Here is a 55619-nt window from a genome sequence, read left to right on the forward strand (position 1 = left end):
CACCATTTTAGTATTTTAACCACACAGCGTTGTGGTTTTTTTCTTATTTGCATATACTATTATGAATTAATGAATAGTGACTAGGTCTTAGATTGGGAAAAGGAAGATATTTATAAATAAAAGATGATATTGTTCCTGAAATTGAAGCAGAAATTCTTATACTTAATTTTAACTCATTTAGTTAAGAAATAAAGCCCAAACAAATTCGTAGCAAAGCCCAGCTATTTTAAGCTTGACGTTGGGTTAATTTAGATTTCATTTGAGTCCAATGAGATTTCAGTAAAATTAATAGTTGAAAAGCTTGCAGATCAACTATATAAATGATATAATTAATATATTGCGGAAGTGGCTCAGTGGTAGAGCACTGGCTTCCCAAGCCGGGGGTCGCGAGTTCGAATCTCGTCTTCCGCTCCAAAAGTGAATATTACCTGGAACCTCAAACTAGCTAATTTCAGTGGTTTGAGGTTTTTTGATTTCTAGTAATAATAATTGATGATAATAGTTATTAAGACGATGTATTTGAGAAAATATTGCTATTGATGAAATTTCAAGTTGAAATCCAAATGAAAAGTGAGATTAGAGTAATATCTTATTGGTTTTTACTGTGAAATCACTATAAAAGTGCTAAAATATAGAAAAATAAATTTAACAAATGGCATATTGCAAGTGATTTTAAACACAAGCAAAATATTATACATAGAACATCCTTAAGTTTATTAAACAAAGAATCCTCAAAAAAAATCATCAATGACAAAACTGAATATTTAGAATATAATGTAGTTGTAAAGAAGGGAGAATTAAATATATGATTAATTTAACAATTGATGGACAAAAAATTAGTGTCGAGTCAGAAACAACTGTCCTACAGGCAGCCCGTTCTATCGGCATCGACATACCCACTCTGTGTAATTTCAAAGATTTTACTCCAGACGGTAACTGTCGAATGTGCTTGGTTGAGGTGGTTGGGGCGAGAAGATTGGAAACTTCTTGTTCAACTCCTGTTGCAGAAGGTATGGTGGTTAATACCAATACAACAGAAGTTCGTAAAGCACGACGATTTGTATTAAAAATGCTTATGTCAGATCACTCATTTGACTGCGTGACCTGTTATAAATATGGTTGCTGTGAATTTGTCGAGTTTAGCGGCAATTGTATCGAATATGACGCGGTTAAGGAATTTGGAACAGAGAGGGTCATGAAAAAGCCTATTGACACTTCCAATCCGTTTTATGATTATGATCCAAATAAGTGTGTATTATGTAATCGTTGCATAAAAGTTTGTGAACATCTCCAGTGTAATCACATTTTAGCGCAATGTGATAGGGGTTATGATACCACTATTAATCCAGTTTTTGAAATACCACGAGGAAAGTCCGAGTGTGTAAGCTGTGGAAATTGTATCGCAGTATGTCCCACGGGTGCATTGGCACCTAAGCATTTTAAGCCGTTTGTATATACAAAAAATGTCGAAACAATTTGCCCTTACTGTGGGGTTGGTTGCACAATCAATCTTAAGGTAATGGATAATAAAATTACCGATGTATATAGTACTGAAGGGAATGTAAATGATAACTTATTGTGTGTGAAGGGCCGTTTTGCACACGATTTTGTAAGTAGTGAAGATCGATTGACAACACCTTTGATTCGCAAAAATGGTATCCTGGAAGAAGCCTCTTGGGATGAAGCCATTTCGTTGATCGCCGAAAAACTTAAAGAAGCAAAGGCTGATGGTCCTCAAGCTGTTGCAGGATTGTCATCAGCCCGTTGTACCAACGAAGATAACTATGTATTTCAAAAATTCATGAGAGTTGTTGGCGGTACCAATAATGTGGATCATTGTGCACGTTTATGCCATGCCTCAACTGTTGCAGGTTTAGCCCAATCTTTTGGTAGTGGAGCCATGACCAATAGCATTGAAGAAATTGATATTATGGATGTGATGTTTGTTACTGGCACCAATACCACTGAAACACATCCAGTAATTGGCGCAAAGATTAAACAACGGCAGCAAAACGGTGGGGCACTCATCGTTGCCGAACCGCGTAGAATAGAACTGGCAAAATATGCGGATGTGTATTTGCAAATTAAGCCTGGAACAAACGTTCCCTTGTTCAATGGGATGATGCGCGCTATTTTAGATGCAGGGCTTGAAGACAAAGCCTTTATTGATAAACGTACAGAAGGTTATGAAGCATTTAAAGAATTTATGGATACTTTAACCGTGGAAGGCTGTGCCGAAATTTGCGGAGTAGATTCTGAAGATATTCGTAAGGCTGCCATTTTATTCGCAACAAAAGAAACCGGAGGTATTTTCTACTCGATGGGAGTTACCCAACATAAAACAGGAACCGACGGGGTTATGTCAACGGCGAACTTAGCGATGCTCACCGGTAAAATTGGACGGGAGGGTTGTGGAGTGAATCCACTACGTGGACAAAACAACGTTCAAGGTGCTTGCGATATGGGGGCATTGCCTGGAGATCTTCCAGGATATCAAAAAACAGCTAATCCTGAAGTTGTTGAAAAATTTGAAAAAGCCTGGAATGCTAAAATTCCTGATAATCTTGGAAAAACAGTTACTGAAATTATTGACGGTGTTGGAGAAGAAATTATTAAGTTTCTTTATATTATGGGGGAAAATCCGGTGGTCTCGGACCCAAATACTAACCATGTAAGAGCCGCTCTTGAAAAAAGCAATTTTCTTGTTGTTCAAGATATTTTCTTAACCGAAACAACTGAATTTGCAGATGTGGTATTGCCAGCCTTTGTTTACGCAGAAAAGGATGGAACGTTTACCAATACAGAACGAAGGATTCAGCTTTTAAGAAAAGCTGTTGAAGCCCCAGGTATTTCGAAAAATGATTGGGAAATCATCGGTTTAATTGCAAAGAAGATGGGCGTAGAAGGTTTTGATTTCACCAGTGATGATGAAATAATGGATGAAATAGCATCAGTAACACCGAGCTATGCAGGGGTATCCCTGGAGCGCCTTCGTAATGGTGATCGGATTCAATGGCCTTGTTTAAGCAAGGATTCCGAGGGTGCAAGATTTCTGCATGCTGAAAAATTCACACGGGGTTTGGGGGCATTTAAAATTGCAGATTATATCCCGCCAGAAGATCAGGCCGATGAAGAATATCCTCTTATTTTAATGACCGGTCGAATTCTGCAACATTATCATTCAAGAACAATGACAATGCGAACACCTGGGATCCAGGAGATTGCAGGAGATGCGTTTGTTGAAATTAATCCAATGACCGCTAAAGCGTATGGAATTGAACAGGGCGATTTCATTAAAGTCACCTCTCCAAGAGGAGTCGTTAGTGCAAAGGCACGTTTTAATGAAGGTATAATGGAAACAAATCTCTTTATGCCTTTCCATTATGGAGAAACAGGTGCGAATTATCTAACAGGTGGCCAGTTAGATCCTGTTGCAAAAATTCCACCATTTAAAGTGGTTAAAGCTAAAATCTGCAAAGAACTTTAAAATTGTTTTGTGAGAAGGGGAGCGAGAGCTCCCTTTTTTTGTTTTCAAATATGAGAAAGTTGTTGCACCAATTGGTTTTTTACGAGAAAATGGAGTGAGCGATTATTCACTAATGGAGTAATATGGGAAAGGAAAAAAATGGGATTTAATTTATCACTGGTCAGTTTTTTTGTTTTAATCATAGCATATTTAATAGTGGCAGAAATTTTCACTGTTCTGTTTCGGTTGACAGGATTAAGAGAGGATAAGGCTAGATTTCAGGCGATTTCCTGTATGACAAACAGTGGATTTACAACCAAAGAAAGCGAGCTTATCCTCAATTCAGTAACGCGTCGGCGTTTAGCCCGGATTATGATGATTTTTGGTTATCTTTTTGCAGTTACAGGGGTTTCAATTTTAGTAAATTTGTTCATTCGTTCCTCTGGCGATCAAATAAATTGGTGGACACTGGTATATTCGCTTATATTTCTGATCGTTATTTTAGTATTGACACGATCCAAATGGATAGTAAGGAAATTCGATAAGCTGGTAGAATCATTGGCGAAAAATAAAACGAAAGGTGCCTTTTACAATAACGTTCGGATCTTGGAAATGTTTCACGATAAACTGATTGCTGAGATCTTTGTAACACATATTCCCTGTGAAATTAAGGGAAAAACACTATTGGAAATGAATTTTAGACATACATATAAATTAAATGTTCTATTGATCAAGCGTGGAAATACTATCATGGATCATGTAGTGGCAGCAGATGAGATTAAACAAGGAGATCGGGTTTTAATTTACGGATCTAAGGATAACATCATGGAGCTATTCAAAGATAATATTTAAAAAAGATTAAAATAGGTTGACAAAGTACATAGAGTTTGTTATTATAATCAGGCACGTTACAGATGGTTCTTTACAGGAACACCAGTAATAATGCTTTTGCGGATGTGGCGGAACTGGCAGACGCGCTAGACTTAGGATCTAGTATCTTACGATGTGGGGGTTCAACTCCCTTCATCCGCACCAATTTAAGCGGAAGTAGCTCAGTGGTAGAGCATCGCCTTGCCAAGGCGAGGGTCGCGAGTTCAAATCTCGTCTTCCGCTCCAAAATTTAATAAATTTGAAAAAACTTAGACATTGTCTGGGTAATTCTTTTTTAATCTTCTGTGTGCGCCCTTAGCTCAATTGGATAGAGTGGCTGGCTTCGAACCAGTAGGTTGGGGGTTCGAGCCCCTCAGGGCGCACCATTATATCGAAAAGCTGTCACCATCACAGATGGTGACTTTTTTTATTCTGAAAAACGCAATGAGGAGCAATAAATGAATTCTGAGCTTACCATAAATAAATCGATTTTACATGTTTTAGATACCAACGCGAGCATCCCTGTTTTATCGGATGTGCTGTTGAAGATGACACCGGGAGTTAAGGAATATGTTGAGAAACATGTCCAAAAATCAATGAAAGATCCTGACATAAAGCGAACTGTCTTTAGAAGCCAAAGTAGCTTTAAAGAGCATATTTCGGATTATCGAGGTCATTCTGATGAACTAGTCCGGGTTAGCCGAGAAATATCGCAGCTGTTTTTCGATTATATGATAGAAAACATTGAAATCCCTTCAGCAGATCTTGTTTTTGTGGACTTTAATGTTGATCACGAAGTTTATCTTGGAATTTTCAAATTTAATTATAAGCATGGATATATTCACTACGTGAATAATGATAATGGGTTATCCAATGATATCCTGGTTCAGCCCTGTGTGCTGCCCACTGAAAGTCAAAAACTGGATGAATTTGTGGTTATTAATCTGGGAACAGACGAGGTTTTGATCAAGGAAAAGAAATATCTCATTGACAATCAAAAGGATTTTTATATCTCCACTACATTACTGCTGTGCGAGGATGCCATTTCTGAAAAAGAAGCCTTTGATATTGTGGAAAAAACAGTCAAGAAAATCATCGCCACAGAATATTCCGGTGATTACGAAAAACTCAATACACTTAAGCAGGTAATGGCGGATGACTACGAAGCGGATAGTGAAATTGATATTGATAACATCGCAAACATGACCTTTAGCGGAGATACTTTGGTTCAGACTAAGTTTAAAGAAGCCGTGGAAGAAAATGGATTGTATGACAAAAAGTTCCAGGTGACGGCAAATATCGAAAATAAAATTTTTAAAAAGCAAAAATTTGTTACTGACACCGGCATTGAAATAAGCATTCCGGGGGATCAGTTAAACAGAAACGATATTATCGAGTTTAGAAATAACCCGGATGGGACGATTTCAGTGGAAATAAAAAACATCGGATTATTGAATCAAAGATAAAAGAGATAGCGGAGGGATGAGAATGGTTGCCAATAGAAAAATAATCGAAAAGAATAAATTTGCTTCGTGTATGCCCATGATTTCAAAAAATGAAATTGTGTTGTATAAAGAAACGGAGAAAAATGAAAGTCAGTATGATTTTATCGAATGGCGCCGGGATTATTTTCGTCCGGGAGAGATATTAACGGCTGAGGAAGAAATAACGGTTTTTAAAAAATTCAAAAAAGCTAGTCTGAATTCGGGGATAATTTATACTTTTCGAAGCCATTGCGAGGGTGGTGCTTTTGAAATTAAGGACAGCGTCCGATTGAAAGCCATCGAAGCTGCCGCTAGTTTGGCTGACTATGTGGACGTTGAGTTAAAAAGTGATGCGGATTTTTTGAAATCTGTAAAAGAAATACTTAAAAACACTGACTGCGGATTAATTTTGTCTCATCATAACTTCATCAAAACACCGGATGGAAAAGAAATTAAGGAAATTTTTGATGCTATGGAAAATCAAAATGCGGATATTCTTAAACTGGCAGTGATGCCTTCATCTGAAGCGGATGTTCGGCAGCTCATCAGCGCAACTCTTATAAAAAATCAAAGTATTGCAAAGCCTATTATTGCCATTGCCATGGGAACTCTTGGGGTAATCACAAGAATTGCTCCGGATTTATGTGGGGGGTCACTGACCTATGTTGCTGGGAGTGGTACAACAGCGCCAGGGCAGATAACTCTGGAAGAAATGCTGCTTTATCGAAAGTTTTTGGGTTTGATAGTATGACCAACCCATGAAAAACTAATTAAAGTCAAGATCTTAAACTAAAAGCCCAAACTGCATTNNAATGCAGTTTGGGCTTTTAGTAATTTGACGTCTGACTATTCATGGAAGAAATCCGTGAAGTTAGAATTTTCGATAAGTTTAAGTGCCAGCCATTTTGAAAAATAAGCAATTAGGATACCAATGATAATGCCCGCAATGACATCGGTGGGGTAATGGACAAAAAGATAAAGGCGGGAAAATGAAATAAGCAGTGCAAAAACAACCAGACCCCAACGCCAGTAATCCTTTTGCGTAATAAAATAAGCCCAGACAATGGCAAAGGCCGAGGCACTGTGCCCAGAGGGGAAGGAAAGGTCAATAGGCTTTGGAATAAGAAGGTTGATTTCATAGGCCGTAAAGGGCCGTGGACGTGCCACGAAGGGTTTAAGACCTAGATTTACAACGAGAACACATAGGGTCAGCGAAAGCAACATGGTTAGCCCAGTTAAGCGGGTTTCTTTTTTAACCAGCAAAAAAGCCACCAGCGGAAGTCCCCAAAAGATGTCGCTCCAAAAATTAGTAATGAAAATAAAAAAGCCATTGAGCTGTTCGAAAACAAGATGATTTTGTATCCAAATTAAAATAGTAAGATCCATTAATCCTCCAGACAGTCGTTATCTCTGATTTCCCAGTCGATGGGGGTGGCTCCGCGGCTTTCCAAAAGGGCATTGGTTTTTGAAAAAGGACGGCTGCCGAAGAAACCCCGGTGAGCGGATAGTGGGCTTGGGTGGGGGGACATGATTATAGGATGCCTGGGGTTTGTGATCAAAGATGCTTTTCTTTGGGCATCACGACCCCAAAGTATGAAAATTACCGGCTCTTCGCGTTGATTAAGAATTTCGATGATTCGGTTGGTAAAGGTTTCCCAGCCCATGTTTCGATGGGATGCGGGCTGCCCGCCCCGGACGGTAAGAACCGCATTCAGAAGCAGTACTCCCTGATGCGCCCATTTTTCAAGACAGCCATGGCTGGGAATGGCGTATCCCAGATCAGCATTGAGCTCCTTATAAATATTAAGAAGTGATGGGGGGATGGCCACACCGGGTTTAACAGAAAAAGCAAGACCCTGGGCTTGATTGGGACCATGATAGGGATCCTGGCCAAGGATGCACACCTTGGTTTGGTCGTAGGGCGTTAAGTGAAAGGCAGTAAAAATATCCTCTTTGGGAGGATAAACTGCATTGGTTTTATACTCTTCAATTAAAAAGTGTCGCAGCTGTTGGTAATAGTCCTGATTGAGTTCCTCCTGGATCGGAAGTTCCCAGTCGTTGTTAAAATGAATAGTCATACTAATCCTCCCCCGAAGAAGTGTTCATAGAAATCTTCGTTCATTAGTTCTTCAAAATTTTCGATGTGGCAAAGGGTTGCATTCTGAATGGAATCCAGACAATGGTATTGATATTTATCATCCACGGAAATTACCCGCATTCCCGCGGCCAGAGCCCCGTGTATACCTTCTAAGGTATCTTCGAAAACCAGGCAGTTTTCAGGGGAAACTGCCAGGGATTTTGCGGCCGCTAAAAAAACATCAGGGGAAGGCTTACCCATACCAACTTCACAGGTAAAATGAAGTGAGTGAAAATAGTGGGCAATGCCGTAATGAGGAAGAAAAAGTTCCAGGGTTGATCGGGTATTTGAAGTGGCGATGGCCATCGGGATATGATGGGTAAAAAGCCAGGATAAAAAAGCCAGAGCACCTGGTTTAAAATCAATTTTTGATAAAATATTTTCTCGCGACATAGTATCCCATTCGAATTTTATAGCTTCAATTGAATCGGGAAGACTAAATCGTTTTTTAAAATAGTGGGCCGTTTCGGTGAAACTTTTACCCGAAATTTCGGTTGATAAGTCATTAGGGCAGGTAAGTCCGCGTTTTCCAAGATATTCGATATCAATTAAATGCCAGAGTCCCATGGAATCCACTAAAGTCCCATCGAAATCAAAGATAATGGCTTGTGTTTGTTGTGTAATCATTTATAAGGCCTTTCTTGTGTGGGTTATTATTAAATTATACACTAAAAGGAGATTTACAACGATGATTTTTTATCATTCACAAGAATACATGATTATGCTATAATGAATAAAGTATACAATATCATAAGTGCAATAGGAGAGGTATGATGGACAAAATCATCGTTAAAGCTCGGGCTAAGGTAAATCTGTCTTTGGATGTGCTGGGTACTCGTGAAGATGGCTACCATGAGATGCAGATGGTTAATCATTCTATTGAGCTGCATGATACACTGACTTTTGAGGCCTGCGATGAAGAGGTGAATTTAACTTCTAACATTAAGGGAATTCCATTGGATGAAAAAAATTTAGTGATAAAGGCGATGCGAAAGCTGCAAACTTATGCTGACATCGATAAGGGGATAAAAATACATTTGGTCAAGCGAATTCCTTATAAGGCCGGTTTAGCGGGAGGAAGCAGTGATGCGGCGGCCACATTAAAGGGACTTAATACACTATGGCATTTGGGCCTTACACGCCAGGAACTTTTAGAAATTGGCGCGGCCATTGGTGCGGATGTACCTTATTGCCTTATGGGAGGAACCGCATTGGTGGAGGGGATTGGTGAAAAAATAATCCCGTTACCACCCATTAAAAAGTTATATGTGGTTGTGGTGAAGCCCAATGTGAACATTTCAACGCCCTGGGCCTTCAGAGCTTTGGATCATCATGTGATCCAAAAACGGCCGGATATTCCCGGGGTTATTCGTTCCCTGGAAGCAGAGGACTATACTGAATTGCGCCAGGCAATGGGGAATGTTTTTGAACCGCTTGTTGCAGCAAAATTTTTGGAAGTTAATGACATTAAGCATGGATTACTGGATCATGGGGCAGCAGCATCAATTATGACAGGCAGCGGACCTACAGTGATTGGTTACTTCCCGTTGAAAGCGGAAGCCTGGAATGTTTGGAAAATGTTTTCAAAAAAATACAGAATGTGTTTTCTCAGTGAAACATATTAAAATAAAGGAGAATAGAATGCAGGAAGAAAAAAAAGGATTAAATCTTGATATTAGCTCGTGTAAGCCATTAAGAGAAATTGTTTTTGAAACCATTCGCTGCGCAATTATTACAGGGGAGTTAAAGCCTGGCCAACGTCTTATGGAAGTTCAGCTTGCTGAAGAAATGGGCGTGAGTAGAACGCCGGTCCGGGAGTCTATACGAAAGTTGGAATTAGAGGGTTTGGTTAAGATGGTTCCCAGGAAAGGCGCCTATGTTACGCCGATGTCGGTGAATGATCTTAAGGAAATGATGGAGATTCGTCGGGCACTTGAAGGTTTGGCCGCAGAACTTGCCGCTGTAAATGCCACAGCGGAAGAAATTGAGCAGCTTAACGTTGCCAATCAGCGATTTGGAGAAGCGGCTTTAAAAAATGACGAGGAGGGGATTATTAAGTACGATATGGATATTCACGAAATCATTTATAAGGCTTCGGGGAATATGAAATTACTTCAAATGATCAATAGCCTCCGGGAGCAGATGCAACGTTTTCGTTCAGAATATGTCCATCGGATCGACGATAAAACACCGTTGGTAAATCAACACATGGAAATTATTAAGGGCATCGAATGCAGAGAAGGGGCCAATGCCAATGCGGCGGCTTGTGAACACATTTTTTCTACCGGAGATAATATGTTAAAATTATTGTAATGACTGTCTGCTTCAAAAGAAAAAACGAATGGGCCTGTGATTAAGGACAAGCCCATTCGTTTTTATTAATTCTATGGCTTTATTCGAGCTTTCCAAGATCATTATTTTCAAGAAAGTTTTTATTGGTAAGTAAAGCAATGACAAGAAGAATACTTCCACAAACAACAAAAATATCTGAAAAATTAAAAATTGCAAAATTAATGAATCGGAAATCCAAAAAATCCACAACAAAATTAAATCTTAGCCGATCGATTAAATTACCGGCCGCTCCTCCAATAATCAAGGAAATGGAAATGTTTACCCAACGATTTTCTTTTATCTTTGGAATCTTGATTAGCAGCACAACCAAAACGCCAATAAATAAAATAGATGTTGCAATCAGAAAAAGTTGCATATCAGAAAAAAGACTAAACGCAGCCCCGGTATTTTCAACATAGGTTAAATGAAAAACATTGGGAATCAAAGGAAAAGATTCAATGGGATTTAATAGATTGAGTACTAAATACTTTGAATATTGATCAAGAAAAATGGCAAAAATGATGATGGAAATATAGATCATGCTTTCTCCTAGTTCTAGTTTTTGTTCTCCTCAAAATATATGATAATATTCGCTAAATTACAAGGAAAACTTTCATATTAAGTGATTTTATTTTATATTAATCTTATCTTAAGAATCCGTTGGAAACTGCTTTCGCTTTTTTAAGTAAAGTGTTAAGATATTACTCGGATTAAAAATCATACTGGAGGAAACTGTGAAACTCAAACTTGATATGGAACTTATAAAAAAATACAGCTACATTTTGGTTGGAGCATTGTTGCTCATTTTCATCTATAAAATTTTGGATAACTTTGGAACAGTTGCCAATACTTTTTTGAATACGCTTAGAGGAATTATCAAAATATTGATGCCAATATTGATTGGCTTGGTATTGGCGTATTTTCTTTTCCGGCCAATGCGGGGCATAGAAAAGTTTATTTATAAATTGCTGCCAAAAAGCCGAAAGCATCCTGGAGGTGTACGACTTGGAGCCATTCTGATTGTTTATATCATTACCATTACATTAATTGTGCTTTTCTTTTATGCTACAATTCCATCAGTTTTTGATAGTTTAACCGGCCTTATTAATCAAATGCCAGATAGTTTAGTAAAAATTGATGAGATGCTCGGCAGAACTATGGCGAAAGGAGGCCCGGCCCAGGATATCCTAGCAGGGCTTAATGGGACTATTGATGGACTTCAAAACCTCACCTCCCGGGATATTATGAATCAAATAACCTCCTATTTCGGAACAAATCCTGATTCCATCAAGGAAATCAGCAATGTTGCTTTTATTTTTGTTAAAGGGACGGTGGGCTTCATTATTTCGTTTTTTATTGTTTTTTTCATCGGGCTTTATCTAATGTTGGACAAAGAAAAAGTTTTTCAGCAAGTCGATCGTTTTGCAAAAGCAGTGATGAGTAAGAAAATTTACAACGGATCTCATTGGGCCGGGATCACCATTGATGATATTTTTTATAAATACTTCACTGGAAAAATTCTCACATCGATGCTGATCGGATTCCTTTTTTATCTGGGATTATTGATGATTGGTGTGGAATATGCACCACTTTTCGGTATGATCGTCGGAGTTACCAACGTGATTCCATATTTTGGACCGATTATTGGCGCCGTTCCCGCAGTGGTGATAACCTTGATTGACGATCCGATAAAAGCCGTGTGGGTGGCAATTTGTATTATTATTGTTCAGCAATTTGATGGTAATGTTCTGGCGCCTAATGTTTTAGGAAAAATTGTGGAATTGAATCCTTTCTGGGTTCTGATAAGTGTTATTATTGGCGGCAGCCTATTTGGCATACTTGGATTGTTTGTGGCGATTCCAATGTGCGCAGTTATTAAGGTATTCATTGAAGAAGCTTTAACGCGTTGGGAGCGTAAAAAAGAGCGCTTGTTATGGGACGACTTTTCAGAAATAAAATAGTAAAATTATTGCATAGGAACTCCTCTGCAAGTAGCGAAAGGATAAATTTAAAATGAAAAATGTATTTGACGTGTTGCAAGAACGTGGCTTTATTGAACAATGCACCCACGAGGAGGAAATCAAAGAACTGCTTGGGAAAGAATCGGTTGCCTTTTATATCGGATTCGATCCAACCGCTGACAGCCTTCATATTGGACACTTCATTCAAATTATGGTAATGGCCCATTTGCAGCAACATGGACATCGTCCCATTGCATTAATTGGTGGCGGAACCACCATGATTGGCGATCCCTCGGGACGATCGGATATGCGTCAGGTAATGACACCTGAACGCATTGCACTAAATGGTGAAAAGTTTAAAAAAGTCTTTGAAAAGTTTCTTACCTTCGAAGAGGACAAAGCAATAATGGTAAATAATGCCGAATGGCTGCTGCCGCTTAATTATATTGACTTTCTTCGGGATGTGGGAACCCATTTCTCAGTGAATCGGATGCTTTCAGCGGATTGCTATAAATCACGCTATGAAAAAGGACTTACCTTTTTAGAATTTAACTATATGATCCTCCAGGCCTATGATTTTTATGTGCTCCATAAGGAGCACGGATGTAAAATGCAGTTTGGCGGAAATGACCAATGGTCAAATATTATTGCCGGAATTGAGCTTGTCAGGCGTAAAGACGGGGAACAGGTTTATGGCATGACCTTTTCGCTTTTAACCACCAGTGAAGGCATTAAAATGGGGAAAACAGCTAAGGGTGCCTTGTGGCTGGATCCAGACAAAACATCTCCCTATGAATTTTACCAATACTGGCGAAATGTTGCTGATGCTGATGTTGAGAAATGTTTGTCACTATTGACCTTTCTGCCCATGGAAGAGGTGCACCGTTTGGGTGCTTTGGAAGGATCGGATATTAATCAGGCAAAAGAAGTTTTAGCCCTTTATGTGACTAAACTTATTCATGGAGAAGTGGCAGCTAAGGCATCAGAGGCCGCCGCCCATAAACTTTTTAGCGGAGACCAGGGAGATGCCGATATTCCCAGTGTTGAATTAAGAAAAGAAGTGTTAGGTGAAGGAATGGACATTCTTTCACTGTTGGAAATCGCAAAATTGATTCCTACCAGAAGTGAAGGGCGACGACTGGTACAACAGGGCGGTATTTTGGCCGATGGCAAAAAAGTTGAAGACTTTAAGGCGGTATTTACCCCGGAAGATTTTAATGACGGAAAACTTGTTCTAAAAAAGGGAAAAAAAGCATATAAACAAATTATTTTAGTATAGAAGGTGACATATGATAAGTTCAAAAGCCGTAAGAGGTACCAGAGATATACTCCCTGATGAAATGAAAATTCGGGATCAATTGGAACAACAGATATTAGAAGTCTACCGAACCCATGGCTTTTCCCGAATCGAAACACCGGTAATGGAAAATTTAGAGCTGCTACTGGGAAGTGAGGGCGGCGAAAACCTGAAAATGCTTTTTACTATTTTAAAACGAGGCGAAAAGCTAGAGCTGACACCAGAGGCAAGTGTGCTTGATCTGTGTGATATGGGCTTGCGTTTTGATTTAACCCTGCCGCTGAGCCGCTTTTACTCAAACAACAAGGAAACCTTGGAAGGCCCTTTTAAAGCGATTCAAATAGGAAACGTATTTCGGGCGGAACGTCCGCAAAAAGGCCGGTATCGGTCCTTTAAGCAATGTGATATTGATATTATTGGCGATCCCACGGTTAATGCTGAAATTGAGTTGATGGACACAACCGCCAAAGCCTTGCTGGCCATTGGTTTTAAAGGTTTTACCATTAAGGTTAATCACCGTAAATTGCTGGGTGCGATGATTCAAAAGTCCGGATTTTCAGCAGATGCGGTCGGAACCATTTGCATTTCCCTGGATAAGATGGATAAAATCGGCGTGGCTGGCGTCACCAGGGAATTAATCAGTAAAGGTCACGATTCAAATGCAGTCGATAAGTTGATGACCTGTGTGACAACCATCACCCTGGAAAATCTGGAACAGTGGGTTGAAGATCCTGAAACCATTGAAGCCCTGGTGACAGTGATAAACACGGTTAAGGTTCTTGCCAAAAATAATTTTGAGGTGGTCTTTGACTTTTCGCTCATACGTGGGATGGGTTATTATACCGGACTGATTTTTGAAGTAAGCTACGGACCCTATGGCAGTGCCATAGCCGGTGGCGGCCGCTATGACAACATGATCGGCAGATATGAAAAAACATCGGTACCGGCAGTTGGCTTTTCCATCGGATTCGAGCGCATCATCAATATTCTCATGGACGAAAAAGGGGATGCCGTTCAAGACGAAAAGGCGGTGATTCTATTTTATGAACCGCAAACGGATAAGCTTGCTGAAGTCATTGCTTTGGGAGATGCCTGGCGTAAAAAAGGATATGTCGTAAACCTTATGGCCATGAAGAAAAAATTTGGAAAACAGATTGCCGCCAATGACAAAGGACGCTACCAGGGATTTTTAGTTTTTGGCAGAGACGAAGAAATTAAAAATTTTTAAACGACAAATAAATGTCCACAAATAGGTTTGCAAGACCCCGAAGCGCCCGCAACAGCCGGTGCTTTTTTGTGATAAATTTCAGTGATGGGATTATTAGGTGGCAATTTGAAAAAACTGTGTTATAATTATACGTTAACAAATATATTTACAAAGGATAAATGAATGTCAAGAAAAATAAATTTAATTGCCACAGCTGCTTTTGGTATCGAAAGTGTGGTTAAAGATGAGATTAAAAAACTAGGATATGAAATTACCGAGGTGGAAAATGGGAAAATTCGGTTTACCGGTCCATTGGAAGCCATACCCCGGTCAAATTTATGGTTGCGCTGTGCAGACCGAGTTCTTTTAGAAATCGGTCGTTTTAAAGCGGTTACCTTTGATGAGCTTTTTGAAAAAACAAAGGCTTTACCATGGGAAAATTATATTCCCGAAGATGGCGAATTTCCGGCGGCTAAGATTACCAGCGTTAAATCCACTCTTTTTAGCAAATCTGATGGACAAAGGATTGTTAAAAAAGCAGTTGTCGAACGACTTAAGTCAAAATACCATGTGGATTGGTTTTCTGAAAACGGGGGAAAATACCCGATTCATATTCAAATTTTAAAAGATGAAGTGACTCTGTCCATTGATACCAGTGGGTCAGGTTTAAATAAACGCGGTTATCGACAGCATGGGAATGAAGCACCATTGAAGGAGACCATTTCGGCTGCATTGGTTTATCTTTCGCGTTGGAAGCCCGAACGGGTTTTTCTTGATCCTCTTTGCGGTTCCGGTACCATTGTCATCGAAGCGGCAATGATCGGAAAAAATATAGCACCGGGACTCAAGCGGGAATTTGTTTCGGAATCATGGGACTTTATTCCAAAAGAGCTCTGGGAGCAAGCACGTCAAGAGGCTCAAGAAGCCATTAATGACAAGCAGTTTCTTCTCTTGGGTTCAGATGTTGATCCAGATGCTCTTAAACAAGCCCGCATTAATGCCGAATTGGCTGGAGTAAGCGACTATGTGGCTTTTCAGAAACTGCCGGTCCAAGCCGTTGAGACCAAGAAACGATATGGGGTCATTATTACCAATCCGCCTTATGGTGAGCGTATCGGCGAAGAAAAAGAGATCCAGAGACTATATCGGGATATGGGAAAGGTGTTTAGAAGCCTGGGAGACTGGTCCTATTTCGTAATTACTGGATATGAACGGTTTGAAAAATATTTTGGAGAACCTTCAACGAAAAACAGAAAACTATACAATGGTGACATTAAAACACATCTCTATCAATACTACGGACCATTACCACCACGAAAACGAAAGCCGATTGAAGAATTTGCCAAGGTCGAAAATACTAACGAATAATCCATTAATAAATAGAAAAATATAGAATAGGTGAAAAGATGAAACGAGAAACAAATAATCAATCAAAGACTGCAACAACCAGTAAGCCCCGTGGAAAAAATAAAGATCGCGCACCAAAGAGCGGAACAGCCGGAGCTGCTTCCAGAGGCAATAAAAGACCCCGAAAATTTGAAGCCGGCGGTCCTCATGAAGAACGCGCCACTCACAAGCCTGAAGGACATGGAGCTAAAGAAGAGCAAAATCGGCATAAATTTGAAAAACGCGGGCCCCAGGAAGAACGGACGCCACGGAAATTTGAAAGCAAAGGACCCAAGGAAGAACGCAGCCCGCGCAAATATGAGCCCCGGGGCCCTCGACCGGATCGCAATAATCGCAGTCTTGATGATCGTAAACCACCACGTAAATTTGACGGATTTAACCGAGAAGAAGAAGGGGTAGATGAAGAAACTTTTGTCATTATCGGAAAAAATCCCGTCATGGAAGCGCTTCGATCCGGTCAGGATATTGATAAATTATTGGTCCTCAAAGATAATACCGATCATGTGCTTAAGAAAATTATGGATAATGCAAAAAAACGCAATATTATTGTTAACTCTGTTGATAAAGCCAAACTTGAATACTTAGCAGATGGTGAGAATCATCAAGGGATTATTGCCCTGATGGCACCATTTCCCTTTAGCACCATTGATGACGTCATCAATCATGCCAAGAAAAAAGGCCGTGATCCCTTCGTTGTTATTTTAGATCACCTTACCGATCCCCACAACCTGGGTGCAATTATTCGAAGTGCCAATGTTTGCGGTGCTGATGGGGTTATTATTCCCAGCCGACGTTCAGCATCGCTGACCGCTGTCTCAGTAAAAGCATCATCTGGAGCAGTGATTCATACGCCTATTGTGAAAGTAACCAATTTAAGCCAGGCTATTGATGAGCTTAAGAAAAAAGGCTTCTGGATCATGGAAGCAGACATGAAGGGCCGACCTTACTATAAAGCTGATTATAAGGGATCTCTGGCAATTGTTATTGGCAATGAAGGCGTTGGAATCAGTCCTAAAATAAAGAAACAATGTGATTTTTCAGTGACCATTCCGATTTATGGGGAAATTGAATCCTTCAATGCTTCAGCCGCGGCCGCAATTATTTTTGCAGAGGCTGCAAAACAAAGAATGCAATGAAAACCCTGCTGATTGTGGATGGCTATAATGTCATCCATGGTTCGGAGGATTTAAAACGTCTTTCGGATATTCAACTGGAAGAGGCACGTGAAAAGCTGATTGAAGATTTAAATGGCTACAGTGGATTTAAAGGATGGGAAACCATCCTTGTATTTGATGCATATCAACAAGAATCCTTTGATGACCGGGAAGAAATTCGGGGACGGGTTAAGGTGGTTTTTACCAAAAAAAATAAAACTGCTGATACATATATCGAAAAACTGGTTTACAGTCTTCCAAAGGCCTATACGGTGTTTGTCGTGACCTCGGATTATACCCTTCAGCGGATGGTACTAGCCAGTGGTGGCGAACGGGTTCCCACCAGAGAATTGATTGAAGACATGGCACTTACTTTAAAAAAATTCAGACAAGAGAAAAGAATACCCCAAAAGCAACAGTCAACGCTAAAAGATTTTATGGATGAAGAAACTCTTGAAAAATTCAGAGCCATGCGCATTGAAGAGTCATGAGAGGATGCAAGATGGAAAAAAAAGATTTGGAGCTAATCGACGAAAATGAAATTATTTATCGTGCTCAAAATGGCGATAAGGAAGCAGAGCTGCATCTGCTGCAAAAATACCGAAAAAACGTTCTGGTCAGAACGCGATCCTATTTTTTGGTCGGCGGAGACAACGAAGATCTGATTCAAGAAGGCATGATTGGTTTGTTCAGAGCCATCTGGGATTATCGGGATGATCGAAATGCTCAGTTTTCAACATTTGCCAACCTCTGTATTGAACGGCAGATTCAAACAGCCATCAGTTCTGCAAATCGTCAGAAACATCTCCCGTTGAATAATTCGGTTTCTATTTACTCGTCTATTTCAGAAGAAGAACCAAGTTTGATTATTATTGATCAGCTCATGGATCGAAAAATAGTGGAGCCCGGAGTCAAACTGATCAGGGAAGAAGAACTGCAACAGCTGATTGAAGATGTCCGCAGAGAATTATCAAAATTTGAAAAAAAAGTGTTGTCCTATTACATAAAAGGCGCATCGTATCACGAAATTTCAATGGCTTTAGCCTGCGGCAGCAAGTCAGTGGACAATGCATTGCAACGTATTAAAAAGAAAATCAGAAAACAATTATAAAGAAAAAAAAGAAATTAGTTGACAAAGACGCTAAAGTATCTTATTATACAGAGGCTGAAATTAATAAGCGAGTGGGAGAATGCCCGAGTGGCTAAAGGGGGCGGACTGTAAATCCGTTGACGGCGTCTACGATGGTTCGAATCCATCTTCTCCCACCATTATATTATATTTAAGCCCTCATAGCTCAGCAGGTAGAGCACCACCATGGTAAGGTGGGGGTCTCCGGTTCAAATCCGGATGAGGGCTCCATTTTTATATCATTAATTAATTTAGACATATTATAAAACAATAAAATATATTTTTTTTAAGGAGAGAGCAAATGGCGAAAGCAAAATTTGAAAGAAATAAACCCCATGTTAATGTTGGTACAATTGGTCATGTCGATCATGGCAAAACAACTTTAACAGCTGCAATCACATCTGTTTTACACACACGTTACGGAACAGGTTCGGCAGTAGCCTTTGAAAATATCGATAAGGCCCCTGAAGAAAGAGAACGTGGGATCACCATTTCAACCGCTCATGTTGAATATGAAACACCTGCCCGTCACTACGCACACGTTGACTGCCCGGGTCATGCGGATTATGTTAAGAACATGATCACCGGTGCGGCTCAAATGGATGGTGCGATCTTAGTTGTCAGCGCAGCTGATGGTCCAATGCCACAGACAAGAGAACATATTCTTCTCAGCCGTCAGGTAGGGGTTCCCTACATCATCGTGTTCCTGAACAAAGTGGACATGGTTGACGACGAAGAATTATTGGAACTCGTTGAAATGGAAGTTCGCGAACTGCTTGACGAATATGGCTTTCCTGGTGATGATACACCAATCATTGCCGGATCTGCTTTAAAAGCATTGGAAGATCCAGACGGTCCTTGGGGCGATAAAATTCTGGAACTGATGACAGCTGTTGACGAATGGATCCCGGATCCAGTACGTGATACAGACAAACCGTTCCTGATGCCAATCGAAGATGTTTTCTCAATCACCGGACGTGGAACCGTAGCAACGGGTCGTATCGAACGTGGGATTGTTAAAGTCGGCGAAGAAGTTGAAATTGTCGGGATTCACCCAAACCGCAAAACCATTGTAACCGGCGTCGAAATGTTCCGTAAACTGCTTGATGAAGGCCGTTCCGGAGATAACGTTGGGGCACTGCTGCGTGGTGTTGACCGAACCCAAATCGAACGTGGTCAGGTTTTGGCTAAACCAGGTTCCATTAAACCACATACGCATTACATGTCGGAAGTATACGTACTGACTAAAGAAGAAGGCGGACGACATACACCATTCTTTGACGGTTATCGTCCACAGTTTTACTTTAGAACAACCGATGTAACTGGTGTCATCAAATTACCGGAAGGCGTCGAAATGGTAATGCCAGGGGATAACGTGCAAATGGAAATCTCTCTGATCACACCAATCGCCATTGAAGAAGGCTTGCGTTTCGCTATCCGTGAAGGCGGCCGAACTGTTGGATCCGGAGTAGTTGCTAAAATGCTTGCTGACTAAAAATGAGGCAAATATAGATTTAAAAAAACCGTTCCTTTTGAGGAATGGTTTTTTTTATGGAGAAAATTATCAAAAATAATATTTATGGAAAAAGTGACATGTTTTGTGGTATTATTTAGAGAAATATAAATGAACCAAAAAAGCGATGATAGAATGTTTTGAAAAGATTTCATATTACGAGAAAAAGTAAAGTGATTCTTGAAATTAGAATTGGAAAGAAGAGTTAAATGATTAAACTTTTAGTTGATAGTATGTGTGACTTGCCAAAGGCATATATAAATCACCCGAGTATGGATATGGTTTCGCTTAATGTTATTATTGAAGGAAAAGTTTATCGTGATAAGCGCGAAATTGATCTTGATGGGATGAATAAATTTATGGAACAGGGAATAGTACCTACCACATCACAGGTCAACCCGGGAGATTTTCTTGAATGCTTCGAAGAATATGCGAAAAACAATGTAGAATGTCTTTACTTGGCATTTACCTCAAAACTTTCGGGAAGCTATGAAACGGCACGACTGGTGCTAAAGGAGATTAAGGAAAAATATCCTGACTTTAAATGCAAAATTGTAGACAGCTTACAAAGCGGCGGTGGTCTTGGACTCATTGCTGTAGAACTACTAAAGCTGATTGAAACAGGCAAAGATCTGGATTATCTGGCGGATGCCACAGTGAAGTTGATTCCCCACGCCCATTTTTATTTCAGCATCGAGGATTTGAACTGGCTGTACATGGGTGGCCGTGTTTCTCGAGGAACCGCAGTGGTAGGGGGATTTCTTAAAATTCATCCGATTGTATCTGTTGAGGAAGGCGAACTTAAAATTATTGGCAAGGTCCGAGGGAATAAAAAAGCGCAAAAAACAATTGTGGAAAAAGTTGCTAAAAATATTACCGGCTATCTTGATCAAAATGTAGGCATCGCGTTTACAGGATCAATGAAGCCGGTTGAAGAATATGAAAGTGCATTAAGAGCGATGGGGGTTAAAGACATTGAACCGGTACCCATTGGCTGTGTTCTGGCAGCACATTTAGGGCTGCAGGGAACAGGAATTTATTTTTTAGACATGTCTCCGGAAAAAATATTAAAATAAAGTAAAAAACTTCAAAAAAACCCTTGCTAAAGGGATTCTTTTCTTGTATAATGTGAAAGGTTGACACACTGCGATGAAGTGAGAGGTTGCTGTCACCTTAGACAGGTTAATTCCCATGGAGTATGTCACGATCTTAGAATCGGACGACAATCACGAATAATCATGAAATATTTATTAAATGGCGTTGTTCATTTTTTAAAAAAATTATGATGAAACACCCGGATGGGTTGACAAGTGATTGGAGTACCTAAATTAGTTTGAAAAATTCAAAAAGGAGGTAAAATTTAGGTATGGCAAAACAAAAGATTAGAATCAGATTAAAGGCGTTTGATCATAAAATTTTAGATCAATCAGCTGAACGGATTGTTGAAACAGCAAAGAGAACAGGTGCTACTGTCTCTGGTCCAATACCACTGCCAACTGACAAAGAAATCATTACGATTCTTCGAGCAGTTCATAAGTATAAGGATTCCAGAGAACAATTTGAAATGCGTACACACAAACGATTGATAGACATTTTAAATCCAACACCAAAAACCGTAGACGCATTAATGCGATTGAACTTACCAGCAGGCGTTGATATAGAAATCAAACTATAGACCCCAATGGTATTATGATTGCCAGGCAATCCAATGATATTTAGGAGGAAAGTATGAAAAAAGCAATTATCGGACGAAAAATTGGGATGACCCAGATTTTCACAGAAAATGGAACAGTTATTCCTGTTACCGTTGTACAAGCAGGACCTTGTGTTGTACTTCAAAAGAAAACAATTGAAGTTGACGGCTATGAAGCTCTTCAATTGGCTTTTGGCGAAGTAAAAGAACGTCGTATGACAAAACCTTTAAAAGGTCATTATGACAAACACAGTATTGAATACAAAAAAGTGATCCGCGAATTCAAACTTGATGATTACGCAAGCTATGAAACAGGACAACTAATTCAGGCTGATATGTTTGAAACTGGAGATCGTGTAGATATTTCAGGAACATCAAAGGGTAAGGGATTCCAGGGGGTTATTAAACGACATAACCAATCCAGAGGACCAATGGCCCATGGTTCCAAATATCACAGAAGACCAGGTTCCATGGGAGCATCATCCTCACCTTCAAGAGTATTTAAAGGTAAAAAACTACCAGGTCAAATGGGGAACAAAAACGTATCCGCCATTAATCTTGAAGTTGTGCAAATTGATGCTGAAAACAATGTACTCTTAATCAAGGGTGCTGTACCAGGAATCAGAGGAGCACTGATCACAATTAAAACCAGTGTTAAAGCATAGTAAAATTAAGCCTGAAAGGAGGATTACAAATGCCTAAAATTGATATTTTAGATGTAAAAGGAAATATTGTTGGTGACGTTGAATTAAGCGAAGGAATCTTCGGAATCGAACCCAATGAATATGTAGTACATGAAGTAGTGGTTGCACTGCTTGCAAATAGACGACAGGGAACACGTTCAGCAAAAACACGTTCAGAAGTTCGCGGCGGTGGTCGCAAACCCTGGAAACAAAAGGGAACAGGCCGGGCGCGTGCCGGTACAATCCGATCTCCATTATGGAAGGGTGGCGGTGTGGTTTTCGCACCAAAATCAAGAGATTACAGCAAAAAGGTTAACAAAAAAGTTAAAGCCTTAGCTATGAAATCCGTTTTCTCGGCAAAAGCTCAGGAAAATGAAATTCGAGTTTTAAACCAACTGATTATGGATGTTCCTAAAACAAAGGAAATGATAACTATTCTGGGTAACATCAACGCTGAAAAAGCATTGATTGTACTTCCGGAAAACAATGATAACATTTTCCGTTCCGCAAATAATATTCCCAAGATTGCAACCACAACCGTTAGTGAACTTAATGTGTATGACATGTTAAAATACGACGTGTTGATAATGACTCAGGAAGCACTTGAAAAGATTGAGGAGGTATACGCATAATGAAAAATCCTCGCGATATTATCATGAAGCCAATTATTACCGAACGTAGTATGGCTGATGCAGAAGTAAAAAAATTCACATTTAAAGTGGATAAACGAGCTAATAAAATTGAGATAAAAAATGCTGTTGAAGTCATATTCGGTGTTGAAGTTGAAAAAGTCACCACTATGAATATGAAGGGCAAGCTAAAAAGAACCGGACGTTTCGTTGGTCGAAGATCCGATTGGAAAAAAGCCATTGTTAAGCTAACACCAGGAAGCAAAGGCATCCAATTCTTCGAGGGTGTGTAATCACATAAACGAGACTACAACCCGAGAAGCATACAAAAAAGGAGGTTGCATATAATGGGTATTAGAAAGTATAAACCAACGTCCCCTGGACGTAGAAATATGAGTGTTAATACATTCGAAGAAGTTACCAAACATGAGCCTGAAAAGGCCCTGTTGGAACCAGTTAAAAAGCACGGCGGTCGTAATAATTACGGTCGTATCACCGTTAGACATCAGGGTGGTGGTGCAAAAAGAAAATACAGAATCATTGATTTTAAAAGAAACAAAGACGACATACCGGGAAAAGTTGCCGGTATTGAGTACGATCCCAACAGAAGCTCAAATATTGCTTTGATCCATTATGTAGATGGTGAAAAACGTTATATTATTGCTCCTTTAAAATTAAAGGTTGGCACTTTCATTGTATCTGGTCCTGAATCAGATATTACCATCGGTAACTGTTTGCCACTGAAGAATATTCCCGTTGGTACAACAGTTCACAATATTGAGTTAAAAGCTGGAAAAGGCGCACAAATGGTTCGCTCAGCAGGCGGAAGTGCTCAATTGATGGCTAAAGAAGGAAATTATGCAACCTTACGTTTACCTTCAGGCGAAATGAGAATGGTACGAATTGAATGTCGTGCTACCATTGGCCAGGTTGGAAACTTGGATCATCAACATGTCCGCATCGGTAAAGCCGGTCGTAAGCGACATATGGGCATCCGACCAACAGTTCGTGGTTCTGTAATGAATCCATGTGATCATCCACACGGTGGTGGTGAAGGAAAAGCTCCAATTGGACGTTCCGGACCAGTAACACCTTGGGGTAAACCAGCATTGGGTTACAAAACACGTAAGAAAAACAAACCTTCCGATAAGTACATCGTAAGATCAAGAAATAAGAAATAAACACACAACCAAAAGATAATGAATCGAGAGGAGGTTGAATTATGGGTAGATCATTAAAAAAAGGACCTTTCGTTGATGCGAAATTACTTAAACGAATTGAAGCCATGAATGAAAAGGGCGAAAAGAATGTGCTAAAGACTTGGTCTAGAAGCTCCACACTTTTCCCACAAATGGTAGGACATACCATTGCTGTTCACGATGGCAGAAAACATGTGCCAGTATATGTTACCGAAGATATGGTAGGCCACAAACTCGGAGAGTTTGCGCCAACCAGAACCTTTAGAGGTCATGCTGGAGAAAAGAAATCTAAATTAAGATAGCTAAAAGGAGGTAGACAAATGGAAGCAAGAGCGACAGCCAAATACGTACGTGTTTCATCCAGAAAAGCTAAATTAGTGGCTGATTTAATTCGCGGTAAAAGCATGGGCGAAGCATTAAGCATTTTAGCATTAACTCCTAACAAGGCAGCTAAAATTATTGACAAAGTTGTTAAATCTGCTTTGGCAAATGCTGAAAATAATCATGATATGAATCCTGAGAACTTATATGTCGATCAGATATTTGCAAACCAGGGTCCAACATTAAAAAGATTTAGAGCGGGTGCACAGGGACGTGCAACAGTTATTCGAAAAAGATCGTCTCACATTACAGCCGTATTAAAAGAAAAAGAGTAAAGGAGGGCATATAATTTGGGTCAAAAAGTCAATCCTCATGGATTAAGAGTTGGCGTCATTAAGGACTGGAACGCAAAATGGTTCGCTAGTGATAAGGATTTTGCAGATTGTTTAATAGAAGATCACGATATTCGAAAATATATTAAAGTAAATCAGTACCAGGCAGGCATTTCCAAGATTGTCATCGAACGTTTTGGTAGTAAGGTAAAGATTCATATCTATACCGCAAAACCAGGAATGATTATCGGACGAGGTGGTGCAGGTATTGATGCATTACGTCTTGAACTTGAAAAAATGACCAAGAAAACTGTGTTCATCAATATCGTTGAAGTAAAAAATGTTGATACTGACGCACAGCTTATTGCAGAAAATATTGCAGCACAATTAGAACGACGGATTTCTTTCCGACGTGCCATGAAACAAACAATGCAACGTACCATGCGTTCTGGTGCCAAAGGTATCAAAACAGCAGTTGCAGGTCGATTGAATGGTGCTGAAATGGCAAGAAATGAACATTATTCCCAAGGCAATGTGCCACTACAAACCCTTCGTGCTGATATCAGCTACGGCTTTGCCGAAGCAGATACCACCTATGGTAAATTAGGGGTCAAAGTTTGGGTTAATAAAGGTGAAATTTTGACTGGACGTGAAGATGTTCTTGCTATTGCAGCCGAAGACGATGCTAAAGCTAAAAAGCAAACTCATCGAAAAGCTCCTACCAAAAGGACAGAAAACTAAGAGAGGAGGATAACGCATATGTTAATGCCTAAGCGTGTAAAACGTAGAAAACAACATAGAGGTCGAATGAAGGGAAAAGCACTTCGTGGTAACAAAATTACTTACGGAGATTATGCTATACAAGCCCTTGAGCCAGCATGGATCACTGCTAACCAAATTGAAGCAGCCCGTGTTGCAATGACCAGATATATTAAAAGGGGTGGTAAGGTTTGGATCAAAATCTTTCCAGACAAACCTGTTACACAAAAACCAGCAGAAACTCGTATGGGTTCCGGTAAAGGATCGCCAGAGTTTTGGGTTGCAGTGGTAAAACCAGGTAGAGTTATGTTTGAGATTGCAGGAATTCCTGAGGATATAGCCCGGGAAGCCATGCGTCTTGCCCAGCATAAACTGCCGATAAAAACGAAATTTATCACTCGTAAAGATCAGGAAGAACTAGAAGTGGGTGATCAAGCATGAAACCAAGTGAATTAAGAGAATTAACGACTTTAGAATTAGAAACAAAATTGGGAGACCTGAAGGAAGAATTATTCAACCTCAGATTTCAACATGCCACCGGCCAGTTGGAAAACCCGATGCGTATTAAAGAAGTAAAGAAGACTTATGCACGGATTAAGACAATTATGCAAGAACGTGAAATGCAGTCTGCTGAAGCATAGTAAACCAATAGATAAGGAGGTTTAGCTTATGGAAGAAAGAAATTACAGAAAAACTCGATCCGGTAAGGTTGTTAGCGATAAAATGGATAAAACCATTGTTGTTGCTGTTGAATCCTTTGTCAAACATCCGTTATACCAAAAGCGAGTGAAAAAGACTGTAAAGTTTAAAGCCCATGACGAACAAAATGCATGTAATATCGGGGATACCGTTAAAATAATGGAAACACGACCCCTCAGCAAAGATAAACGCTGGAGATTAATAGAAATCTTAGAGAAAGCACTATAAGCAAGTGCGCAAAAGGAGGTATTTCGGATGATTCAACAAGAAACAAGACTAAAAGTAGCTGATAATACCGGTGCAAAGGAATTATTGTGCATCCGAGTTCTTGGTGGTTCCGGTCGTCGATATGCAAATATCGGAGATATTATCGTGTGCGCCGTTAAAAGTGCTGCACCCGGTGGCGATGTTAAAAAAGGCGACGTTGTTAAAGCCGTTGTCGTTCGCACAAAAAGCGGAATTCGAAGAAATGATGGAAGTTACATAAAATTTGATCAAAATGCAGCGGTTCTTATAAAGGATGATAAAAACCCAAAAGGTACACGAATTTTTGGACCTGTCGCAAGAGAGCTAAGGGACAAAAAATACATGAAAATCGTATCTTTAGCTCCTGAAGTACTTTAGTTAGGAGGAAATGATAATGCATATTAAAAAAGACGATATGGTAATGGTTATTTCCGGTAAGGACAAAGGAAAAAAAGGAAAAGTAATTCAATCTTATCCTAAAGAAGCCAAAGTCCTTGTGGAAAATGTAAATATGGTCACAAAACACCAAAAACCAACACAGCAAATGCAACAGGGTGGCATAACAAAACAAGAAGGCAAGTTAGAAGCTTCCAATGTTTTAATGTACTGCGCTAAATGTGATAAAGGTGTTAGAACTGGTCATAAATTTTTAAGTGATGGAAAAAAAGTTAGATACTGCAAAAAATGTAACGAAACATTTAGCAATTAATTTCGGGAAGGAGGACCAATATGCCCAGATTAAAAGATAAATACCTTACTGAAGTCGTTCCAGCTATGATGGAAAAATTTCAATATAAAAATATCATGGAAGTTCCTAAACTAGAAAAAGTAGTACTCAACATGGGTTTAGGAGATTGCAAAGAAAACTCTAAAGCTTTAGAAGCAGCTGTTATTGACCTCGGTATTATTGCCGGTCAAAGACCAGTGATTACTAAGGCAAAGAAATCAGTTGCCAACTTTAAAGTCCGAGAAGGCATGAACATTGGAGCGAAAGTAACTTTAAGAAGTGTTCGGATGTATGAATTTACTGATAAGTTATTCAACGTTGCCCTTCCGCGAGTGCGTGACTTCAGAGGTCTGTCTAATAAATCATTTGATGGCCGTGGCAATTATGCCTTTGGGATCAAAGAACAACTCATTTTCCCTGAAATTGACTACGATAAAGTAGAACAAGTCAGAGGAATGGACATTATGTTTGTCACAACGGCAAAAACAGATGAAGAAGCTCACGAACTGTTAAGACTGCTTGGCATTCCATTCAGTAGAGCGTAAGGAGGACTATACATTGGCAAAAAAATCAATGAAAGTTAAACAACAGAGACCACAAAAATATTCAACTCAGGAATACACCAGATGTCGAATATGTGGACGACCACATTCTGTTTTAAAAAAATTCGGGGTTTGTCGTATTTGTTTCAGAGAATTAGCATATAAAGGGGAAATCCCTGGCGTTAGAAAAGCAAGCTGGTAAAAGCGAGCTAGCAAGAAAAAAGGAGGTACTGAGTATGGTAATGACTGATCCCATTGCGGATATGTTAACACGCATCAGAAATGCAAATAATGCTGGTCATAAAGCTGTTGAGATGCCTGCTTCAAAAGAAAAGAAAGCAATCGCTCAAATTCTTTTAGAAGAAGGATATATTAATAAAGTAGATTACATCAGCGATGAAAAACAGGGAATGATTAAAATCACCTTGAAATACGGAGAAAACAAAAGCCGCGTCGTTGCAGGTATAAAACGAATATCAAAACCTGGTCTTCGCGTTTATGCAGGAAAAGAAGAAGTGCCAAAGGTCTTAAACGGTCTGGGCATTGCAATTGTTTCCACATCTAAAGGCGTAATGACTGATAAAAAAGCAAGAAAAGCCGGCGTTGGCGGCGAAGTGATATGTTACGTTTGGTAACAATTCAAGACAGGAGGTAGAAAAATGTCAAGAATAGGGAAAGCACCTGTTGTGATCCTCCAGGGCGTAGACGTTAAAAAAGACGGTCAAACCCTAACTGTTAAAGGTCCATTGGGACAACTAGTCAGAAAGTTTCATAATGATATCATCATCGATGTCCAGGAAACCGAAGTTGTTGTCACTCGACCATCTGAAAGCAAGCTGCATAAATCACTACATGGTTTAACACGTGCTTTAATTCAGAATATGGTTACTGGCGTAAATACAGGCTTTGAAAAAAGATTGGAAATCAGTGGCGTAGGTTACAGAGCAGAGAAAAAAGGAAATAAATTGGTTATGAACCTTGGCTTTTCCCATCTCGTAGAGATGGAAGATCCAGAAGGCATCGAAACCATTCCAGAAACAAATACCAAAGTACTTGTTAAGGGAATCAGCAAGGAAGCAGTTGGAGCTCATGCTGCCAATATCCGTGCGAAGCGTCCACCAGAACCTTATAAAGGTCATGGCGTACGTTATTCTGATGAAGTCGTCAGACGTAAAGAAGGAAAAACAGGAAAATAAACCTGTTTAACCCGATAAAGATAACGAAGGGAGTGAAATTCGATGATCAAAAAACCAATTAAGAATAAATTACGTATTGAACGTCATTTTAGAGTTAGAAATAAAATTTCCGGTACTGAAATGAAACCGCGTTTAAACGTATTTAGAAGTAATAAAAATATTTACGCTCAGATTATTGATGATACTAAGGGTATCACATTGGTTTCAGCTTCTTCCATTGATGCAGATCTTAAAGGTCAGGTAACAAACGGAGGAGACAAAGCAGCTGCGAAAGCCGTTGGTCAGTTAGTTGCGAAAAAAGCCCTTGAAAAGGGGATTGAAGCCGTTGTTTTCGATAGAGGCGGTTATGTATATCATGGTAGAGTAAAAGAATTGGCTGACGGCGCTCGAGAAGCCGGCCTGAAATTCTAAGTAAAGGAGGTCATTTGATGCAAAACAAAAAAATCGATCCAAGTACATTAGATTTGAAGGAAAAAGTTGTCTCTATTAACCGGGTAACAAAGGTTGTAAAGGGCGGTCGTAACTTCAGATTCAGCTGTCTTGTGATTGTTGGAGACGAAAATGGACATGTTGGCGTTGGTAAAGGAAAAGCAATGGAAATTCCAGATGCAATTCGTAAAGGTATTGACGCAGCAAAGAAAGCATTAATTAAAGTGCCAATGGTTGGAACAACAATACCACATTTAATTAACGGAGAATCCGGTGCAGGTCATGTATTATTAAAACCTGCAGGAAAAGGTACTGGTGTTATCGCCGGTGGTCCTGTTCGTGCCGTATTAGAATTAGCAGGTATTAGAGATATTCGTACTAAATCTTTGGGATCAAACAATGCCCGTAATATGGTCAATGCTACAATGGCAGGCCTTGCTGGATTAACAACGCTTGAAGAGGTTGCAGCTAAACGTGGTAAAAAACCTGAAGAAATCTTAGGTTAGGAGGAATCATTATGGCTAAGAAACTAGAAATTACATTGAAAAAAAGCCTCATTGGCCGCAATCAAAAACAACGTGCCACCATCGAAGCTTTGGGTCTTAAGAAAATAGGTCAGACTATTACACATAATGATACTCCACAAATTCGTGGCATGATACATCGAACAGATTTCATGCTCGTAGTTAAAGAAGTATAGGAGGTGTCAATATGAAGTTACATACTTTAAGTCCAGCACCAGGTTCTAAAAAGACACCAAAACGTAAGGGACGTGGTACTGGTTCAGGCCTTGGTAAAACAGCAGGTCGTGGACAAGATGGCCAAAAAGCCCGTTCTGGCGGTGGAGTTAGACCTGGTTTTGAAGGAGGGCAAATGCCCTTGGCAAGACGTCTGCCAAAACGCGGATTTTCAAATGCTCGTTTTAAGAAAACATTTTCCATCGTAAACGTCGGAGAATTAAATGTATTTGATGCAAACACAGTGATTACACCTGAATTATTACTTGAATATGGTTTCATCCGTAAATTAAGAGATGGATTAAAAATACTCGGTAATGGGGAAGTAGAGAAAGCTTTTACTGTTAAAGCTCATAAAATCAGCAAATCAGCTGAGGAGAAAATTCTCGCTGGAGGAGGAAAGGTAGAGGTGATCTAGTATGATCTCTACCTTGAAGGATGCTTGGAAAATTCCGGATCTAAGGCGAAAGATTACCATAACGCTGGCGCTGCTGTTTATTTATCGGTTGGGAGCTTTTATACCGGTTCCTTTCATTGATACTGCACAGTTGGCTCAGCTCGTCAATAGTGGTGGAATTTTTGGGCTATTTAATATAATCTCCGGAGGTAACTTTGGCAACTTTACGATTTTTGCCATGAGTATTACTCCGTATATTAATGCATCGATCATTATGAATCTTTTGGCCTTTGCTGTTCCAGCTCTGGAAAGACTGCAAAAAGAAGGGGAAGAGGGACGCAAGAAACTTGCACAATATACCCGCTTTCTGACCATTATTTTGGCATTGATCCAGGCACTTGGAATGAGTTTATCCTTCGGTGATCTTTTGATTGAAAAATCAGGGTTCACAATCTTTGTGGTGGTATTAACAATCACTGCAGGTACTGCTTTCCTAATGTATTTAGGAGAACAGATTACAGAAAATGGTATTGGAAATGGTATTTCGCTGATTATTTTTGTCAGTATTATTTCAAGGATTCCTGAGGGAGTTTATGGAATGTATAAATATGTGACTGTTGGAACATTGTCAATTATTAGCTTGTTAATATTTATTATTTTCATTGTTGTGGTTGTGTTTGCAGTAGTGGCAGTTCAAGAAGGTCAACGAAAAATTCCAGTTCAATATGCAAAACGTGTTGTTGGAAGGAAAATGTATGGTGGTCAAAGCACTCATATTCCAATGCGAGTGAATATGGCCGGAGTAATTCCGATTATTTTTGCCAGTTCATTAACTTTATTTCCGGCAACTTTAGCAAGCTTTTTCCCCACATCTGATTTTGCAAATTGGGTATCAACTTATTTTGCATGGGGAACATGGATGACAAATATTATTTATATTGTATTGATTATTGCATTTACGTATTTTTATACGGCGGTAACTTTTAATCCTTATGATATTGCAGAAAACATTAAAAAACAGGGTGGATACGTTCCTGGAATCAGACCTGGAAAACCAACTGTTGAATATTTTACGAGAATTATGAACCGTTTAACATTATTCGGTGGAGTCTTCTTAGCAGTCATTGCCGTTATTCCTATTTTTGTAGGAAATTTCATGGGAGTAAATCTGCAATTCGGGGGAACGAGTCTACTGATTATTGTTGGTGTGGCTCTGGAAACTGTAAAACAGATTGAATCTGAAATGATGATGAGACACCACCAGGGATTTTTGAAATCATAAAGTGAACTGGAGATGAATGAGAAATGAGAATTGTATTATTAGGACCCCCGGGTGCAGGTAAAGGGACACAGGCAAAACGCATTTGTGAAACCTACAATATCCCTCATATTTCAACCGGAGATATTTTCAGAGAAAACATGAAAAATGATACGCCACTTGGTATAAAAGCCAAGGAATATATGGCTCAAGGACTTCTGGTACCCGATGAACTCGTTGTTGATATGGTAGAAGATCGCCTTAAGCACGAGGATGTACTCAACGCCGGATATGGTTATTTACTGGATGGGTTTCCGCGGACGGTTTTTCAGGCAGCTGCGCTTTGTGCAATTAATGCCAAAAAGGACTGTGAATTGGATTTTGCAATCAATCTGGATGTCCCTTTGGATATTCTAATTGAACGCGTTTCTGGACGTCGGATCTGTCCAAAATGTGCGGCAACATATCACATAAAATACAAAAAACCATTGGTCGATGGAATTTGTGACCTTGATAAAACACCCTTATATCAACGAGACGATGATAAAAAAGAAACTGTTGAAAAGCGGATCGAGATTTATCAGGATCAGACATTTCCGTTGATTACATTTTATGAAGATAAACAAAAGATAATTAATATTAATGGACTACAACATATGACTGATGTCTTTAATGACATCGAGAAAGTCCTGAGTGGAGTTAGATAAACATGATAACCATTAAATCCCATAAGGAAATTGATCTCATGAGAAAAGCTGGCAGCATTGTAGCCGGCGCTCACGCCCTTGTGGGTAAGATGATCAAACCTGGGGTAACAACCCAAGAATTAGACCGAGCAGTCGAAAAATACATTCGCGATGCTGGTGCAGAACCAACATTTAAGGGTTACAATGGATTTCCAAATTCGATTTGTGCTTCGGTTAACGAAGTCGTCGTTCACGGGATTCCGGGAAAACGCAAATTACTTGAAGGTGATATTATCAGTATCGATATTGGTGCTACCTTTAAGGGATATGTCGGTGATGCAGCAGTAACTCATGGTGTAGGTACTATTTCAGATGAGGCCCAGAGACTTATTGATGTCACACGGGAATCATTTTATCGAGGAATTGCCTATGCCAGGGACGGATACAGATTGTCAGATATTTCAAATGCAATTCAAACATATGTCGAGGAAAATGGTTTTTCCGTTGTTCGCGACTATGTCGGACATGGTGTTGGAAGTAAAATGCATGAAGATCCGCCTATTCCAAATTATGGAGCAAAAGGTCGTGGTCCGCGATTAAGACAGGGGATGACGTTAGCCATTGAACCAATGGTGAATGTCGGAACCTATGATGTTGTAATGCTGGATGATGATTGGACAGTTGTCACAACGGATGGTAAGCTTTCTTCACACTTTGAGCATTCACTGCTCATTACGGGAACCGGCGAACCTGAACTTCTGACAGTACTTCAGGATGGTGAGTAAATGAATGATTTCAAGGTTGGACAGGTGGTTCGCTCCACAGCTGGCCGTGATAAGGGTCATTTTATGGTAGTGGTAGAAGTGGTAGATGAAAATATTACCCTTGTATGTAATGGTAAGCTTCGCAAAGTCAGCAATCCCAAGAAAAAAAAGATTAAACACTTAGCGAAAACTAATCACATTGTCAAAGAAATTCAGGAAAAAGCATTACAAGGAAGCAAGATAACAAACGCTGAGATAAGAAAAATACTCGAGTCCTATCATGCACCTGATGGTGCGGGGGATGAGAATCGTAAGGAGGTTTGATCAATGGCCAAGAAAGATGTTATCGAGGTTGAAGGATCTGTTATAGAATCCTTGCCGAATACTATTTTTATTGTTGAATTGGAAAACGGACATCAGATAACCGCTCATATTTCAGGTAAGCTGCGCATGAATTATATTCGTATTTTACCAGGAGATAAGGTAGTAGTTGAATTATCCCCATATGATTTGACCCGTGGGCGTATCGTATGGCGTGGAAAAGGGAAATCATAAAGGAGGATATTACAAATGAAAGTAAGAGCATCAGTAAAACCCATTTGTGAAAAATGTAAGGTTATTAAGAGAAACGGTCGTGTTATGGTAATTTGTGAAAATCCAAAACACAAACAACGACAAGGTTAAGACAAAAATTACAGAAAAATAGAGCATGGGCGCGGCAATTTTACCCATGTTCATTACATAAAGCGAAATGCTTCACTGGGAAAAGAATGAGGTTACATCACTAACTTGATTTAATGCTCAGTATTAGAAAACTAATTTAGGAGGTACACACCCTATGGCAAGAATTGCCGGAGTCGATTTGCCCCGAGATAAGCGGGTAGAGATTGGATTAACTTATATTTATGGTATTGGACATTCAAGATCACTAGAAATCTTAAAAGCGTTAAATATCAATCCAGATACCAGAATTAAAGATCTGACTGAAACTGAAATCAATGATCTCAGAAATATTTTAGACGAAAAATACACTGTTGAAGGTGATCTTCGTAGAGAAGTGAATCTTAATATTAAGCGACTTATTGAAATTGGATCTTATCGAGGGTTACGTCATCGTCGTGGTCTACCTGTTAGAGGGCAAAAGACTAAGACGAATGCTAGAACTCGTAAGGGTCCTAAACGAACCGTCGGAAGAAAGAAATAGGAGGGCTTAAAAAATGGCAGTAAAAAAAGCAAGAAGAAAAGTTAAAAAAATTAAAAAGAACATTGAACGTGGCCAAGCCCATATTCAATCTTCTTTTAATAATACAATTGTTACCATTACTGATATGGCCGGTAATGCAATAGCCTGGGCAAGTTCAGGTGGTTTAGGTTTTAAGGGTTCTCGAAAAAGTACGCCTTTTGCGTCACAAATGGCAGCAGAAGAAGCAGCTAAATCGGCCATGGAACACGGTATGAAAAGCGTTGAAGTTCTCGTAAGAGGTCCAGGTTCTGGACGTGAGGCAGCGATACGTGCCTTACAGGCAGCTGGATTGGAAATTACCTTAATCCGTGATGTAACACCAATTCCACATAATGGCTGTCGACCACCTAAGCGACGACGAGTATAATGGGAGGGCGAATATAATGTCAAGAAATATAGAAGCATCATGTAGACAATGTCGACGTGAAGGTACAAAATTGTATCTTAAAGGCGAACGTTGCTACTCAGCCAATAAATGTGCGTTCGAAAGACGTCCAACACCACCGGGTCAACACGGTAAGAGACGAACAAAGATTTCTGAATATGGTCTTCAATTACGTGAAAAGCAAAAAGCAAAACGTATTTATGGGATCCTCGAAAAACAATTCAGAGGTTATTTTGAAATTGCTGAAAAGCAAAAAGGAATTACTGGTCATAACTTATTAATTCATTTGGAATCGCGTTTAGATAACGTTGTTTATCGATTGGGTCTGGCAACTTCTCGTAAAGAAGCACGTCAATTAGTTGATCATGAGCATTTCCTTGTTAATGGAAAAAAACTGAACATTCCGTCATATATTACTAAAGATGGCGATGTGATTGAAGTTCGACCTAAGAGCAAGAAATCTCAAAAATTCAAAGATATCCTTGAAGTAACAGAAAGTAGAACAGTTGCACCATGGTTATCGAATGATTTAGAAACATTATCAGGTAAAATCATTGGCAGACCAGCAGTTGAAGACTTAGATATTGAAATTGCTGAACATCTTATTGTTGAATTGTACTCTAAATAGACTACATGTTCCGGAACCAATTAACCCTCATGTTAATGGATGGATTTATAATAAGAAGGAGGGTCTTGAGTAAATGATCGAATTTGAGAAGCCAATCATCGAAATTGTTGATAAAAAAGATGACGAAACCTACGGGCGTTTTGTAATTGAGCCTTTAGAAAGAGGCTATGGTACAACGCTTGGGAATAGTCTTAGAAGAATTATGCTGTCTTCCCTTCCCGGGGTCGCGGTAACATCTGTTAAAATCGAAGGCGTATTACACGAATTTTCTACCATTCCCGGAGTAAAAGAGGATGTTATTGAAATCCTTTTGAACTTGAAAGGTCTGGCTGCTGCTATTTATGTGGATGAACCAAAAATCATTTATATTGAAGCATCGGAAGAAGGCGTAATTACAGCAGGCGATATACTTGCGGATTCTGATGTTGATATTCTTAACCCTGAAATGCACATTGCAACCTTAGCTAAGGGAGCAACCCTTAATATGGAAATGCGTATTGAACGAGGTCGCGGATATGTTGCAGCTGATAAAAACAAGTACCCAGGGATGCCCATTGGGACCATTCCGATGGATTCAATTTTCTCCCCGATTAAAAAGGTTATTTTCCTTGTGGAAAATACTCGTGTGGGGCAGATCACGGATTTTGATAAATTAACAATTGATATTTGGACCGACGGTACCACAACTCCTGAGGAAGCATTATCCCTTGCGGCTAAGGTATTGAGTGAACATCTCAACCTGTTCATCAATTTGACTGAACATGCAACCACTGTGGAAATTATGGTCGAAAAAGAAGAAAGTGAAAAAGAACGCATTCGCGAAATGTCGATTGAAGAATTAGAACTTTCAGTACGGTCCAGCAACTGTTTGAGACGTGCCAATATAGACACTGTCGAAAAACTAACACAAAAAAGCGAAGAGGATATGATAAAAGTTCGTAACCTTGGACGTAAATCACTGAATGAAATCAAGCACAAACTAGCAGAAATTGGATTGTCCTTGAGTCAGGAAGAAGAAAAGGCAAAGGAGTAAACTATGGCGGGATATCGTAAACTAGGCCGTCCCTCTGATCAACGAAGAGCATTATTGCGTAATCTTACTACTGCCCTTTTAGAACACGGTAAAATAGAAACTACCGTAACCAGAGCGAAGGAAGTAAAAAGAATAGCCGATAAAATGGTCACACTTGGTAAAAGAGGCGACTTACATGCCAGACGACAGGCAATATCATACATCACACAAGAAGTTGTTGTGAAACGATTGTTTGACGAAATAGCACCTAAATATACGGAACGAAATGGCGGATACACACGAATTTATCGTGTTGGACCACGTCGTGGAGATGGCGCAGAAATGGCCATAATTGAATTAGTTTAAATTACATTGAAGAAAGGGGATTAAGAGGTTTTATTACGCTTAATCCCTTTCTTGTGTTAAAAATACCAATGATTAACACCAAAGAAGGTGAAAATAAAGTGATAAATGAAACAAAAAAAAGGATGATTGATGTACAAAATATTCAATTTATATATCCTCATGCTAATGAAGAAGAAAATGTCATCGCCCTTGAGGGAGTCGATTTTCATATAGATAAGGGAGAATTTGTGGGAATTATCGGCCATAACGGCTCAGGAAAGTCAACCCTCTCTAAATTACTAAACGCAATAATATTTCCAACCAAGGGAGATGTGCTGGTTAATGGCATGAACACCAAAGACAGAGAACACCTTTGGGATATAAGACAAACTGCCGGCATGGTTTTTCAAAATCCTGACAACCAACTGGTGGCCACCATTGTTGAAGAAGATGTCGCTTTTGGGCCGGAAAATCTTGGCGTTCCACCGCTGGAAATCAGAGAACGAGTCGATCGAGCTCTGGCAACCGTTGAAATGCAGGCCTATGCTCATCAAAAGCCACACCAATTATCCGGGGGACAAAAGCAGCGCATTGCTATTGCCGGTATCTTAGCGATGGAACCCGAATGTATCATCTTTGATGAGCCAACGGCTATGCTTGACCCATCTGGTCGTCGCGAAGTTATGGCAACCATAAAAAAATTAAATCGAGATAAAAACATGACAGTTATTCATATCACCCACTATATGAGTGAAATTATTGATGCTGACCGCATTATTGTTTTAGATAAAGGTAAAATTGTGATGGAAGGAACGCCAGAAAAGATATTTAAAAATGTTTTGGCACTAAAAGAAATTGGCCTGGATGTTCCTCAAATGACAGAGTTAGCCTTTGAGCTTCGAAAGGAAGGCATCGATATACGGGATAACATTCTTAGTATCGAAGAAATGGTAGCAGCTTTATGTCAGTAGAAATTAAAAAGCTAACCCACATCTATTCTCAGGGAACACCTTTTGAGTTCCAGGCCCTTAAAGATATTGACATCACCATTGAAGATGGTAGCTTTGTGGGTATTATCGGACATACTGGTTCAGGTAAATCAACTTTAATTCAACATCTGAATGGTTTATTAGTACCGACATCAGGGACAGTGGTAGTTGATGGTCTGGATATTTTCGCTGGAAAAAAGTCGGATCTTATTCAATTGCGTCATCGGATTGGTCTTGTTTTTCAGTACCCGGAACACCAGCTATTTGAAGAAACCGTTTATAAAGACGTCGCCTTCGGTCCGAAAAACCAGGGATTATCCGCGGCAGAAGTGGACCAGCGAGTTCGAAAGTCAATTAAAATGGTGGGGTTGGATTATGATGAGGTAAAGGACAAGTCGCCTTTTGAACTTTCAGGTGGGCAAATGCGTCGTGTGGCTATTGCCGGGGTGTTGGCAATGGAGCCGTCCGTTCTCATTCTTGACGAACCAACCGCGGGACTTGATCCCAGAGGTCGGGATGAAATTCTTGCTCAAATTAAAACCATGCACCAAAAGAATAAAAATACGGTGATTCTCGTATCTCACAGTATGGAAGATATTGGAAAATTGGTTGAGAAAATTTTGGTTATGAACGAAGGAGAAATTGTTTACTATGACACTCCCAATCGTGTATTTACTGAAATAGAAACACTGGAAAAGATTGGATTGGCCGTGCCCGAGGTGACTTATCTCATGGGAAAGCTAAAAAAGAAGTTTCCAGAAATTCGAGAAGACATTTTTACGGTGGAAGCTGCTAAAAATGAGATTCTCAGGGTCATAAGAGGATAGATAAATGTTAAAAGATGTAACAATTGGACAATACTATCCAACAGGTTCAATCATTCATAAACTGGATCCCAGAACAAAGATTTTATTCACCACCGCTTTTGTGGTGATCCTGTTTTTCATCAATAATCTTTGGGGGTATTTGGCTGTTTTCGGCTTGTTGGCAATAATCATACTGATGTCAAAGATTCCGGTGGGATACATTCTCCGGGGTATAAAGGGCTTAGTACTTATTATCTTGTTAACTGTAATATTAAATTTATTTATGACACCAGGAACAATTATTGCTTCCATTGGACCTTTTAATATTACGATGGAAGGCGCAAAAATAGCGACCTTCATGGCACTGCGGTTGATTTTTTTAGTCATTGGTACCAGTGTAATGACGTTGACAACTTCACCCATAGATTTAACCGATGGGATGGAGTGGAGTATGCGATTCATACCTTTTGTAAGACGTTTTGCTCATGAACTTGCCATGATGATGTCCATTGCGCTGCGGTTTATTCCTACATTGATGGAAGAAACTGATCGAATTATGAAGGCTCAAAAGGCCAGAGGCGCTAATTTTGAAACCGGAAATATTATTTCTCGGGCAAAAAATCTGATCCCGATTTTGGTGCCTCTGTTTATTTCTGCCTTCCGTCGTGCTGACGAACTTGCCACGGCAATGGAGGCCCGGTGTTACCGGGGCGGAGAAAACAGAACACGGATGAAACAGCTTGTTTTTGCAGGTCGGGACGTGGCAGCTTTTGTGGTGATGTTTGTGATGGTTGTCGGTTTATTGGCAACGACCATGATTAACATACCGCTACTTTTTCCGGTATAGCGTAATAATGAAAAACATACAATTAATCATAAGTTATCGCGGTACCCATTATTGTGGTTGGCAAATCCAACCCAACGGCATCAGCATCCAAGAATTGATTACCCGGGGCATTACTGAATTAACCGGTGAATACGTCAACCTCACTGCTTCAGGGCGAACTGATGCCAGGGTTCACGCCTTGAAGCAATGTGCTAATTTTCTGACGTCTTCAACGATACCGCCTAATCAGTTTTTTCAGGCACTGAATACAAAATTACCCCCAGATATCCGGATTCTTTCAAGTAAAGAATGTGCCAGAAATTTTCACAGCCGTTATGACGCAAAAGGGAAATCCTATCTTTATAAAATATATGAATCCAATGTTGCCAGTCCTTTTGAGTCGGATCTGGCCTTTCATATCAGCAAATCCCTCGATTGGCAGGCAATGAAAGAGGCAGCAGAATATTTTATGGGAGAACATGATTTCAGAGCATTTATGGCAAGTGGCAGTTCGGTGAAAAATACCGTCCGAACCATTGAATCGATCTCTTTTGAAAAGAAAGAGGATATTTGGGAAATAACCTTCAAAGGAAGCGGCTTTCTGTACAATATGGTGCGTATTATGGTAGGTACGCTTTATGAAGTGGGTTTTCATCGTATTGCACCAATGGAAGTTTCAGGAATCATACAGGGATTGGATCGAAGTAAAGCAGGTGTGACGGCACCAGCCCATGGATTATATTTAAAAGAAGTTTTTTATTGAAAATCATCTTAAATTCGAACAAAATACTTGACACGCCCGGCCAGATGCTTTACAATTAATGATGGACGTTAATGTATCACTAGCCCCGATACGGACAAATACGATTTTCGATAAATCCCACTTTATCGAAACCCAAAAATGAAATTATATAGAATATTATCGAACTGAGGAGGACTTTGAGATGAATGCGAACGCTACGATTATGGCCAAATCTCATGAAATAGACCGTAAATGGTATGTTATTGATGCAGAAGGCAAGGTATTAGGACGATTGGCGACTGAAGTTGCCAATATTATACGAGGAAAAAACAAACCTATCTTTTCACCACATATGGATTGTGGAGATTTTGTTATTATTATTAATGCAGATAAGGTTGTTTTAACCGGTAACAAGTTAGACCAGAAATTATACAAAACATATTCTGGATATTGCGGTGGGTTAAAAGAAATGACCTACAGAAAATTCTTAGCTGAAAAACCAGAGCTTTTGGTTTTCAAAGCAGTAAAGGGCATGATCCCACACAATAAGCTTGGAGATAAGGTTGCAACAAAACTTAAAGTTTACGCTGGAACCGAACATCCACATGCTGCTCAAATGCCAGAAGTTTACGAATTTTAATGCTGAGAAGGAGAATATAGATAATGGCTAAAGTACAATATTTAGGAACTGGAAGAAGAAAAACCTCGGTTGCCCGAGTTCGTTTGTTACCAGGTAGTGGAAAATTCACAATTAACGGACGTGACATTGATGAATTTTTCGGAATGGAAACTCTAAAGGTTATCGCAAGACAACCATTAACCTTAACCGATACACGTGACACATTTGACATCATCGTTAATGTTCATGGTGGTGGATTTACAGGACAAGCCGGAGCAATCCGACATGGAATTTCACGTGCGTTGCTAGAAGCAGATATTAATCTGAGACCAGCACTTAAACGTGCAGGTTATTTAACCCGTGACTCCAGAATGGTTGAAAGAAAGAAATACGGTCTTAAAAAAGCTCGTCGTGCTCCACAGTTTTCAAAACGTTAATATCAGACTTTTTTCAAAGTCCTGCGACATTCAATGTTGCAGGACTTTTCAGTGTAACGCTATAATAAATTAAGAAAGCAGGAATTTATGAATAACAAACAACCTATTATCAACATTGCTGTCATCGCCCACGTCGATGCAGGGAAATCTACCTTGGTAGATGCCCTTTTAGGACAAAGCAATGTTTTTAGAGAAAATCAGGAGGTCGTGGACTGCGTAATGGACAGCAATGATCTAGAACGTGAACGTGGGATCACCATTTACTCAAAAAACTGTTCCATAATGTACAAGGATATTAAAATTAATATTGTTGATACCCCAGGACATGCCGACTTTTCATCTGAGGTTGAACGAATCCTAAAGACAGTTGACACTGTAGTTCTTCTCGTTGACTCCAGTGAAGGCCCCATGCCACAAACCCGATTCGTACTTAATAAATCATTGGAAAAAGGATTAAACCCAATCCTTTTTGTCAATAAAATAGACAAAAAAGATCAACGTGCCGAAGAAGTGGTTGATATGGTTTTTGATCTATTTGTTGAGCTTAAGGCTACAGATAAACAATTGGATTTTCCAGTTCTATATGGGGTTGCCAAAGAGGGTACTGCTATCAGAGATATGGCGGATGAACAAATTGATTTAGGACCTCTTTTTGAAACCATTGTTGAACATGTTGGTTTACAGGATGATACAAGCCTGGAACCATTACAGATGCAGGTTTCTTCACTTGCTTACGATGATTACATCGGCCGTTTGGGAATTGGCAAGATCTATTCCGGAACCATCCATGCAGGCGAACAAATTGAAGTATGCAAGCAAGATGGCACTTTTAAGAAAGATAAAATCAATCAGGTTTTTGTTTATCGCGGCTTAGCTCGTGTGGAAGTTAAAGAAGCGAAAGCCGGAGACATCGTTGTTATTTCAGGAATTCCAGATATTTCCATTGGTGAAACCATTGGTGAAATCAATCAGGTTCAACCGATGGAATTGATTGAAATTGAGCAACCAACACTGTCAATGAATTTCCTTGTAAATAAATCACCTTTTGCCGGCGAATCTGGAAAATTTGTTACCACAAGACATATTCGGGCCCGTCTCGAAAAAGAGCTTGAAGTAAATGTTGGATTATTGGTCGAAGATCTTGAAGATACTACCGATGGATTTAAGGTTTCAGGACGTGGAGAGCTTCATCTTTCAATTCTTTTGGAAAACATGCGGCGCGAAGGTTATGAAGTTGCTGTTTCCAAACCGGAAGTTATCATGCACCGGGATGAAAAAGGCAAGCTTTTAGAACCGGTTGAAAGTGTCATTATTTCTGTGCCGGAAAAATACTCAGGTGCAGTTATTTCCAAGCTGAATGTTCGAAAAGGACGGATGGAAGGAATGTACAGTGATGAAGGCTGGGCCCGTTTAGAATTTTTAGTTCCCACCCGAGGTTTGCTGGGTTACCAAAGTGAATTCATTAATGATACTCATGGTGAAGGAACAATGGTTCGTCGTTTTGCAGCTTTTGAAGATCATAAGGGTGATATTCCGCAACGTCAAAATGGGGTTCTTATTTCCCAATTTAATGGTGAGACGATGGCTTATTCGCTGTTTAATCTAAGTGATCGTGGCGAAATGATGGTTCGAGCAGGAACAAGAGTGTATGAAGGCATGGTTATTGGAATAAATAACCGAGCCGATGATATGACTGTAAATCCAACTAAAAATAAAAAAATGACTAATGTTCGTTCTTCAGGAACTGACGAAGCCTTAAAGCTCATTGAGCCACGCGTCATGACTTTGGAACAGGCACTGGAATTTATTAATGATGATGAGTTGGTGGAATTAACCCCAACCGATATTCGTATCCGCAAGAAAGATTTATCTGAATTGGATCGAAAGAGAAAAGGTCGTTAAACAATAATGAATCGAACACCCATCGGGGTGTTCTTTTTTTAAGATTACTTTTAAATTTGAAATAATAAAATAACTATCAGCGTTTCACAGGATGAAAGTTAAAGATAAATTAATTCGAATATGGTACAATTAATCGCTTAAAGAAAGGTGGTACATAGATGGAAATATACAATAAACAACGGGACCGAAACCGGGGAATGACTCAAAAATCATTTAAAAGTTATGCTTTTCTAATTGCCTTTGGGGTTTGTCTTTTTGTTGCACTCATAAATATTAAGGATCTTTTTAGCTTCTTGGGGGTATTTATCAACATTATTACTCCCATACTCATCGGATTAGGGATTGCTTTTGTACTTAATATTCCGATGACATTTTTAGAAAAACATGTATTCAAATTTTTAGATAAAATCAAGACTAAAAAAAGAAAAAATATGACAAAAGTTAAACGTGTTTTGGCGATTACATTTACTTTTCTTTTGATTCTGGGGGCAATTGCCGGGATTATGACTTTTATTATTCCCCAGTTAAGCGCCAGCACGAATACCCTCATTGAAAAACTTCCGGATTACATTATTTCCTTTAATAATTTTATTGATGACATTCTTGCCTTTTTCCAAATACCAGACAATACATGGAATCAAGTCGTTGAACAGTGGAATATGTTGATGGATCAATTGGTTAACACCATTATTAGCTCGGTGCCTGAGATCTTTGACGCCACTAAAACGGTAACCATTGGTGTATTTAACAGCTTCTTAGGAATTGTTATATCCATTTATTTACTATCGGATAAAGAAAAACTTTTGGCATTAAAGGATAAACTCATGCTTGCCTATATACCCAAAGATCGGGCAGATTTCATAGAAGATGTCAGTGTGACGGCCAATCGAGTCTTTCATGGTTTCATTGCCGGACAATTGACAGAGGCCCTGATTTTAGGGACAATGGTTACGATTGTGTTAGCCGTATTACAAATCCCCTTTGCGTTGCTTATTGGTGTTTTAATTGGAATCACTAGTATTATACCTGTACTTGGAGCATTTTTGGGCGCAGTACCGAGTGCCTTCATTCTATTGGTGGTAAACCCCTGGTATTGTTTAATTTTTATCATTGTTATCATCGTTTTACAGCAGATTGACAATAATTTCATTTATCCCAGAGTGGTTGGAAATTCCGTCGGACTTTCCGGTCTTTGGGTTCTCATCGGCATGTTTATTGGTGGCAGTCTCTTCGGGTTCTTGGGAATTATTTTAGGAATTCCCACGTTTGCTGTCTTCTATTCAGTATTTCGCCAGATAACCAATGAACGCATTGAAAAACTTGCGGAAAAAGTATAAAAAAATAAGGGATAATTCCTTATCTGAGTTTATTGTTAAAATCGTCCTGGGGACAATGGTAAATCGTTGTCGGCTGCATGATCGTACAGGTTGAGACCTGTTCGCCATGATGCCGACAACTGATGTTACGATTGTCCCCAGGACTTACTTTCTATTTGTATATTATTGTCTTAAATAAGGGAAAATCCCTTATTTTTTTTTGTGTTCAGAATCTTTTTTGGTGGACTTGTTTTTTTCAAGTTGTTGTTTGGCCATAGAACTCATTTTGGTGAGACTCATGGTGAAATTTTGAAAGCCGGCATAAAAAGGATGTCGCTGATCAGGTGTGCGGATGTCGCCGCTTTGGTCTAAGAGTCGGTTGGGGGGATGATTGTGATGAGGCAGACGGGATTCAGTGCCGACAACCACACGCCGGCCGGCAATGCTGTTAAGAAGAATATTCACAACATCCCAGGCTGCTTCATAAGCCACTATTTTATTTTTATTTTTAATGATTTGGGTACAATATTTTCGAATAAATTCAGCTGAAAAGCCCTGGCTGTTAAAGGTAACGCAATTTGACACTTTATTTCCATCCACAATGGTAATATATTGACCATTGTTTCCTCCCTTGGAGTGTCCCGTCATGGTATAAGAATCAAAATTAAAGGCCGCATCTACCTCATGAAAAAAGTCCAGGGCTTTTAGCTGTTGCGGCGTATCACAGATAAAGCCACCCTTGATATTATCGACCCAGCCAATCCCTGTGGTCCCCCGAAATGCGATGATTGCAGTATTTTCGGTCAGGTCAGAAAAGCAATAGGCAACGAGGCCATTTTGAGGCTGGTTGGTGTAGGCAAGGACATTTAATGATGTTAATCGTGGATTTCCCTTAATTAGGCCAAGGGATAGAGCCCATTCTTTGGATGACATGGCGGCATCGCCTTTAAGGGTGTCTACTTTTTCTAAGAGTGTCGCCACCATTTCTTCCAAAGAGTAATCTGGAAGGGCAATTGGATCCGTTGGAAGATCCAATGCGGCCAGTTGACTGATTAAATTGAGTTCACTATGATATAACATAATTAATACTTCCTAAAAATCATATTTTTAAAAACTATTGTCCATCACTTATAGTGTCAAAATCATCAGATTTTAATTTCTTTTTGCTTTTCACCAGAAGCGCTTTATATACTTCTAAAGACTCCTGATGGTCACGATGGGCCATGTTCGGAAAGGCATTGAGAATGCGGCGATGAGTATAATTACTAAATCGTTTATTTTCCTGAATGCGATTTGTCAGATTCATTACCACTGTATGGGCGGAATCCTTAGCATCTGCAAGTCGACCATCTTTAAGATCCACAACCTTTGCAATCAGATCATGAGCGGTATTAATACCTTTCTCTTTAAGCGAATTCTTAAGTTCAGTGGTTGCTTCATAAACAGAACCAAGCTTTTTATTAAGATCCAGGGTTTCACGAGTGGATTCAATAACATCGCCAATAAAAAACACGCCGGCAGAGGTGGCAATGACTATTAACCAAAAGGATGAAAAGCTTTGAATAATACTCTGCACAAATGGATGAATCCCATACATGAGCACTAAAGACATCACCCCAAAAAGAATAGAATTAAGCAAACAGATGCGACCATTGATATTGAATTTGTGAGCGGAGTAGTCCCACCATTTGGCATGGAATAATTTTTCCATGCCCCAACTGGTGACATATTCTAATGTACTGGTAATCAATACCCCCATTAAAAAAAGTATGGGTGCAAAACCAATGAAAGGCGCTAAGAACATGACGATGATAATGGCACCCACTCCATAGATCGGGCAGTAAGGTCCATTTAAAAACCCCCGGTTAATAAATTTCTTTTGTGGGATTGAGCAATAAACAACCTCACAGCTCCATCCAATGATTGCATAGAGGAAAAAATAAGTGAACAGGAGACTAAGATTATAATACATAAATAATTCCTTTCAAAGCTTTCGTTTATGCATTATTTTATCATAATAATTTACGGTCTCAAAGGTAAATATTTTACATCTGAAAATTTTCAGTAAAAAGCAAATATTTACAGAGGTTGGATGGATAAGTTTTTGTTTTTTCAAAAGATATGGTTTATAATAAAGATAATCATTAAATACAGGCATGGATGGTATTTTTACATTATACTTAAAAATATTAATGAAACCCTGAAAACGGAGGAATCATATTGAAAATTATTGATTTAGACATCACAGTCAGTGAACAGTTAATCGACATAACACAAAGTGTTCGAGATTATATAGCGGAAGTAAGATTAAAGGATGGATTTGTACATATTCAAATACCAGAGCGATCATCAGCAGTTACCATTGCTATTAATGATGACTGGCGACTGGAACGGGAATTTTTTAAAAAATTAAATCACCTCATGCCAAAGTATGATGGGATGATGTTTACCGGATGGACCACTACGAATGTCAAAGCATCGATTTGTGGAATGACCATTCAGATCATGGTTCAGGATGGAACATTAATTCTTGATAAAAATCAGAGTGTTTATTTTATAGAATTTCACGGCCCGGGGAAACGGCATTATTTTATGTCAACAATGGGAACAACGCTTCCAATTGGGGAAGAACCCAAAATACCTGATAGCTTAAAAGCGCTGTATGAAGAACGCACTGATTTAAAATCTGAACAGGATCGTATTCAGGAAGAAATGCGAGTAGAATGGCGATTAAAAGAAGAAAAACGATTGGAAGAAGAAACGCGAAAAAATAAATGAAGTTTACAATAGCGAAGGCGTATGCAATCAAGTATTGCTGCGTCATTTTCTATGAGGTGTATTTAAGGATAAAAAATGCTGTTTAATGGAAAGGTGAAAAAATGAGCTGGGAATTATTAGCAAATAATAAGGCGATCAGAACCACAGAACTGTCAGATTTTACAAATAATAAGATGGCAATTCCAGCGGAAGTGTCAACTTTTTTTAAGGGTGAAGGCGAACGTCTTGCCTTAATGTATGAAGGTCGGGAGTACCCCGCTTATATTGAATCGGAAGGTGGCAATCAAAAACTTAATTGGAGCAAAGTTCTGCAACGAAAACTTGCGGAAACATTTCCTGAATACAATACCTGGTTTGCAGATGAAACAGATCCATTAAAGACACCACGGCTGGAGTTTATTAAGCATGATGATCATTATGATGTGCGTTTTATCTTGGGAACAGACGATGTTCCAGCAGTAGAAACCGCGACTCAGGCAATGCCCGAAGAGACAAGAAAGAATCCCGGGTCAGGTCTTAGGGAATTGTTTGCTAAATGGATTACCGGATATCAAAATTATTATCCCCGAGATTTTAGATTTTCATTTAAAGATATCATCAGTGATGATATTCCAAAAATTCTTGAGGGCTTTCCTAATATAAAAAGTGGAAAGTATTTGGTTCAGGGTTTTGCGGGGGATCACCAGTGGGCTGAAATTCCATGGGTGGCAGTTATGGACAGGCGGTTAACCGATACCATTGAAAAGGGTTTTCACTTAATCTATTTGCTTTCTATGGATAGCCGAAAGCTGTACCTGGCCATTGTTTTTGCAGAACCTGGGGCTGGCGCGAAAACACTTTCAGAGAAAGTAGATCAAATCCGCCGAACTATAGACACTGGAAGTTTTGAAACCAATCATCAGAAAGTTTTATTGGCAAATGCGACCTTAGTAGCAGGAATCCTTTGTTATCGCGAATATAGCGAAGATTTACCCGGAGATGAAATATTAGCAGCAGAATTCCAGGCAATGTTGAGAATTTATGATCAAGTGATCACAATGTCCGTCACACCGGAAGAGGAGTCAATCCTGGAGGCGCCAACTGCAGAGGTAACAAAAGTTATTGAAATGGACATAACCAGGAGGAATGGTTTTTTTGAGGAAGTGAGTGAAGCGAATTCCTCTGAGAAATTTTTGAAACCGCAAATAGCCGTAGTTGGTGAGTCTGAGATTGTTTTGAATGAAGAACTGATTAAAGATATAGAAAGGATTGAAAAAAAAGAGGCTTTCACAAACCGGGACATGGAAGAAAAAGTCTGTGACATTCAATCCCTTGATGAAACCAATAGGCCTGAAAAGGATGCTCCTAAAAAAGTAAGTATGAAAACACCGGGTTCATTACAAAAAAAATACCCTTTGAAAAATGAAACAATTACATCAGAGCTGAAAGCTGTATTGGCGAGAATGGGAAATAAAGGATTCTATTATTCCCCAGAGCTGGTTAAAAGCTACTATCTATCATTGAAATCAAAGCCTTTCGTAATGATTAAAGGGTCTGTGGGAAGCGGGAAAACAAGCTTACCCCGTCTGTTTGCAGAAGCTATTGGAGCAAATTCAGATAATGGACGTTTCCAACAAGTTCTGGTAGAAAAAGGCTGGGATGATGAAGAGGTATTATTTGGATATCTGGATAATCGGGGACATTTTGTTCCGGGACCAATAATGACATTATTAAAAAATTCACGTGAATATCCTGAAAAACCTCATTTTTTTCTTTTGGATGAAATGGATCAATCACCGGTTGAAAAATATCTTCGGAAATTATTGGAAGGGATTAATGGAAATAAAGAACCACTATTAAACAGAGATTATTTTGGCTCGGATGCTGGATCTTTCAGAGAATATGGAGGACTGACATTTGCCGATAATATTTATATTATTGGTACGATTAATGGAGGCGAAGAAAGCTATCCGGTTGCACCAAAATTTCTGGACAGTGGCAATACAATTGAAATGCCGGCTGTTGAAATTGGAGTTTTTCCAAATTATGGAAATCTTAATGGCGAGGACGACTGGGAGAACAATCAATTTAAAATGCAAAAGAAATCCCAGGGACTTCCTGGGATTATCGAAAATTTAATGTTGGCTTTAAGAAAACTTCAAGAGATCCTAGTGCGATTTGACCGGCCAATGGGTTATCGTTGTATTAATGAAATCTTAGCTTTTGGGATTAATAGCGGTGTCGAAGGGTTGTTTAATGAATTTGAAGTGATTGATCTGGGGATTGTTCAAAGAATCCTGCCATTATTGGATCAAGCTAAACATGACGAAGCAGAGCTGCTCAGAGGACTCGGCTTTTTCTGCATGGGGGATAACGTCGATGAAAAAACCTTTGAAGAGACTTGTATCTCCCTTAAAACATTGTTGATGGCTCAGGCAATGCCTTATCCACGCAGCGGTAAGCAACTCTTAAAAAGATTGAAGCAGTAAAAATAAAAAGAGATAGGGCAGTTGGCAAGTCAAATAAGCAAGTTTTATCGACAATGACAAGAGCAGTTGTATGTTTTGCTGCGAACAGGCGGATAACCTGTTCGCATTGATCAGTAAATTAGTAAGATGGGTACAGCGGCCAATTAAAAAGAGGTTATTATCTTTTAATTGGCTATTTTTTGCTCGGAAACCTTATTCGATAAAAAGCTGAGCAGCTCTTTAATTAATTCCTGACGCCTTAATATACCAATGAATACACCTTGATCATCAACTAGTGGAATGAAATTCTGCCGTGCTGCAAGATCAACCAAATGGTCAAAACTTTCATTAACTCGGGCAACCTCAATCTTTGTCTTAAATTCAATGTCCTTAATTTCAAAAGTATCCAAATCAATCTCTGGGTGAGCAAGACTTAGGGACTGAACCCTTAAAAGATCACCTTCACAAATAGTGCCAACATATTGCCCTTTTTTATTTATTACAGGCAGAGCGGTATAGTTAGTTAATACGAACATATTGTAGGCATGACGATAAGAATCTGTATTTGTTAAAAAGACCGTGTCACTCTTTGGCAATAAATAAAACAAATGGTTTTTCATGAAAAAAGCTCCTTATTCCTGAATTAAGATTTTGGGGTGTCCTACATCTTTATAATTTTAGCATGATTTGCATGAATATCCCTTAAATATTTTTCTTAATGAGGCTGTAATAATGATGAAAATATATTTTTCCATTTCACTGTTAGCGGTTGTTGGTGTATAATGTTAAAGAATTCTAAAAAGAGGAATGAAAATGGAAGAACTATTATTATATATACAATCGAGAATAACCATCGGAAGTGTCATTGAAGTCCTCATTATTACTTTTGTTGTCTACCGCGTATTATTATGGATACGGGGAACCCAGGCGGAACAAGTTTTTAAGGGTCTTATTCTTTTACTATTTCTTGCACCACTCAGTGCGTGGTTAGGTTTTACGACCTTAAATTTATTAATTACAAATGTTTTTACCTGGGCCTTTATCTTTATTGTTGTTGTTTTCCAACCCGAGTTTCGCTCAGCACTTGAACAGTTGGGGAACAATCAATTGTTCAAAGATATGTTAAGAAAACCTTCCATGGATTTTTTGCAAAACGATGTGGATGAGGTCATTAAGGCAGTTGGCAACTTAGCAAAAGAAGAAATTGGGGCTCTTATTGTTTTGGAAAAAAATACAGGACTTAAGAATATTGTAAACACGGGGATTGAATTGGATGCTGATATCAGCAATGAATTACTTGAGAATATATTTACGCCGAACCGTCCATTACATGATGGGGCAGTGATTCTTCAGTTTTGGACAAGGCGGATTCAGGCAGCAGGGTGCCTGCTGCCATTATCAGACAATCGAGATCTTGGTAGTGAATTGGGGACCCGGCATCGCGCCGGGTTGGGCATGACAGAAAAGTCTGACGCGATTGTTATCATTGTGTCAGAGGAAACGGGTCAGGTTTCATACGCTGCAAATAAAACCCTGTTCCAGGATGTGAATCCAGAAATGCTTAAACAGGTGATATTGGAAAATTTCACACTGAAAGACGATGGTAAAAACAACACCTGGTTTCATAAATTTTGGGAGAAAATAGATGGAAGTAAAAAAGAAAGTACCGGTGCATGAAAAAGTAATTCGTGTCGTAATAGCGCTGGGAATTGCTCTGATGCTGTGGTTTATAGTGAATGGCAATTCGGATATGATCATAAGTCAGGATTTTAACAGTATTCCCATAACATTAACGAATGTCGTAGGATTAACAGATAAGAATCTGATTTTGGCAGAAGATAAAAATTATTATCTTAACCTTCGGGTAAAAGGGACAGATAAAAATCTTAGAAAAATTAATACCAAGGAAATTACCGCTGAAGCTAATTTAGATGACATTGAAACAAAGGGTACCTATGACTTAGAAATAGCAGTTAAGGGATTACCGAATTCGGTAATCATTGATAGCATGAATCCCACAACATTACAGATTGTTGTGGATAATATCATTAAAGAAGATCTGGAAGTCAGTATTGCCGTAGAAGGCCGGCCAGCCAATGATGCAGTAGTAATTTCTGCAAAATCACTGGAAACAGTTGAGGTTGAAGGTCCCGAAGAATCCATTGCCAGAATTAAAGAAACCAGCGGAACTGCAAATGTAAATGGAATGGAAGCGGATACTACCCAACAGTTGCAGGTGATGGCCTATGATGCTTCTGGAAATCCAATTAATGATCTTGAATTTTTCCCGAGTGTTATTACAGCGGAAATAATTCTTGGGAAAACAAAGCCTGTTTCAGTCATACCTACAACATCAGGCAGTCCTGGTGATGGTTATGTGGTTTCAGAAGTTTTAGTGGAGCCATCGACAGTACTCATTGGCGCAAAGCCAGAATTAATTGATACCATTCAATCAATTACAATGAATCCAATTGATGTATCCGGTCAGACAAAAACATTCACCAGAGATGTCAATCTCACGCCGCCACCAGACTGTTATTTTATTGATGGGAATGATAAGGTGAAGGTTACCGTTAATATTGAAAATACGGTTGAGCGAAGTTTTACATTGGATAAAATCAATGTAAAAAATTTAGGTGCCGGATTAGTGGTTTCTAAAATGAAAGATTCAAAGGTCCTTCTCAGATTAGAAGGTGCCAGCAGTGCTTTAAATAGTTTGAATCCGGCTCAGGCAGAAGCTTTTATTGACTGTGCAAATTTGGGACCCGGGGAATACGAATTACCCATCCAGACTAATTTATCCCAGGCACTGGTAAAGTCGATTACTCCGGCAAAAACAGTTGTGACCATTCAGTAATGGGCAAAAAAATAAAAGTGCAAAAATTTACCTGAATTTTTATTCAAAATCTTGCAATTGACAATAATTTAACATATAATATCAGGAAGTAATTTTTTTAGAATTACTTAACACACCATAAAATTATTTTAAGGAGGAAATTAAAAGTGAAAAGAGTGTATAATTTTTCAGCTGGACCATCAGCATTACCCGTTGAGGTATTACAAAAGGCTGCTGATGAAATGGTATCATACGGGGATTCAGGAATGTCCGTGATGGAGATGAGTCATCGTTCATCCTATTTTATTGATATTCTTCATGAAGCAAAAAAGCTTTTTAAAGAATTAATGAATGTACCAGATAACTACGAAATCCTGTTTTTACAGGGAGGCGCGTCTACCCAATTTTCAATGGTTCCGCTAAATCTCTTGGCAAAGAGTAATAAATGCGACTTTATGGTCACCGGGAGTTGGGCTAAGAAGGCTTATCAGGAGTCAGCCCGTTATGGAGAAGCAAAGGTTATTGCATCTTCGGAAGATAAAACCTTTTCCTATATTCCAAAAGTAGATTCTAAGGATTTTACACCGGATGCTGATTTCTTTCATATTTGTGTTAATAATACGATTTTTGGAACCCGCTTTACCCCGGACAATTTACCAGATACCGGAAATGTGCCTTTGGTAGGTGATATGTCTTCAAATATATTATCAGAAGTATACGATGTTTCTAAATTTGGTTTAATCTATGCCGGTGCCCAAAAGAATATGGGACCTGCGGGTGTAACGGCTGTGATTATTCGTAAAGATTTATTAGGGCATGCCAAGGATTTCACACCAACTATGCTAAATTACAAAATTCATGCGGATAATGATTCAAGCTACAATACGCCGCCATGTTATGCTATTTATATTTGTAAGCTTGTTTATGAATGGGTCAAAGCCAATGGCGGCGTTGCCGGCATGGAAAAGGCCAATAAAGAGAAAGCTCAAAAGCTATACGACTTTATTGATAAAAGTAAGCTTTATAAAGGGACTGTTGTTCCCGAGGATCGTTCTTTAATGAATGTTACCTTTATTACCGGTTCAGATGAATTAGATGCTCTCTTTGTAAAAGAAAGCAAAAAAGCCGGTCTGGAAAACTTAAAGGGCCATCGCAGTGTTGGCGGTATGCGCGCCAGTATTTACAACGCCATGCCGATGGCAGGTGTTGAAAGTCTGATCGCTTTCATGAAAAAATTTGAAAGTGAAAATGCATAGTCATTATCACATTGAAAGGAATTAAACATGAATTGTAAAGTACAAACCCTCGATAATATATCAAAAAAAGGCCTGAAATTATTAGGCGAAAAATATACTGTATTGGATCATCCGGAAAATCCGGATGCCATTTTAGTAAGAAGTTTTAAAATGCACGATATGGATATTCCCGATAGTGTTAAATTTATTGGACGAGCCGGAGCCGGCGTGAACAATATACCGTTGGAAAAATGTTCTGAAAAAGGAATCGTTGTATGTAATTCTCCCGGTGCAAATGCCAACGCGGTGAAAGAATTAGTGATTGCCGGAATGCTCATTTCTTCACGTAAGGTTGTTGAAGGCATTGAGTGGGCTAATACCCTGGCGGATAAAGGGGATGATGTTCCAGCCCTGGTTGAAAAAGGCAAGAGTGCTTTTGGTGGACCGGAGCTTTACGGTAAAAAGATGGGCGTTATTGGATTGGGTGCCATTGGTGTTCTTGTGGCCAACATGGCCATCGACTTTGGCATGAAAGTTTATGGTTTTGATCCTTTCATTTCCATTGATAATGCCTGGGGTTTGAGTCGAAAAGTAAAACGCGCCACCAGTAAAGAAGAAATTTTCAAAAATTGTGATTATATCTCCCTTCACATTCCATTTATGGAACAAACTAAGGATTATGTAGACGCGGATTTATTAAAGAATACAAAAAAAGGTCTGCGATTGGTTAACTTTGCCCGAGGTGGACTGGTAAACTACGATGCTTTGGAAGATGCCATTGAAGAAGGCGTTGTGGCTGCATATGTAGCTGATTTCCCAAATGAACGTCTTCTTAAGATGAAGAATGTCATTAATATTCCTCATTTGGGTGCATCAACACCAGAGAGCGAAGAAAATTGTGCTGAAATGGCGGTTAATTCCTTAAAAGAATATTTGGAAAACGGCAACATTATTAATTCAGTGAATTATCCTGATTGTAATATGGGCGTATGTGACAGTGCTAACCGGATTACCGTGAATCATGCCAATATTCCTAAAATGTTAGGAAAAATCACCACAATTCTGGCAGATAATAATATTAACATTTCTGATATGGCCAATAAAAATAAAGGATCATGGGCTTATACCATGATTGATGTAGACAGTAATGTTGGCGAAGACGTAAAAACAGCCTTAAAAAGTGTTGAAGGTGTGACACGGGTTCGAATTATTAAATAACCACAAATAATCAATAAAGAAGTGGCTTCGGATATTCACTATCATTGAAGACCACTTCTTTATTTAAAAAACGGAGGAAAAAATGGCTACAATAAAACCTTTTAAAGCTGTTCGGCCCTTTCCAGAGAAAGCGGCCGATGTTGCAGCACTACCCTATGATGTATATAACCGAGCAGAAGCTGCGGCGGCAGCCAGAGGAAAGTTAGATTCCTTTTTACGGGTGGATCGACCGGAAACAACCCTGGATGACCGGATAAAAATCGATGATCCTTTTGTTTATGAAACAGCTCGAAAAAATCTGGAAAAGCTTTTCTACCGGAATGCTTTAACTCAGGATACAAAAGATTGTTTGTATATCTATGAGCTGGTAATGGATGGACGAAGCCAGGTAGGCTTAGTGGTATGTACCCCTATTGATGAATATCTCGACAATACCATCAAAAAACATGAGCTGACCCGGGCGGATAAAGAAGCGGACCGCATCAAGCATGTTGATGCCTGTGATGCCAATACCGGACCAATTTTTCTGACTTATCGCAGCAAGGACACCATCAATGATTTAGTTGATGCCTGGCGACAAGAGCATAGTCCGGTTTATGATT

Annotated in this window: 69 protein-coding genes and 6 tRNA genes (1 of these 75 running past the window's edge); 68 read left to right on the top strand and 7 right to left on the bottom strand. The window is 39.3% G+C overall.

Translation table 11 applies throughout. The features are described from left to right. Positions 1-339: 339 nt before the first annotated feature. The 8 genes from AKG39_RS03340 (at position 340) to aroD (ending at position 6571) form a co-directional block, all read left to right on the top strand. Positions 340-414 (top strand) — tRNA-Gly (locus AKG39_RS03340). A 391-nt stretch (positions 415-805) separates the two neighbouring features. After that, positions 806-3487 (top strand): formate dehydrogenase subunit alpha, encoded by a 2682-nt coding sequence (gene fdhF / locus AKG39_RS03345; protein WP_050738949.1) that lies wholly within the window; start codon positions 806-808, stop codon positions 3485-3487. A 138-nt stretch (positions 3488-3625) separates the two neighbouring features. Then, positions 3626-4318, top strand: a complete 693-nt coding sequence (locus AKG39_RS03350; protein WP_050738950.1) for a TrkA C-terminal domain-containing protein — start codon at positions 3626-3628, stop codon at positions 4316-4318. A gap of 98 nt (positions 4319-4416) precedes the next feature. Continuing rightward, positions 4417-4501 (top strand) — tRNA-Leu (locus AKG39_RS03355). Positions 4502-4507: 6 nt separating this feature from the next. Continuing rightward, a tRNA-Gly gene (locus AKG39_RS03360) sits at positions 4508-4582 on the top strand. A gap of 63 nt (positions 4583-4645) precedes the next feature. Then, positions 4646-4722: transfer RNA gene (locus AKG39_RS03365), tRNA-Arg, on the top strand. A gap of 72 nt (positions 4723-4794) precedes the next feature. After that, a complete protein-coding gene (locus AKG39_RS03370; RefSeq protein WP_050738951.1) occupies positions 4795-5802 on the top strand; it encodes a nucleoid-associated protein in 1008 nt (335 codons plus the stop codon). Positions 5803-5824: 22 nt separating this feature from the next. Next, positions 5825-6571 (top strand): type I 3-dehydroquinate dehydratase, encoded by a 747-nt coding sequence (gene aroD, locus AKG39_RS03375; protein WP_050738952.1) that lies wholly within the window; start codon positions 5825-5827, stop codon positions 6569-6571. Positions 6572-6666: 95 nt separating this feature from the next. Here the strand turns inward: aroD and AKG39_RS03380 are convergent, their stop codons facing one another. The 3 genes from AKG39_RS03380 to AKG39_RS03390 are packed head-to-tail and all read right to left on the bottom strand — an operon-like array spanning position 6667 to position 8584. Beyond that, a complete protein-coding gene (locus AKG39_RS03380; protein ID WP_050738953.1) occupies positions 6667-7206 on the bottom strand; it encodes a phosphatase PAP2 family protein in 540 nt (179 codons plus the stop codon). Continuing rightward, positions 7206-7898: a uracil-DNA glycosylase gene (locus tag AKG39_RS03385; RefSeq protein WP_050738954.1), complete on the bottom strand. Its 693-nt coding sequence runs from the start codon at positions 7896-7898 to the stop codon at positions 7206-7208. Before AKG39_RS03385 ends, AKG39_RS03380 begins: the two co-directional genes overlap by 1 nt. Further along, on the bottom strand, positions 7895-8584 hold the full coding sequence (locus AKG39_RS03390) for an HAD family hydrolase (protein ID WP_050738955.1): 690 nt from the start codon (positions 8582-8584) through the stop codon (positions 7895-7897). Before AKG39_RS03390 ends, AKG39_RS03385 begins: the two co-directional genes overlap by 4 nt. 146 nt (positions 8585-8730) lie before the next feature. Between AKG39_RS03390 and ispE the strand changes: the two genes are divergently transcribed. Together ispE and AKG39_RS03400 are read left to right on the top strand one after the other, a co-directional pair. Continuing rightward, positions 8731-9582 (top strand): 4-(cytidine 5'-diphospho)-2-C-methyl-D-erythritol kinase, encoded by an 852-nt coding sequence (ispE, locus tag AKG39_RS03395; RefSeq protein ID WP_050738956.1) that lies wholly within the window; start codon positions 8731-8733, stop codon positions 9580-9582. A 16-nt stretch (positions 9583-9598) separates the two neighbouring features. Then, positions 9599-10270, top strand: coding sequence for a GntR family transcriptional regulator (locus tag AKG39_RS03400; protein WP_050738957.1), 672 nt, complete (start codon positions 9599-9601; stop codon positions 10268-10270). Positions 10271-10349: 79 nt separating this feature from the next. Here AKG39_RS03400 and lspA read toward each other — a convergent pair whose 3' ends face one another. Next, the gene (lspA, locus tag AKG39_RS03405) at positions 10350-10829 is read right to left on the bottom strand and encodes a signal peptidase II (protein ID WP_050738958.1); all 480 of its coding nucleotides are present in this window, start codon (positions 10827-10829) and stop codon (positions 10350-10352) included. Positions 10830-11022: 193 nt separating this feature from the next. On the opposite strand from lspA, the gene AKG39_RS03410 reads away from it, so the two are divergent. The 51 genes from AKG39_RS03410 (at position 11023) to AKG39_RS03660 (ending at position 44524) form a co-directional block, all read left to right on the top strand. Next, a complete protein-coding gene (locus tag AKG39_RS03410; protein ID WP_242852546.1) occupies positions 11023-12249 on the top strand; it encodes an AI-2E family transporter in 1227 nt (408 codons plus the stop codon). Between the two features lie 52 nt (positions 12250-12301). Further along, complete coding sequence (tyrS, locus tag AKG39_RS03415) at positions 12302-13528, top strand: tyrosine--tRNA ligase (protein ID WP_050738960.1); 1227 nt, start codon at positions 12302-12304, stop codon at positions 13526-13528. A 10-nt stretch (positions 13529-13538) separates the two neighbouring features. Then, on the top strand, positions 13539-14774 hold the full coding sequence (gene hisS, locus AKG39_RS03420; protein WP_050738961.1) for a histidine--tRNA ligase: 1236 nt from the start codon (positions 13539-13541) through the stop codon (positions 14772-14774). A gap of 162 nt (positions 14775-14936) precedes the next feature. Continuing rightward, complete coding sequence (locus AKG39_RS03425) at positions 14937-16121, top strand: THUMP domain-containing class I SAM-dependent RNA methyltransferase (protein WP_050738962.1); 1185 nt, start codon at positions 14937-14939, stop codon at positions 16119-16121. 38 nt (positions 16122-16159) lie between these two features. Beyond that, the gene (gene rlmB / locus AKG39_RS03430; protein WP_050738963.1) at positions 16160-17296 is read left to right on the top strand and encodes a 23S rRNA (guanosine(2251)-2'-O)-methyltransferase RlmB; all 1137 of its coding nucleotides are present in this window, start codon (positions 16160-16162) and stop codon (positions 17294-17296) included. Continuing rightward, positions 17293-17805 (top strand): NYN domain-containing protein, encoded by a 513-nt coding sequence (locus AKG39_RS03435; RefSeq protein ID WP_242852547.1) that lies wholly within the window; start codon positions 17293-17295, stop codon positions 17803-17805. The genes rlmB and AKG39_RS03435 overlap by 4 nt, the downstream gene beginning before the upstream one ends. A gap of 11 nt (positions 17806-17816) precedes the next feature. After that, on the top strand, positions 17817-18425 hold the full coding sequence (sigH, locus tag AKG39_RS03440; protein ID WP_083439398.1) for an RNA polymerase sporulation sigma factor SigH: 609 nt from the start codon (positions 17817-17819) through the stop codon (positions 18423-18425). A 73-nt stretch (positions 18426-18498) separates the two neighbouring features. Beyond that, positions 18499-18583: transfer RNA gene (locus AKG39_RS03445), tRNA-Tyr, on the top strand. Between the two features lie 15 nt (positions 18584-18598). Further along, positions 18599-18674 (top strand) — tRNA-Thr (locus tag AKG39_RS03450). Between the two features lie 70 nt (positions 18675-18744). Further along, positions 18745-19938: an elongation factor Tu gene (gene tuf / locus AKG39_RS03455; protein WP_050738965.1), complete on the top strand. Its 1194-nt coding sequence runs from the start codon at positions 18745-18747 to the stop codon at positions 19936-19938. Positions 19939-20165: 227 nt separating this feature from the next. Beyond that, positions 20166-21032: a DegV family protein gene (locus AKG39_RS03460; RefSeq protein ID WP_083439399.1), complete on the top strand. Its 867-nt coding sequence runs from the start codon at positions 20166-20168 to the stop codon at positions 21030-21032. Between the two features lie 290 nt (positions 21033-21322). Then, entirely contained in the window at positions 21323-21631 is a 309-nt protein-coding gene (gene rpsJ / locus AKG39_RS03465) for a 30S ribosomal protein S10 (RefSeq protein WP_050738966.1), read from the top strand. Between the two features lie 53 nt (positions 21632-21684). Beyond that, positions 21685-22314 carry a 50S ribosomal protein L3 gene (gene rplC / locus AKG39_RS03470; protein WP_050738967.1) on the top strand — a complete coding sequence of 210 codons (630 nt, stop codon included), beginning with the start codon at positions 21685-21687 and terminating at the stop codon, positions 22312-22314. 29 nt (positions 22315-22343) lie between these two features. After that, positions 22344-22964 carry a 50S ribosomal protein L4 gene (gene rplD, locus AKG39_RS03475; protein WP_050738968.1) on the top strand — a complete coding sequence of 207 codons (621 nt, stop codon included), beginning with the start codon at positions 22344-22346 and terminating at the stop codon, positions 22962-22964. Next, positions 22964-23254, top strand: coding sequence for a 50S ribosomal protein L23 (rplW, locus tag AKG39_RS03480; RefSeq protein ID WP_050738969.1), 291 nt, complete (start codon positions 22964-22966; stop codon positions 23252-23254). The genes rplD and rplW overlap by 1 nt, the downstream gene beginning before the upstream one ends. A gap of 54 nt (positions 23255-23308) precedes the next feature. Further along, a complete protein-coding gene (rplB, locus tag AKG39_RS03485; protein ID WP_050738970.1) occupies positions 23309-24142 on the top strand; it encodes a 50S ribosomal protein L2 in 834 nt (277 codons plus the stop codon). 41 nt (positions 24143-24183) lie between these two features. Next, positions 24184-24462 carry a 30S ribosomal protein S19 gene (gene rpsS / locus AKG39_RS03490; RefSeq protein WP_050738971.1) on the top strand — a complete coding sequence of 93 codons (279 nt, stop codon included), beginning with the start codon at positions 24184-24186 and terminating at the stop codon, positions 24460-24462. An 18-nt stretch (positions 24463-24480) separates the two neighbouring features. Further along, positions 24481-24816, top strand: coding sequence for a 50S ribosomal protein L22 (gene rplV, locus AKG39_RS03495; protein WP_050738972.1), 336 nt, complete (start codon positions 24481-24483; stop codon positions 24814-24816). A 15-nt stretch (positions 24817-24831) separates the two neighbouring features. After that, a complete protein-coding gene (rpsC, locus tag AKG39_RS03500; RefSeq protein ID WP_050738973.1) occupies positions 24832-25554 on the top strand; it encodes a 30S ribosomal protein S3 in 723 nt (240 codons plus the stop codon). An 18-nt stretch (positions 25555-25572) separates the two neighbouring features. Further along, on the top strand, positions 25573-26013 hold the full coding sequence (gene rplP / locus AKG39_RS03505) for a 50S ribosomal protein L16 (protein ID WP_050738974.1): 441 nt from the start codon (positions 25573-25575) through the stop codon (positions 26011-26013). Next, the gene (rpmC, locus tag AKG39_RS03510; protein WP_050738975.1) at positions 26010-26213 is read left to right on the top strand and encodes a 50S ribosomal protein L29; all 204 of its coding nucleotides are present in this window, start codon (positions 26010-26012) and stop codon (positions 26211-26213) included. The genes rplP and rpmC overlap by 4 nt, the downstream gene beginning before the upstream one ends. 28 nt (positions 26214-26241) lie before the next feature. Beyond that, positions 26242-26499 (top strand): 30S ribosomal protein S17, encoded by a 258-nt coding sequence (gene rpsQ / locus AKG39_RS03515; RefSeq protein WP_050738976.1) that lies wholly within the window; start codon positions 26242-26244, stop codon positions 26497-26499. 27 nt (positions 26500-26526) lie between these two features. Next, positions 26527-26895, top strand: coding sequence for a 50S ribosomal protein L14 (gene rplN, locus AKG39_RS03520; RefSeq protein WP_050738977.1), 369 nt, complete (start codon positions 26527-26529; stop codon positions 26893-26895). A 10-nt stretch (positions 26896-26905) separates the two neighbouring features. After that, a complete protein-coding gene (gene rplX / locus AKG39_RS03525) occupies positions 26906-27226 on the top strand; it encodes a 50S ribosomal protein L24 (RefSeq protein WP_115028238.1) in 321 nt (106 codons plus the stop codon). 20 nt (positions 27227-27246) lie between these two features. Continuing rightward, positions 27247-27789 carry a 50S ribosomal protein L5 gene (gene rplE / locus AKG39_RS03530; RefSeq protein ID WP_050738979.1) on the top strand — a complete coding sequence of 181 codons (543 nt, stop codon included), beginning with the start codon at positions 27247-27249 and terminating at the stop codon, positions 27787-27789. 13 nt (positions 27790-27802) lie between these two features. Beyond that, positions 27803-27988: a type Z 30S ribosomal protein S14 gene (locus AKG39_RS03535; protein ID WP_050738980.1), complete on the top strand. Its 186-nt coding sequence runs from the start codon at positions 27803-27805 to the stop codon at positions 27986-27988. A gap of 34 nt (positions 27989-28022) precedes the next feature. Then, positions 28023-28421 (top strand): 30S ribosomal protein S8, encoded by a 399-nt coding sequence (gene rpsH / locus AKG39_RS03540; protein WP_050738981.1) that lies wholly within the window; start codon positions 28023-28025, stop codon positions 28419-28421. 24 nt (positions 28422-28445) lie between these two features. Further along, entirely contained in the window at positions 28446-28982 is a 537-nt protein-coding gene (gene rplF, locus AKG39_RS03545) for a 50S ribosomal protein L6 (RefSeq protein WP_050738982.1), read from the top strand. 42 nt (positions 28983-29024) lie between these two features. Continuing rightward, a complete protein-coding gene (gene rplR / locus AKG39_RS03550) occupies positions 29025-29393 on the top strand; it encodes a 50S ribosomal protein L18 (RefSeq protein ID WP_050738983.1) in 369 nt (122 codons plus the stop codon). Between the two features lie 17 nt (positions 29394-29410). Beyond that, positions 29411-29917, top strand: coding sequence for a 30S ribosomal protein S5 (gene rpsE / locus AKG39_RS03555; RefSeq protein WP_050738984.1), 507 nt, complete (start codon positions 29411-29413; stop codon positions 29915-29917). An 11-nt stretch (positions 29918-29928) separates the two neighbouring features. Next, positions 29929-30111: a 50S ribosomal protein L30 gene (gene rpmD / locus AKG39_RS03560; protein WP_050738985.1), complete on the top strand. Its 183-nt coding sequence runs from the start codon at positions 29929-29931 to the stop codon at positions 30109-30111. 11 nt (positions 30112-30122) lie between these two features. Next, positions 30123-30566, top strand: a complete 444-nt coding sequence (gene rplO, locus AKG39_RS03565) for a 50S ribosomal protein L15 (protein ID WP_050738986.1) — start codon at positions 30123-30125, stop codon at positions 30564-30566. 1 nt (position 30567) lies between these two features. After that, positions 30568-31827: a preprotein translocase subunit SecY gene (gene secY, locus AKG39_RS03570; protein WP_050738987.1), complete on the top strand. Its 1260-nt coding sequence runs from the start codon at positions 30568-30570 to the stop codon at positions 31825-31827. Between the two features lie 23 nt (positions 31828-31850). Further along, entirely contained in the window at positions 31851-32510 is a 660-nt protein-coding gene (locus AKG39_RS03575; protein ID WP_050738988.1) for an adenylate kinase, read from the top strand. Between the two features lie 2 nt (positions 32511-32512). Further along, positions 32513-33274, top strand: coding sequence for a type I methionyl aminopeptidase (gene map, locus AKG39_RS03580; protein WP_050738989.1), 762 nt, complete (start codon positions 32513-32515; stop codon positions 33272-33274). Beyond that, positions 33275-33577: a KOW domain-containing RNA-binding protein gene (locus tag AKG39_RS03585; RefSeq protein WP_050738990.1), complete on the top strand. Its 303-nt coding sequence runs from the start codon at positions 33275-33277 to the stop codon at positions 33575-33577. 3 nt (positions 33578-33580) lie between these two features. After that, positions 33581-33808, top strand: coding sequence for a translation initiation factor IF-1 (gene infA / locus AKG39_RS03590; RefSeq protein ID WP_050738991.1), 228 nt, complete (start codon positions 33581-33583; stop codon positions 33806-33808). Between the two features lie 15 nt (positions 33809-33823). After that, the gene (gene rpmJ, locus AKG39_RS03595) at positions 33824-33937 is read left to right on the top strand and encodes a 50S ribosomal protein L36 (protein WP_050738992.1); all 114 of its coding nucleotides are present in this window, start codon (positions 33824-33826) and stop codon (positions 33935-33937) included. A 154-nt stretch (positions 33938-34091) separates the two neighbouring features. Further along, entirely contained in the window at positions 34092-34457 is a 366-nt protein-coding gene (gene rpsM / locus AKG39_RS03600; protein ID WP_050738993.1) for a 30S ribosomal protein S13, read from the top strand. A 13-nt stretch (positions 34458-34470) separates the two neighbouring features. After that, on the top strand, positions 34471-34863 hold the full coding sequence (gene rpsK / locus AKG39_RS03605; RefSeq protein WP_050738994.1) for a 30S ribosomal protein S11: 393 nt from the start codon (positions 34471-34473) through the stop codon (positions 34861-34863). A gap of 16 nt (positions 34864-34879) precedes the next feature. Then, the gene (gene rpsD / locus AKG39_RS03610; RefSeq protein ID WP_050738995.1) at positions 34880-35509 is read left to right on the top strand and encodes a 30S ribosomal protein S4; all 630 of its coding nucleotides are present in this window, start codon (positions 34880-34882) and stop codon (positions 35507-35509) included. Positions 35510-35582: 73 nt separating this feature from the next. Beyond that, positions 35583-36542 (top strand): DNA-directed RNA polymerase subunit alpha, encoded by a 960-nt coding sequence (locus tag AKG39_RS03615; RefSeq protein ID WP_050738996.1) that lies wholly within the window; start codon positions 35583-35585, stop codon positions 36540-36542. 3 nt (positions 36543-36545) lie between these two features. Beyond that, positions 36546-36887 carry a 50S ribosomal protein L17 gene (rplQ, locus tag AKG39_RS03620; RefSeq protein ID WP_050738997.1) on the top strand — a complete coding sequence of 114 codons (342 nt, stop codon included), beginning with the start codon at positions 36546-36548 and terminating at the stop codon, positions 36885-36887. Positions 36888-36955: 68 nt separating this feature from the next. Further along, on the top strand, positions 36956-37837 hold the full coding sequence (locus tag AKG39_RS03625; protein WP_050739192.1) for an energy-coupling factor transporter ATPase: 882 nt from the start codon (positions 36956-36958) through the stop codon (positions 37835-37837). Continuing rightward, positions 37828-38682: an energy-coupling factor transporter ATPase gene (locus AKG39_RS03630; RefSeq protein WP_050738998.1), complete on the top strand. Its 855-nt coding sequence runs from the start codon at positions 37828-37830 to the stop codon at positions 38680-38682. Before AKG39_RS03625 ends, AKG39_RS03630 begins: the two co-directional genes overlap by 10 nt. 4 nt (positions 38683-38686) lie before the next feature. Then, positions 38687-39508 carry an energy-coupling factor transporter transmembrane component T family protein gene (locus AKG39_RS03635; RefSeq protein ID WP_050738999.1) on the top strand — a complete coding sequence of 274 codons (822 nt, stop codon included), beginning with the start codon at positions 38687-38689 and terminating at the stop codon, positions 39506-39508. A gap of 7 nt (positions 39509-39515) precedes the next feature. Further along, positions 39516-40250: a tRNA pseudouridine(38-40) synthase TruA gene (truA, locus tag AKG39_RS03640; RefSeq protein ID WP_050739000.1), complete on the top strand. Its 735-nt coding sequence runs from the start codon at positions 39516-39518 to the stop codon at positions 40248-40250. A 181-nt stretch (positions 40251-40431) separates the two neighbouring features. Further along, the gene (gene rplM, locus AKG39_RS03645) at positions 40432-40869 is read left to right on the top strand and encodes a 50S ribosomal protein L13 (RefSeq protein WP_050739001.1); all 438 of its coding nucleotides are present in this window, start codon (positions 40432-40434) and stop codon (positions 40867-40869) included. 23 nt (positions 40870-40892) lie between these two features. Then, the gene (gene rpsI, locus AKG39_RS03650; RefSeq protein WP_050739002.1) at positions 40893-41285 is read left to right on the top strand and encodes a 30S ribosomal protein S9; all 393 of its coding nucleotides are present in this window, start codon (positions 40893-40895) and stop codon (positions 41283-41285) included. Positions 41286-41372: 87 nt separating this feature from the next. Beyond that, positions 41373-43187 carry a translational GTPase TypA gene (gene typA / locus AKG39_RS03655; RefSeq protein WP_050739003.1) on the top strand — a complete coding sequence of 605 codons (1815 nt, stop codon included), beginning with the start codon at positions 41373-41375 and terminating at the stop codon, positions 43185-43187. A gap of 158 nt (positions 43188-43345) precedes the next feature. After that, positions 43346-44524 carry an AI-2E family transporter gene (locus AKG39_RS03660; protein WP_050739004.1) on the top strand — a complete coding sequence of 393 codons (1179 nt, stop codon included), beginning with the start codon at positions 43346-43348 and terminating at the stop codon, positions 44522-44524. Positions 44525-44713: 189 nt separating this feature from the next. Here the strand turns inward: AKG39_RS03660 and AKG39_RS03665 are convergent, their stop codons facing one another. Both AKG39_RS03665 and AKG39_RS03670 read right to left on the bottom strand, forming a co-directional pair. Then, entirely contained in the window at positions 44714-45583 is an 870-nt protein-coding gene (locus AKG39_RS03665) for an Mbeg1-like protein (protein ID WP_050739005.1), read from the bottom strand. 34 nt (positions 45584-45617) lie between these two features. Beyond that, positions 45618-46475 (bottom strand): putative ABC transporter permease, encoded by an 858-nt coding sequence (locus AKG39_RS03670; protein ID WP_050739006.1) that lies wholly within the window; start codon positions 46473-46475, stop codon positions 45618-45620. Between the two features lie 248 nt (positions 46476-46723). Here AKG39_RS03670 and AKG39_RS03675 point away from each other — a divergent pair, with 248 nt between their 5' ends. Both AKG39_RS03675 and AKG39_RS03680 read left to right on the top strand, forming a co-directional pair. Further along, positions 46724-47281 carry a YjbQ family protein gene (locus AKG39_RS03675; protein WP_050739007.1) on the top strand — a complete coding sequence of 186 codons (558 nt, stop codon included), beginning with the start codon at positions 46724-46726 and terminating at the stop codon, positions 47279-47281. A gap of 101 nt (positions 47282-47382) precedes the next feature. Continuing rightward, on the top strand, positions 47383-49749 hold the full coding sequence (locus AKG39_RS03680; protein ID WP_050739008.1) for an MrcB family domain-containing protein: 2367 nt from the start codon (positions 47383-47385) through the stop codon (positions 49747-49749). 164 nt (positions 49750-49913) lie between these two features. Here AKG39_RS03680 and AKG39_RS03685 read toward each other — a convergent pair whose 3' ends face one another. Then, positions 49914-50348 carry a CBS domain-containing protein gene (locus AKG39_RS03685; protein WP_050739009.1) on the bottom strand — a complete coding sequence of 145 codons (435 nt, stop codon included), beginning with the start codon at positions 50346-50348 and terminating at the stop codon, positions 49914-49916. Between the two features lie 193 nt (positions 50349-50541). On the opposite strand from AKG39_RS03685, the gene cdaA reads away from it, so the two are divergent. The 5 genes from cdaA to AKG39_RS03710 form a co-directional block, all read left to right on the top strand. Further along, a complete protein-coding gene (gene cdaA, locus AKG39_RS03690) occupies positions 50542-51405 on the top strand; it encodes a diadenylate cyclase CdaA (protein WP_050739010.1) in 864 nt (287 codons plus the stop codon). Beyond that, complete coding sequence (locus AKG39_RS03695) at positions 51374-52585, top strand: CdaR family protein (RefSeq protein ID WP_050739011.1); 1212 nt, start codon at positions 51374-51376, stop codon at positions 52583-52585. Before cdaA ends, AKG39_RS03695 begins: the two co-directional genes overlap by 32 nt. A 146-nt stretch (positions 52586-52731) precedes the next feature. Next, positions 52732-53820 carry a 3-phosphoserine/phosphohydroxythreonine transaminase gene (gene serC, locus AKG39_RS03700; RefSeq protein WP_050739012.1) on the top strand — a complete coding sequence of 363 codons (1089 nt, stop codon included), beginning with the start codon at positions 52732-52734 and terminating at the stop codon, positions 53818-53820. A gap of 27 nt (positions 53821-53847) precedes the next feature. Continuing rightward, positions 53848-55017 carry a phosphoglycerate dehydrogenase gene (locus AKG39_RS03705; RefSeq protein ID WP_050739013.1) on the top strand — a complete coding sequence of 390 codons (1170 nt, stop codon included), beginning with the start codon at positions 53848-53850 and terminating at the stop codon, positions 55015-55017. An 82-nt stretch (positions 55018-55099) separates the two neighbouring features. Further along, positions 55100-55619: the start of a DUF1015 domain-containing protein gene (locus tag AKG39_RS03710; protein ID WP_050739014.1), read on the top strand. The gene runs 725 nt beyond the window's last position; 520 of the gene's 1245 nt are visible here — the first part of the coding sequence; its start codon is at positions 55100-55102; the stop codon falls past the right edge of the window.

Source organism: Acetobacterium bakii, assembly GCF_001263355.1.
GTDB lineage: Bacteria > Bacillota > Clostridia > Eubacteriales > Eubacteriaceae > Acetobacterium > Acetobacterium bakii.

Coding starts and splice junctions, on each gene's coding strand:
- fdhF (WP_050738949.1), top strand. CDS start 806: ATGATTAATTTAACAATTGATGGACAAAAAATTAGTGTCGAGTCAGAA.
- AKG39_RS03350 (WP_050738950.1), top strand. CDS start 3,626: ATGGGATTTAATTTATCACTGGTCAGTTTTTTTGTTTTAATCATAGCA.
- AKG39_RS03370 (WP_050738951.1), top strand. CDS start 4,795: ATGAATTCTGAGCTTACCATAAATAAATCGATTTTACATGTTTTAGAT.
- aroD (WP_050738952.1), top strand. CDS start 5,825: ATGGTTGCCAATAGAAAAATAATCGAAAAGAATAAATTTGCTTCGTGT.
- AKG39_RS03380 (WP_050738953.1), bottom strand. CDS start 7,206: ATGGATCTTACTATTTTAATTTGGATACAAAATCATCTTGTTTTCGAA.
- AKG39_RS03385 (WP_050738954.1), bottom strand. CDS start 7,898: ATGACTATTCATTTTAACAACGACTGGGAACTTCCGATCCAGGAGGAA.
- AKG39_RS03390 (WP_050738955.1), bottom strand. CDS start 8,584: ATGATTACACAACAAACACAAGCCATTATCTTTGATTTCGATGGGACT.
- ispE (WP_050738956.1), top strand. CDS start 8,731: ATGGACAAAATCATCGTTAAAGCTCGGGCTAAGGTAAATCTGTCTTTG.
- AKG39_RS03400 (WP_050738957.1), top strand. CDS start 9,599: ATGCAGGAAGAAAAAAAAGGATTAAATCTTGATATTAGCTCGTGTAAG.
- lspA (WP_050738958.1), bottom strand. CDS start 10,829: ATGATCTATATTTCCATCATCATTTTTGCCATTTTTCTTGATCAATAT.
- tyrS (WP_050738960.1), top strand. CDS start 12,302: ATGAAAAATGTATTTGACGTGTTGCAAGAACGTGGCTTTATTGAACAA.
- hisS (WP_050738961.1), top strand. CDS start 13,539: ATGATAAGTTCAAAAGCCGTAAGAGGTACCAGAGATATACTCCCTGAT.
- AKG39_RS03425 (WP_050738962.1), top strand. CDS start 14,937: ATGTCAAGAAAAATAAATTTAATTGCCACAGCTGCTTTTGGTATCGAA.
- rlmB (WP_050738963.1), top strand. CDS start 16,160: ATGAAACGAGAAACAAATAATCAATCAAAGACTGCAACAACCAGTAAG.
- AKG39_RS03435 (WP_242852547.1), top strand. CDS start 17,293: ATGAAAACCCTGCTGATTGTGGATGGCTATAATGTCATCCATGGTTCG.
- sigH (WP_083439398.1), top strand. CDS start 17,817: ATGGAAAAAAAAGATTTGGAGCTAATCGACGAAAATGAAATTATTTAT.
- tuf (WP_050738965.1), top strand. CDS start 18,745: ATGGCGAAAGCAAAATTTGAAAGAAATAAACCCCATGTTAATGTTGGT.
- AKG39_RS03460 (WP_083439399.1), top strand. CDS start 20,166: ATGATTAAACTTTTAGTTGATAGTATGTGTGACTTGCCAAAGGCATAT.
- rpsJ (WP_050738966.1), top strand. CDS start 21,323: ATGGCAAAACAAAAGATTAGAATCAGATTAAAGGCGTTTGATCATAAA.
- rplC (WP_050738967.1), top strand. CDS start 21,685: ATGAAAAAAGCAATTATCGGACGAAAAATTGGGATGACCCAGATTTTC.
- rplD (WP_050738968.1), top strand. CDS start 22,344: ATGCCTAAAATTGATATTTTAGATGTAAAAGGAAATATTGTTGGTGAC.
- rplW (WP_050738969.1), top strand. CDS start 22,964: ATGAAAAATCCTCGCGATATTATCATGAAGCCAATTATTACCGAACGT.
- rplB (WP_050738970.1), top strand. CDS start 23,309: ATGGGTATTAGAAAGTATAAACCAACGTCCCCTGGACGTAGAAATATG.
- rpsS (WP_050738971.1), top strand. CDS start 24,184: ATGGGTAGATCATTAAAAAAAGGACCTTTCGTTGATGCGAAATTACTT.
- rplV (WP_050738972.1), top strand. CDS start 24,481: ATGGAAGCAAGAGCGACAGCCAAATACGTACGTGTTTCATCCAGAAAA.
- rplP (WP_050738974.1), top strand. CDS start 25,573: ATGTTAATGCCTAAGCGTGTAAAACGTAGAAAACAACATAGAGGTCGA.
- rpmC (WP_050738975.1), top strand. CDS start 26,010: ATGAAACCAAGTGAATTAAGAGAATTAACGACTTTAGAATTAGAAACA.
- rpsQ (WP_050738976.1), top strand. CDS start 26,242: ATGGAAGAAAGAAATTACAGAAAAACTCGATCCGGTAAGGTTGTTAGC.
- rplN (WP_050738977.1), top strand. CDS start 26,527: ATGATTCAACAAGAAACAAGACTAAAAGTAGCTGATAATACCGGTGCA.
- rplX (WP_115028238.1), top strand. CDS start 26,906: ATGATAATGCATATTAAAAAAGACGATATGGTAATGGTTATTTCCGGT.
- rplE (WP_050738979.1), top strand. CDS start 27,247: ATGCCCAGATTAAAAGATAAATACCTTACTGAAGTCGTTCCAGCTATG.
- rpsH (WP_050738981.1), top strand. CDS start 28,023: ATGGTAATGACTGATCCCATTGCGGATATGTTAACACGCATCAGAAAT.
- rplF (WP_050738982.1), top strand. CDS start 28,446: ATGTCAAGAATAGGGAAAGCACCTGTTGTGATCCTCCAGGGCGTAGAC.
- rplR (WP_050738983.1), top strand. CDS start 29,025: ATGATCAAAAAACCAATTAAGAATAAATTACGTATTGAACGTCATTTT.
- rpsE (WP_050738984.1), top strand. CDS start 29,411: ATGCAAAACAAAAAAATCGATCCAAGTACATTAGATTTGAAGGAAAAA.
- rpmD (WP_050738985.1), top strand. CDS start 29,929: ATGGCTAAGAAACTAGAAATTACATTGAAAAAAAGCCTCATTGGCCGC.
- rplO (WP_050738986.1), top strand. CDS start 30,123: ATGAAGTTACATACTTTAAGTCCAGCACCAGGTTCTAAAAAGACACCA.
- secY (WP_050738987.1), top strand. CDS start 30,568: ATGATCTCTACCTTGAAGGATGCTTGGAAAATTCCGGATCTAAGGCGA.
- AKG39_RS03575 (WP_050738988.1), top strand. CDS start 31,851: ATGAGAATTGTATTATTAGGACCCCCGGGTGCAGGTAAAGGGACACAG.
- map (WP_050738989.1), top strand. CDS start 32,513: ATGATAACCATTAAATCCCATAAGGAAATTGATCTCATGAGAAAAGCT.
- AKG39_RS03585 (WP_050738990.1), top strand. CDS start 33,275: ATGAATGATTTCAAGGTTGGACAGGTGGTTCGCTCCACAGCTGGCCGT.
- infA (WP_050738991.1), top strand. CDS start 33,581: ATGGCCAAGAAAGATGTTATCGAGGTTGAAGGATCTGTTATAGAATCC.
- rpmJ (WP_050738992.1), top strand. CDS start 33,824: ATGAAAGTAAGAGCATCAGTAAAACCCATTTGTGAAAAATGTAAGGTT.
- rpsM (WP_050738993.1), top strand. CDS start 34,092: ATGGCAAGAATTGCCGGAGTCGATTTGCCCCGAGATAAGCGGGTAGAG.
- rpsK (WP_050738994.1), top strand. CDS start 34,471: ATGGCAGTAAAAAAAGCAAGAAGAAAAGTTAAAAAAATTAAAAAGAAC.
- rpsD (WP_050738995.1), top strand. CDS start 34,880: ATGTCAAGAAATATAGAAGCATCATGTAGACAATGTCGACGTGAAGGT.
- AKG39_RS03615 (WP_050738996.1), top strand. CDS start 35,583: ATGATCGAATTTGAGAAGCCAATCATCGAAATTGTTGATAAAAAAGAT.
- rplQ (WP_050738997.1), top strand. CDS start 36,546: ATGGCGGGATATCGTAAACTAGGCCGTCCCTCTGATCAACGAAGAGCA.
- AKG39_RS03625 (WP_050739192.1), top strand. CDS start 36,956: ATGATTAACACCAAAGAAGGTGAAAATAAAGTGATAAATGAAACAAAA.
- AKG39_RS03630 (WP_050738998.1), top strand. CDS start 37,828: ATGTCAGTAGAAATTAAAAAGCTAACCCACATCTATTCTCAGGGAACA.
- AKG39_RS03635 (WP_050738999.1), top strand. CDS start 38,687: ATGTTAAAAGATGTAACAATTGGACAATACTATCCAACAGGTTCAATC.
- truA (WP_050739000.1), top strand. CDS start 39,516: ATGAAAAACATACAATTAATCATAAGTTATCGCGGTACCCATTATTGT.
- rplM (WP_050739001.1), top strand. CDS start 40,432: ATGAATGCGAACGCTACGATTATGGCCAAATCTCATGAAATAGACCGT.
- rpsI (WP_050739002.1), top strand. CDS start 40,893: ATGGCTAAAGTACAATATTTAGGAACTGGAAGAAGAAAAACCTCGGTT.
- typA (WP_050739003.1), top strand. CDS start 41,373: ATGAATAACAAACAACCTATTATCAACATTGCTGTCATCGCCCACGTC.
- AKG39_RS03660 (WP_050739004.1), top strand. CDS start 43,346: ATGGAAATATACAATAAACAACGGGACCGAAACCGGGGAATGACTCAA.
- AKG39_RS03665 (WP_050739005.1), bottom strand. CDS start 45,583: ATGTTATATCATAGTGAACTCAATTTAATCAGTCAACTGGCCGCATTG.
- AKG39_RS03670 (WP_050739006.1), bottom strand. CDS start 46,475: ATGTATTATAATCTTAGTCTCCTGTTCACTTATTTTTTCCTCTATGCA.
- AKG39_RS03680 (WP_050739008.1), top strand. CDS start 47,383: ATGAGCTGGGAATTATTAGCAAATAATAAGGCGATCAGAACCACAGAA.
- AKG39_RS03685 (WP_050739009.1), bottom strand. CDS start 50,348: ATGAAAAACCATTTGTTTTATTTATTGCCAAAGAGTGACACGGTCTTT.
- cdaA (WP_050739010.1), top strand. CDS start 50,542: ATGGAAGAACTATTATTATATATACAATCGAGAATAACCATCGGAAGT.
- AKG39_RS03695 (WP_050739011.1), top strand. CDS start 51,374: ATGGAAGTAAAAAAGAAAGTACCGGTGCATGAAAAAGTAATTCGTGTC.
- AKG39_RS03705 (WP_050739013.1), top strand. CDS start 53,848: ATGAATTGTAAAGTACAAACCCTCGATAATATATCAAAAAAAGGCCTG.